At 63.7% G+C, this 56,944-nt stretch carries 53 protein-coding genes and 1 pseudogene (2 of these 54 cut by a window edge); 24 read left to right on the top strand and 30 right to left on the bottom strand.

The annotated features are described in order from the left end of the window. The 3 genes from mrcB to BDD21_RS17225 form a co-directional block, all read right to left on the bottom strand. Positions 1-40: the 5' portion of a penicillin-binding protein 1B gene (gene mrcB, locus BDD21_RS17235; protein WP_120798195.1), read on the bottom strand. The gene continues 2,387 nt to the left of window position 1, outside the view; 40 of the gene's 2,427 nt are visible here — the first part of the coding sequence; it begins with the start codon at positions 38-40; its stop codon lies off the left edge, out of view. A gap of 251 nt (positions 41-291) precedes the next feature. Beyond that, complete coding sequence (locus BDD21_RS17230) at positions 292-1,080, bottom strand: ABC transporter permease (RefSeq protein WP_120798194.1); 789 nt, start codon at positions 1,078-1,080, stop codon at positions 292-294. Next, on the bottom strand, positions 1,077-2,054 hold the full coding sequence (locus tag BDD21_RS17225) for an ABC transporter ATP-binding protein (RefSeq protein ID WP_120798193.1): 978 nt from the start codon (positions 2,052-2,054) through the stop codon (positions 1,077-1,079). Before BDD21_RS17225 ends, BDD21_RS17230 begins: the two co-directional genes overlap by 4 nt. Positions 2,055-2,153: 99 nt before the next feature. On the opposite strand from BDD21_RS17225, the gene BDD21_RS17220 reads away from it, so the two are divergent. Then, a complete protein-coding gene (locus BDD21_RS17220; protein WP_120798192.1) occupies positions 2,154-2,915 on the top strand; it encodes a TSUP family transporter in 762 nt (253 codons plus the stop codon). Here the strand turns inward: BDD21_RS17220 and BDD21_RS17215 are convergent. Continuing rightward, positions 2,897-3,508: a hypothetical protein gene (locus tag BDD21_RS17215; RefSeq protein WP_120798191.1), complete on the bottom strand. Its 612-nt coding sequence runs from the start codon at positions 3,506-3,508 to the stop codon at positions 2,897-2,899. The genes BDD21_RS17220 and BDD21_RS17215 overlap by 19 nt on opposite strands. A 298-nt stretch (positions 3,509-3,806) precedes the next feature. Continuing rightward, the gene (locus BDD21_RS17210) at positions 3,807-4,196 is read right to left on the bottom strand and encodes a cobalamin biosynthesis protein (RefSeq protein ID WP_120798190.1); all 390 of its coding nucleotides are present in this window, start codon (positions 4,194-4,196) and stop codon (positions 3,807-3,809) included. Between the two features lie 89 nt (positions 4,197-4,285). Here BDD21_RS17210 and BDD21_RS17205 point away from each other — a divergent pair, with 89 nt between their 5' ends. From BDD21_RS17205 to mutS, 5 genes are all read left to right on the top strand, one after another. Beyond that, positions 4,286-5,035 (top strand): MBL fold metallo-hydrolase, encoded by a 750-nt coding sequence (locus BDD21_RS17205; RefSeq protein ID WP_120798189.1) that lies wholly within the window; start codon positions 4,286-4,288, stop codon positions 5,033-5,035. Positions 5,036-5,115: 80 nt separating this feature from the next. Continuing rightward, positions 5,116-6,570: an NfeD family protein gene (locus BDD21_RS17200; RefSeq protein ID WP_120798188.1), complete on the top strand. Its 1,455-nt coding sequence runs from the start codon at positions 5,116-5,118 to the stop codon at positions 6,568-6,570. Between the two features lie 74 nt (positions 6,571-6,644). Continuing rightward, positions 6,645-7,418 carry a slipin family protein gene (locus tag BDD21_RS17195; protein WP_120798187.1) on the top strand — a complete coding sequence of 258 codons (774 nt, stop codon included), beginning with the start codon at positions 6,645-6,647 and terminating at the stop codon, positions 7,416-7,418. Between the two features lie 944 nt (positions 7,419-8,362). Further along, a complete protein-coding gene (locus tag BDD21_RS17190) occupies positions 8,363-9,079 on the top strand; it encodes a PD-(D/E)XK nuclease family protein (protein WP_245969940.1) in 717 nt (238 codons plus the stop codon). A 41-nt stretch (positions 9,080-9,120) separates the two neighbouring features. Continuing rightward, positions 9,121-11,709 (top strand): DNA mismatch repair protein MutS, encoded by a 2,589-nt coding sequence (mutS, locus tag BDD21_RS17185; protein ID WP_120798185.1) that lies wholly within the window; start codon positions 9,121-9,123, stop codon positions 11,707-11,709. A gap of 319 nt (positions 11,710-12,028) precedes the next feature. Here the strand turns inward: mutS and BDD21_RS17180 are convergent, their stop codons facing one another. From BDD21_RS17180 to BDD21_RS17150, 6 genes are all read right to left on the bottom strand, one after another. Continuing rightward, positions 12,029-12,973, bottom strand: coding sequence for an RpnC/YadD family protein (locus tag BDD21_RS17180; protein ID WP_120798184.1), 945 nt, complete (start codon positions 12,971-12,973; stop codon positions 12,029-12,031). A 678-nt stretch (positions 12,974-13,651) separates the two neighbouring features. Continuing rightward, positions 13,652-14,425, bottom strand: coding sequence for a PP2C family protein-serine/threonine phosphatase (locus BDD21_RS17170; RefSeq protein ID WP_120798183.1), 774 nt, complete (start codon positions 14,423-14,425; stop codon positions 13,652-13,654). 52 nt (positions 14,426-14,477) lie between these two features. Beyond that, positions 14,478-15,212 carry a DsbC family protein gene (locus tag BDD21_RS17165; RefSeq protein ID WP_120798182.1) on the bottom strand — a complete coding sequence of 245 codons (735 nt, stop codon included), beginning with the start codon at positions 15,210-15,212 and terminating at the stop codon, positions 14,478-14,480. A gap of 7 nt (positions 15,213-15,219) precedes the next feature. After that, positions 15,220-15,702: a YajQ family cyclic di-GMP-binding protein gene (locus BDD21_RS17160; RefSeq protein ID WP_120798181.1), complete on the bottom strand. Its 483-nt coding sequence runs from the start codon at positions 15,700-15,702 to the stop codon at positions 15,220-15,222. Positions 15,703-15,802: 100 nt separating this feature from the next. Further along, entirely contained in the window at positions 15,803-16,699 is an 897-nt protein-coding gene (gene xerD / locus BDD21_RS17155) for a site-specific tyrosine recombinase XerD (protein WP_120798180.1), read from the bottom strand. 371 nt (positions 16,700-17,070) lie between these two features. Then, positions 17,071-17,610: a methylated-DNA--[protein]-cysteine S-methyltransferase gene (locus BDD21_RS17150; protein WP_120798179.1), complete on the bottom strand. Its 540-nt coding sequence runs from the start codon at positions 17,608-17,610 to the stop codon at positions 17,071-17,073. A gap of 687 nt (positions 17,611-18,297) precedes the next feature. Here BDD21_RS17150 and BDD21_RS17145 point away from each other — a divergent pair. Next, the gene (locus tag BDD21_RS17145; protein WP_120799987.1) at positions 18,298-18,774 is read left to right on the top strand and encodes a YcgN family cysteine cluster protein; all 477 of its coding nucleotides are present in this window, start codon (positions 18,298-18,300) and stop codon (positions 18,772-18,774) included. A gap of 234 nt (positions 18,775-19,008) precedes the next feature. On the opposite strand, the gene trhP is transcribed toward BDD21_RS17145, so the two are convergent. Beyond that, entirely contained in the window at positions 19,009-20,334 is a 1,326-nt protein-coding gene (gene trhP, locus BDD21_RS17140) for a prephenate-dependent tRNA uridine(34) hydroxylase TrhP (protein ID WP_245969938.1), read from the bottom strand. A 47-nt stretch (positions 20,335-20,381) separates the two neighbouring features. Further along, positions 20,382-21,557: a ChaN family lipoprotein gene (locus BDD21_RS17135; protein WP_245969662.1), complete on the bottom strand. Its 1,176-nt coding sequence runs from the start codon at positions 21,555-21,557 to the stop codon at positions 20,382-20,384. A 109-nt stretch (positions 21,558-21,666) separates the two neighbouring features. Here BDD21_RS17135 and BDD21_RS17130 point away from each other — a divergent pair, with 109 nt between their 5' ends. After that, entirely contained in the window at positions 21,667-23,817 is a 2,151-nt protein-coding gene (locus BDD21_RS17130; RefSeq protein ID WP_120798176.1) for a M1 family metallopeptidase, read from the top strand. A gap of 186 nt (positions 23,818-24,003) precedes the next feature. Here the strand turns inward: BDD21_RS17130 and BDD21_RS17125 are convergent, their stop codons facing one another. From BDD21_RS17125 to BDD21_RS17115, 3 genes are all read right to left on the bottom strand, one after another. After that, positions 24,004-26,172, bottom strand: a complete 2,169-nt coding sequence (locus BDD21_RS17125) for an alpha-amylase family glycosyl hydrolase (RefSeq protein WP_120798175.1) — start codon at positions 26,170-26,172, stop codon at positions 24,004-24,006. 318 nt (positions 26,173-26,490) lie between these two features. After that, positions 26,491-27,576: an AI-2E family transporter gene (locus BDD21_RS17120; protein WP_120798174.1), complete on the bottom strand. Its 1,086-nt coding sequence runs from the start codon at positions 27,574-27,576 to the stop codon at positions 26,491-26,493. Positions 27,577-27,978: 402 nt separating this feature from the next. Then, entirely contained in the window at positions 27,979-28,653 is a 675-nt protein-coding gene (locus tag BDD21_RS17115) for a Fe2+-dependent dioxygenase (RefSeq protein WP_120798173.1), read from the bottom strand. Positions 28,654-28,835: 182 nt separating this feature from the next. Here BDD21_RS17115 and BDD21_RS17110 point away from each other — a divergent pair, with 182 nt between their 5' ends. Beyond that, on the top strand, positions 28,836-29,426 hold the full coding sequence (locus tag BDD21_RS17110; RefSeq protein ID WP_120798172.1) for a hypothetical protein: 591 nt from the start codon (positions 28,836-28,838) through the stop codon (positions 29,424-29,426). A 9-nt stretch (positions 29,427-29,435) separates the two neighbouring features. Continuing rightward, a complete protein-coding gene (locus BDD21_RS17105) occupies positions 29,436-31,223 on the top strand; it encodes an SLC13 family permease (protein ID WP_120798171.1) in 1,788 nt (595 codons plus the stop codon). A 224-nt stretch (positions 31,224-31,447) separates the two neighbouring features. Here the strand turns inward: BDD21_RS17105 and ppnP are convergent, their stop codons facing one another. Beyond that, a complete protein-coding gene (gene ppnP, locus BDD21_RS17100) occupies positions 31,448-31,762 on the bottom strand; it encodes a pyrimidine/purine nucleoside phosphorylase (RefSeq protein ID WP_120798170.1) in 315 nt (104 codons plus the stop codon). 100 nt (positions 31,763-31,862) lie between these two features. On the opposite strand from ppnP, the gene mepA reads away from it, so the two are divergent. Continuing rightward, positions 31,863-32,729 (top strand): penicillin-insensitive murein endopeptidase, encoded by an 867-nt coding sequence (gene mepA, locus BDD21_RS17095; RefSeq protein ID WP_120798169.1) that lies wholly within the window; start codon positions 31,863-31,865, stop codon positions 32,727-32,729. Positions 32,730-32,923: 194 nt separating this feature from the next. On the opposite strand, the gene BDD21_RS17090 is transcribed toward mepA, so the two are convergent. Then, positions 32,924-33,322: a DNA-binding transcriptional response regulator gene (locus tag BDD21_RS17090; protein ID WP_120798168.1), complete on the bottom strand. Its 399-nt coding sequence runs from the start codon at positions 33,320-33,322 to the stop codon at positions 32,924-32,926. Next, positions 33,322-33,933, bottom strand: coding sequence for a 2OG-Fe(II) oxygenase family protein (locus BDD21_RS17085; protein WP_120798167.1), 612 nt, complete (start codon positions 33,931-33,933; stop codon positions 33,322-33,324). Before BDD21_RS17085 ends, BDD21_RS17090 begins: the two co-directional genes overlap by 1 nt. Positions 33,934-34,169: 236 nt before the next feature. On the opposite strand from BDD21_RS17085, the gene BDD21_RS17080 reads away from it, so the two are divergent. After that, positions 34,170-35,123, top strand: a complete 954-nt coding sequence (locus BDD21_RS17080) for a DMT family transporter (RefSeq protein WP_120798166.1) — start codon at positions 34,170-34,172, stop codon at positions 35,121-35,123. A gap of 216 nt (positions 35,124-35,339) precedes the next feature. Here BDD21_RS17080 and BDD21_RS17075 read toward each other — a convergent pair whose 3' ends face one another. Then, positions 35,340-35,894, bottom strand: coding sequence for a hypothetical protein (locus tag BDD21_RS17075; RefSeq protein WP_120798165.1), 555 nt, complete (start codon positions 35,892-35,894; stop codon positions 35,340-35,342). Between the two features lie 129 nt (positions 35,895-36,023). Here BDD21_RS17075 and BDD21_RS17070 point away from each other — a divergent pair, with 129 nt between their 5' ends. The 11 genes from BDD21_RS17070 to ccmI all read left to right on the top strand — a co-directional run bounded on the left by BDD21_RS17070 (position 36,024) and on the right by ccmI (position 45,363). Next, entirely contained in the window at positions 36,024-37,142 is a 1,119-nt protein-coding gene (locus BDD21_RS17070) for an Sfum_1244 family protein (RefSeq protein WP_120798164.1), read from the top strand. 18 nt (positions 37,143-37,160) lie between these two features. Continuing rightward, complete coding sequence (locus BDD21_RS17065; protein WP_120798163.1) at positions 37,161-37,988, top strand: tyrosine-protein phosphatase; 828 nt, start codon at positions 37,161-37,163, stop codon at positions 37,986-37,988. Positions 37,989-38,212: 224 nt separating this feature from the next. Further along, positions 38,213-38,830: a cytochrome c biogenesis heme-transporting ATPase CcmA gene (ccmA, locus tag BDD21_RS17060; RefSeq protein WP_120798162.1), complete on the top strand. Its 618-nt coding sequence runs from the start codon at positions 38,213-38,215 to the stop codon at positions 38,828-38,830. A 6-nt stretch (positions 38,831-38,836) separates the two neighbouring features. Then, on the top strand, positions 38,837-39,508 hold the full coding sequence (ccmB, locus tag BDD21_RS17055; RefSeq protein ID WP_120798161.1) for a heme exporter protein CcmB: 672 nt from the start codon (positions 38,837-38,839) through the stop codon (positions 39,506-39,508). Positions 39,509-39,531: 23 nt separating this feature from the next. Then, complete coding sequence (ccsA, locus tag BDD21_RS17050; RefSeq protein ID WP_120798160.1) at positions 39,532-40,290, top strand: cytochrome c biogenesis protein CcsA; 759 nt, start codon at positions 39,532-39,534, stop codon at positions 40,288-40,290. Then, entirely contained in the window at positions 40,287-40,457 is a 171-nt protein-coding gene (gene ccmD, locus BDD21_RS17045; protein ID WP_120798159.1) for a heme exporter protein CcmD, read from the top strand. The genes ccsA and ccmD overlap by 4 nt, the downstream gene beginning before the upstream one ends. Next, complete coding sequence (gene ccmE, locus BDD21_RS17040; RefSeq protein WP_120798158.1) at positions 40,454-40,930, top strand: cytochrome c maturation protein CcmE; 477 nt, start codon at positions 40,454-40,456, stop codon at positions 40,928-40,930. The genes ccmD and ccmE overlap by 4 nt, the downstream gene beginning before the upstream one ends. Then, positions 40,930-42,915 carry a heme lyase CcmF/NrfE family subunit gene (locus BDD21_RS17035; protein ID WP_120798157.1) on the top strand — a complete coding sequence of 662 codons (1,986 nt, stop codon included), beginning with the start codon at positions 40,930-40,932 and terminating at the stop codon, positions 42,913-42,915. Before ccmE ends, BDD21_RS17035 begins: the two co-directional genes overlap by 1 nt. After that, positions 42,912-43,502, top strand: coding sequence for a DsbE family thiol:disulfide interchange protein (locus BDD21_RS17030; RefSeq protein ID WP_120798156.1), 591 nt, complete (start codon positions 42,912-42,914; stop codon positions 43,500-43,502). Before BDD21_RS17035 ends, BDD21_RS17030 begins: the two co-directional genes overlap by 4 nt. Next, positions 43,499-43,999, top strand: a complete 501-nt coding sequence (locus BDD21_RS17025) for a cytochrome c-type biogenesis protein (protein WP_211335087.1) — start codon at positions 43,499-43,501, stop codon at positions 43,997-43,999. The genes BDD21_RS17030 and BDD21_RS17025 overlap by 4 nt, the downstream gene beginning before the upstream one ends. Beyond that, a complete protein-coding gene (ccmI, locus tag BDD21_RS17020; RefSeq protein WP_120798155.1) occupies positions 43,996-45,363 on the top strand; it encodes a c-type cytochrome biogenesis protein CcmI in 1,368 nt (455 codons plus the stop codon). Before BDD21_RS17025 ends, ccmI begins: the two co-directional genes overlap by 4 nt. A gap of 201 nt (positions 45,364-45,564) precedes the next feature. Here the strand turns inward: ccmI and BDD21_RS17015 are convergent, their stop codons facing one another. After that, a complete protein-coding gene (locus BDD21_RS17015) occupies positions 45,565-46,038 on the bottom strand; it encodes a YbhB/YbcL family Raf kinase inhibitor-like protein (RefSeq protein ID WP_120798154.1) in 474 nt (157 codons plus the stop codon). A 446-nt stretch (positions 46,039-46,484) separates the two neighbouring features. On the opposite strand from BDD21_RS17015, the gene fusA reads away from it, so the two are divergent. Further along, positions 46,485-48,530 carry an elongation factor G gene (fusA, locus tag BDD21_RS17010; RefSeq protein ID WP_120798153.1) on the top strand — a complete coding sequence of 682 codons (2,046 nt, stop codon included), beginning with the start codon at positions 46,485-46,487 and terminating at the stop codon, positions 48,528-48,530. A 232-nt stretch (positions 48,531-48,762) separates the two neighbouring features. On the opposite strand, the pseudogene BDD21_RS17005 reads toward fusA, so the two are convergent. From BDD21_RS17005 to BDD21_RS16975, 9 genes and pseudogenes are all read right to left on the bottom strand, one after another. Next, positions 48,763-51,845 (bottom strand): annotated as a pseudogene (locus BDD21_RS17005) (type I restriction endonuclease subunit R). A 49-nt stretch (positions 51,846-51,894) separates the two neighbouring features. Beyond that, entirely contained in the window at positions 51,895-52,317 is a 423-nt protein-coding gene (locus BDD21_RS17000; RefSeq protein WP_245969661.1) for a type II toxin-antitoxin system VapC family toxin, read from the bottom strand. Positions 52,318-52,322: 5 nt separating this feature from the next. Then, positions 52,323-52,577 (bottom strand): FitA-like ribbon-helix-helix domain-containing protein, encoded by a 255-nt coding sequence (locus BDD21_RS16995; RefSeq protein ID WP_120799985.1) that lies wholly within the window; start codon positions 52,575-52,577, stop codon positions 52,323-52,325. Positions 52,578-52,735: 158 nt separating this feature from the next. Next, a complete protein-coding gene (locus BDD21_RS16990) occupies positions 52,736-53,965 on the bottom strand; it encodes a restriction endonuclease subunit S (RefSeq protein ID WP_281269184.1) in 1,230 nt (409 codons plus the stop codon). Between the two features lie 5 nt (positions 53,966-53,970). Beyond that, a complete protein-coding gene (locus tag BDD21_RS27920; protein ID WP_170164795.1) occupies positions 53,971-54,660 on the bottom strand; it encodes an ISAs1 family transposase in 690 nt (229 codons plus the stop codon). Positions 54,661-54,698: 38 nt separating this feature from the next. After that, a complete protein-coding gene (locus BDD21_RS28730) occupies positions 54,699-55,763 on the bottom strand; it encodes a Druantia anti-phage system protein DruA (protein ID WP_245969660.1) in 1,065 nt (354 codons plus the stop codon). 193 nt (positions 55,764-55,956) lie between these two features. Next, positions 55,957-56,097, bottom strand: a complete 141-nt coding sequence (locus tag BDD21_RS27905; RefSeq protein WP_170164794.1) for a hypothetical protein — start codon at positions 56,095-56,097, stop codon at positions 55,957-55,959. Beyond that, a complete protein-coding gene (gene rhuM / locus BDD21_RS16980; protein WP_120798150.1) occupies positions 56,094-56,600 on the bottom strand; it encodes a RhuM family protein in 507 nt (168 codons plus the stop codon). Before rhuM ends, BDD21_RS27905 begins: the two co-directional genes overlap by 4 nt. A gap of 144 nt (positions 56,601-56,744) precedes the next feature. Next, on the bottom strand, positions 56,745-56,944 hold the end of the coding sequence (locus BDD21_RS16975) for an ISL3 family transposase (RefSeq protein ID WP_120795416.1). 1,051 nt of this gene lie beyond the right edge of the window; 200 of the gene's 1,251 nt are visible here — the last part of the coding sequence; the start codon falls outside the window, past its right edge — the gene reads right to left on this strand; the stop codon is at positions 56,745-56,747.

The following is a 56,944-nucleotide window of genomic DNA, read 5'->3' as shown; positions in this document are numbered from 1 at the left end:
CGCTCGAAACCGGGATTCGAGCTGGGAGCCAAGCCGGCATCGAGCAGGTCTGCCGCGCGCCGCGGCCCCGTGCTCATCGGCAAGGGATGAAAGGGATGGATGGAGAGAACGCCGAAATACATCGGATGGGCGATCCTTTTATGGAAGTTTCAGATGCTTATGGTCCCACTTGCTGCATGAGGATACAACCTGAGGGGATCGACGGAGCAGGCTCGGCACACGGCGCGAGCGGTTCTCGAGGCCGTTGCGCAGCGGGCGCACTCGGCATCGGCCGCTGCGGATCGCCGTCGATCAGGTCTTGATCCCGACCCCGCGACGCAGCAAGTACAGGCTGAAGGTGCCGAGAATCAGGATAAACATCGCGATGATCCCGAAGGCCATCTCGACGGGGATATCGCTCACACCCTGGAGCCCGTAGCGGAAGGCGTTGACCATGTAGAGGACCGGATTGGCCAGCGACACGCCCTGCCAAAACTCGGGCAGCAGCTCGATCGAGTAAAAGACGCCGCCCAGATAGGTCAAGGGCGTCAACACGAAGGTCGGCACGATCGAGATGTCGTCGAAGCTGTTGGCATAAATGGCGTTGATGAAGCCGCCGAGCGCGAAGAGCACCGCGGTCATGGTGATCACGAGGAGGGTCACGGTCACGCTGTGGATACGGATCTCGGTGAAGAACATGGCGACCAGCATCACGGCCACCCCGACCACCAGGCCTCGCGCCACCCCGCCGGTGACGTAGCCCGCAAGGATCACCCAATTCGGCGCCGGCGAGACCAGCAGCTCCTCGATGTAGCGCGAGAATTTGCTGCTGTAGAAGGACGACACGACGTTGGAATAGGCATTGGTGATGACGCCCATCAGCACCAAGCCGGGCACGATGAAGTCGAGATAGTCCAGGCCGCCCATGGTGCCGATCCGATCGCCGATCAGACGACCGAAGATCACGAAATAGAGCGTGGTCGTGATGACCGACGGCAGAATCGTCTGGACCCAGATCCGGGTGAACCGCAGGATCTCCTTGACGAAGATCGTCTGAAAGCTGATCCAGTGACGATACCAGCCGACACCCGTCCTGCTCACGCTATCACCTCGCGCGCCGCATCGGGCGCGTCTGCCGGATCGGAACTCGACCACCCGGCTCCGGCGCGGCGATCGACCATCTCCAGAAAGAGCCGCTCCAAGCGATTCTGCTTGTTGCGCAGGCTGATCACCTCGATGCCGTTGCGCGACAGGGCCTCGAACAAACCGTTGATGGTGTGCTCGCGGCTCATCTCCACCTCCAGCGTACAGTCATCGAGGTGCTGGAGCACGAAACCGCCGAGCTGGGGCAGCTCGGAGAGCCGACCCTTCAGATTCAAGACAAAGGTCTCGGTGTGGAGCCGGCTCAGCAAAGCAAGGATGCTGGTGCGTTCCGCGATCTCGCCGTGGTTGATGATCGCGATGTTCCGGCAGAGACTTTCGGCCTCTTCGAGATAATGGGTCGTGAGGATGATGGTCGTCCCGCCGGCGTTGAGTTCGCGCAGGAAGGTCCACATCGAGCGACGAATCTCGATGTCCACGCCCGCGGTCGGCTCGTCGAGGATCAGCAGGCGCGGCTCGTGCACCAATGCCCGCGCGATCATCAGGCGCCGCTTCAGCCCCCCGGAGAGCTTGCGCATCTCGGTGTCGCGCCGGTCCCACAGATCGAGCTGCTTGAGATAACGCTCGGCGCGCACCTTCGCCTCGCGTCGCGGGATACCGTAGTAGCCGGCCTGATTGACCACCACCTCCGCCACCGGCAGGAAGAGATTGAAGTTGAACTCTTGCGGCACGAGGCCGATGAATGACTTCACCAGCTCGGGCGTGCGATCCTGATCCTCGCCGAAGACCTCGACGCTGCCGCCGGTCTTGTTCACCAGCGAGGCGAGGATGCCGATGAAGGTCGACTTGCCCGCCCCGTTCGGTCCCAGCAGCGCGAAGAAATCCCCCTCCTCGACGGTCAGGTCGATCCCCTTCAGGGCCTGAAACCCTCCCTTGTAGGTCTTGGTGAGCTGCTTGACGTCGAGTGCGGGCATCGTGTGGGAAGTCGGCTCTTGGTATTGAGGGTACGCGAGGGGCGCAGATTGTAACCGGGCTTTGAGATTTCAACCTGAACGGCGAGGACGCAGACCCGAGTGGATTCCCCCGAGATCGCCTTGATCCTGTTCGGCCTCGCGCTGCTCGCGGGCTTTGTCGATGCCATCGCCGGCGGCGGCGGACTCATCACCATCCCGGCCCTGCTCTGGGCCGGTCTGAGCCCGGTCGAAAGCCTGGCCACCAACAAGGCGCAGGCGGTCTTCGGCAGCGGCAGCGCGACGATTCACTTCATGCGCAAGGGCATGATCGAACCCCGCGGGGCGGCCTTCACGGTCGCCTGCACCTTCGTCGGCGCCGCACTCGGTGCAATCCTGGTCCAGCAGATCGACAGCGCCGCACTGCAGCGCCTCATCCCGATGCTGCTGGTCGGGTTCGCGCTCTACTTTCTCTTCTCTCCAAGGGTCTCGGATCTGGATTCGCACCAGCGGCTGTCGACGCCGGCTTTCGCCGTGACGGTCGGCGTCGGTGTCGGATTCTACGACGGCTTTTTCGGACCCGGCACCGGGACCTTCTTCGCGATGGGCTATGTCGCGCTGCTCGGCTACAACATGCGCCGCGCCACCGCCCACACCAAGCTGCTCAACTTCACGAGCAATCTGGCGGCGCTGATCTTCTTCATGATCGGCGGACACGTCGTCTGGATCGTTGCTGCTTCGATGGCCCTCGGCCAGCTCATCGGTGCTTGGTTGGGCTCGCATCTGGTGCTCAAGCACGGAGCCGTGCTGGTGCGACCCATCCTGGTCGTGTCCTCGGTCCTGATCTCGATCAAACTCTTCCTGGATCAGTTCAACGGGGCCTGATCCGGTGCGCGGGCGGCCGCCTGTCGAGCGAGCGCCGCGCCCGAGAGCCAGAACAGGGCCGGATCGTCCTCGCGTGCGAGCTCGCCGTCGCGCATGATCAGCAAGCCGTCGGGCACCGTCCAGGTCGCGACTCCGTCGCCGGTCTCGTCACTTCCCGGCGCGGTCTGCGGATCATCGGCCCGACCGACACGCCCCTCCACCCAATCGCGCATCAAGGGATGGTAGATGCGGCGGTACGACACCTTGACCGCACGCAGCCCGTCGCCGACCAGAAACAGGGTCACCGAGGATGCCGGCATCCCGTTGAAGGCGCCGATCTCCGCGGCGCAGAGACGGTCGCCAAAGGGATTCGACCCGTCTGCACACTGAAACAGGAGCTTGGGGAAGGTCTCGCGGATCTGCCCCTCGGTCAAAGCGCTGGTGAAGGAGTCCACCGCCGCGTTCATCTCGGGCTTGCCGAGCAGGAACATGAGGGCGAGATCGGTGCGCCGCTGCCCATCCTCGGTGAAGGCCAGCCAGTAAAAGGGGCCGAAGACGAGCGCCAGCATGAGGAGCGTCTTGTAGAGCCGGGGAAGCTTGAGATCGTTTCGCATGGCGGCATTCTAACGGGAAGCGTGGACCGAGACCCAACTAAACCGCGTCCGCAGCGCCATGCGTCGTTTTGATTGTGCGTTGAGCTACGGAGATATCCTCGATGCCGGTGAGACGCGGTTTAGAATTGACTATTTTTTAAGACTTTAAACCGCGCCAACTCCGACAGATGTCGGTGCTGGCGCGGCTAAGCCATTCCAACAAATGACGCATACCGCACCGGGCGCGGTTTACCTTCGCTCGGTTGTCGGAGTTCGGTTTCACGGCCAGCGCGCGTATCGGCAATGGCCGGCCGGCGCCTCACCGTCTCCATGCGGCGATCGACAAGGTGACATGCTTGCCGTCCTCGCCGCGATATTTGTACTTTTCCAGCAGCAGATCGCCGATGCCGGCACCGGCGGCCAGGAGTGCAGCCGCCTCGGCGACAGCGGGGATACCGAGATGACGCAGCACCTGCGCCGACGGATTGGGCACCTCGATGCACGCGAGCGCCGCTGCCGGATAGATCACCAGCGGCCAGCGCCGAGCGGCCGCCAAGGCCAGGATCGCCGGCTCGTCGCCTTTGCGGTCGATGGTCGCCAGCCAGCGCACATCCACGGGGCCGACGAACGCCAAGGCCGACGCCAACGCGGCCTCCAGCGTGCCGAGCGCTGCCCCGCGATCACAACCGACACCAATCGCGACTTCCATCCACACCCCCCGATCGATCGCAGCGCATGGCGCAGGTCAGGCGTACTACCATACACCGCTCGCACACGTCATTCTCAACGGAGGACACAATGCTGTTCAAACAACTATTCGAGCCGATTTCCAGCACCTACACCTATCTGCTCGCCTGCGAAGAGACAGGCGAGGCCATCTTGATCGACCCCGTGCTGCCGACTTGGCAGCGCGACCTCGCCGAGGTCTCCAAGCTCGGACTGAAGCTGCTCTTCACGCTCGATACACACGTCCACGCCGATCACATCACCTCCGCACTCACGCTCAAGCGCGAAGCGGGCAGCCGGATCGCGCATCCGGCAATCGACGCTCTGACCTGCGTCGATGTGCCGATCGAGGAAGGGACACCGCTGGCGGTGGGCACTCTGCGTATCGACCCGCTCTTCACGCCCGGTCATACCGACGGCCATCACGCCTACCGGATCGGGGAGCGGCTTCTCACCGGCGATGCACTCCTGATCGACGCCTGCGGCCGCACCGACTTCCAAAGCGGTGACCCGACGGCCTTGTATCACAGCGTGGCCGGCAAGCTCTTCGCCTTGCCCGACGAGACGCTGGTCTACCCCGGCCACGACTACGAGGGACGCTGGGTCTCGAGCATCGCGCAGGAGAAGACACGCAACCCCCGGCTCGGCGGCAACCGCTCGCTCGAGTCCTTCGTCGAACTGATGAACGGGCTTGATCTCGCCTACCCCAAGTTCATCGACTTCGCCGTGCCCGGCAACCGGGAATGCGGCGTCTGTCCTCCCGGCGTGCCGGACAACCTCAGCCAGTATTGCGACCAGATCGGGGAGAGCAGACAGGGCTGATCAGCCTTCGCTCGAGCGGAGCACAATCGCCGACAGCTTGTCTATCCTAAAGAGGAGAGACAGCGAAGGAGCTGATCGAGATGCCGAATCGAATCGGACGCTGGTTGGCGATGCTGATCATGGGTCTGATGGTGACCAATCCGGCCGGCGTCCTGGCCCGAGAGGCATTGCTGATCGATCTGCAGGGCGCCATCGGCCCTGCCGGCGCAGCCTATGTGGAGGATGCGGTCGCCGTGGCCGAGGATCGCGGCGCCGGTCTGATCATCCTGCGTATGGACACCCCGGGTGGTCTCGACACCTCCATGCGCTCGATCGTGAAGTCCATTACCGCCTCGCGCGTGCCCGTCGTCGGCTACGTGGCGCCGACGGGTGCGCGGGCTGCCAGCGCCGGGACCTATATCCTGTACGCCTGCCCGGTCGCGGCCATGGCTCCCGGGACCAACCTGGGCGCGGCAACGCCGGTGCAGTTGGGTGGCCTTCCGAGCACCGAGCCCAAACCCGGACCCGCCGACACGGCACCTCGCGAAGAGCCATCGGTCGATGACCCGGACGCCGTCACGCGCGAGTCCGCCGAAGATCCCAAGACGGGCCAAGAGACCCTCAAGCCTGCGCCTCGAAAGGACGCGCCCATGGACGCAAGCTCACGCAAGGCCGTGCAGGACGCCGCCGCCTATCTGCGCAGCCTCGCCGAGCTGCACGGGCGCAACGCGGACTGGGCCGAACGCAGCGTTCGCGAGGGTGCAAGCCTGTCGGCGGAGGCCGCCCTCGAACTCGGTGTGATCGACCAGATCGCGGCCGATCTCGACGAGTTGTTGCACGCCTTGGACGGACGCCAGGTGCGTATCGGCGACCGGCAGATCCGGCTCGACACGTCGGATATGAGCGTCGTCGAGCGCGCACCGAACTGGAAGACCCGCCTCCTGGGGATCATCAGCGACCCGAATCTGGCCTACATCCTTCTGTTGGTGGGCATCTACGGCTTGGTCTACGAATTCGCCAACCCCGGCGCGGTCTTTCCGGGCACGGTCGGGGCGGTCAGCCTCTTGCTCGCGCTCTATGCCTTCCAGCTCTTGCCCATCAACTATACGGGTGCCGCGCTCATCCTCTTGGGGCTGGCCTTGATGATCGCGGAGGCATTCGTTCCGAGCTTCGGTGCCCTGGGGGTCGGGGGGGCCGTCGCCTTCGTGATCGGCTCACTGATCCTCATCGACACGGAGGTGCCGGGATTCGGGATCTCGATTCCGCTCATCATCGGTTTCGCGTTGTCCAGCGCCCTGCTCTTCTTCGTGGTCATCGGCATGGCGCTGAAGGCGCACCGGCAACCTGTCGCCAGTGGCTCCGAGGAATTGGCGGGCGCCCTCGGCGAGGCCGTCTCGGGTTTTCCCGGTCCGGGCAGTATCCATCTGCACGGCGAGATCTGGACCGCTGAAAGCGACCGCGACATCACGCCCGGCACACCGGTTCGGGTGATCGCACGTCACGGCCTGACGCTCTTGGTCGAGCCGATCTCGATGCCCGAATCGGGCTCGAAATGAACAGCGGCATCCCGAGGCCCCGCTCTGCCTCGCCTCTGCCTCGCCGCGAAGAACAGCCATGAGGAGGTCTACCCATGTTCGAGTTTGAGCTCTATCTCATCCCTCTGATTTTGCTCGTCGGGCTGCTGCTCGCCTCCATCAAGATCCTGCGCGAGTACCAGCGTGGCGTCATCTTTACACTGGGTCGCTTCACCGGCGTCAAGGGACCCGGACTGATCATCGTGGTTCCGGTGGTGCAAAACATGGAGGTGGTCGACCTGCGGGTCCAGGTGATGGACGTGCCCAGTCAGGACGTGATCTCACGCGACAACGTCTCGGTGAAGGTCAACGCGGTGGTCTACTTCCGCGTCATCGACCCCGAGAAATCCATCATTCAGGTGGAAGAGGTTCGGGATGCGACGAGCCAGCTTGCACAGACCACGCTTCGCTCGGTGCTCGGTCAGCATGAACTCGACGAGATGCTTGCAGAACGCGACAAGCTCAATGACGATGTGCGCCGGATCCTCGACGCCCAGACCGACGCCTGGGGCATCAAGGTAGCCAACGTGGAGATCAAACATGTCGACCTCGACGAGTCGATGATCCGGGCCATCGCCCGTCAGGCCGAGGCGGAGCGCTCGCGGCGGGCGAAGATCATCCATGCGCAGGGCGAGCAGCAGGCCGCCGAGAAACTCAAGGACGCGGCCCACATCCTGTCCCAAGAGCCGCAGGCCATGCAGCTGAGGTTCCTCGAGACCCTGGGGGCGATCGCAGGCGACCGGACCTCGACAATCGTTTTCCCGCTACCGATGGACCTGATCGAGCCCCTAATGAAGGTTGCTCGCAAGGCTGATCAGACAGGATCCTGAGGGTCGCCTTCGCTTTGGCGACGGGCTGAGCCGGGGCTTTCGGGGCTTTCGGACGCGCAAAGGGGAGCAGCCACGATCCCGACCGGTCACGGCTCGGGCGTAGGCAGCACTGGATCGGCAGACGACCAGGGACAACCGGATGCAGACGACCTCGCGCGATCATTGCGCTTTCCGCTCTGTTAAACCGCGCCCAGCGCGCTATGCGACGTTTTCGGATGAGATCGGCCGCGGCAGATTTGACGACCGGCGGAGCTGGCGCGGTTTAAGATATTAAAAAATCTGTTATTTTAAACCGCGTCCCCGCGAAGGGTTGTAGGTGCACCAAACGTCGAGCACACTCGGAGATGAACATCTCGCTCTGGACGCGGTTTAGACCCGAACAGATCGACTCGAAAAAAGACCCGGAATCGCTTCTCGGCATCTAAACCGCGTACGGAGCGAGTTGCTGATTTTCGAAAGGGCTCGACGTTTGGTGCATTCACTACCCTTAGCGGAGACACGGTTTAGAACGATATGTTTTTTGAGCTTTTTAAACCGCGCCAGCTCCAGCGATTGTCAAGTCTGCCCGGGCCGATCCCATCCACACACATCGCATACCGCACTGGGCGCGGTTTAACATGACCACGGAATCCCTAAAAGAGACCATCAAGCGCGAGCTGCCGGCCTGGCTGCGGGAGGATCCCGCGTTCCGGACCTATGTGCTTGAGTTGACGCGCAACGAGTACGCCGACCGCAGGGAGACCGGAGATCGGTTCTACGAGCTGCTCGGCGAGCTACGTCGCGACCGCGAGAAGCAGGAACGCAAGTGGGAGGCGAACCAGGCCGAGCTTGAGCGCATCCGCGAGGAGCAGGCGCAGAAGTGGGAGGCCAATCAGGCCGAGCTCAAGCGTATGCGCGAGGAAGAGGCGCAGAAGTGGGAGGCCAATCAGGCCGAGCTTCAGCGCATGCGCGACGAAGACGCGCGGAAGTGGGAGGCGAACCAGACCGAGCTTGAGCGCATCCGCGAAGAGCAAGCGCAGAAATGGGCGGCGAATCAGGCCGAACTCAAACGCATGCGCGAGGAAGACGCGCAGAAGTGGGAGCAGCAGAACCGCCGCTGGGACGAGAACCAAGCCGAGCGGCGGCGCCTTTGGGACGAGAACCGAGCCGAGCAGAGTCGCCTTTGGGAGGAAAGCCGAGCGGACAGCAATCGCCGCTGGGACGAGAACCATGAAGAGTTGAAACGCCTGCACAACGAGATCATGGCCCAAGCGCAGAAGTTCGATCGCAGCATCGGCGCGCTCGGCTCGCGTTGGGGGCTTCAATCCGAGAAAGCGTTCCGCGACGCCCTGGCCGCCATCCTGGAGCAGAGCTTCGACGTGCAGGTGGTCAACGTCACCGATTACGACGACTCGGGCGAGGTGTTCGGCCGTCCCGACCAGATCGAGCTGGACGTCATCATCAAGAACGGCCTGCTGCTGATCTGCGAGCTGAAGTCCTCGATCGACAAGGCCGGGATGTACATCTTCGAGCGCAAGGCGCGTTTCTACGAGCGGCGCCACGAGCGCAAGGCCAATCGCCTGATCGTCATCTCGCCGATGATCGACGGCCGAGCCCGCAAGGTGGGCGAGCGGCTCGGGATCGAGATGTACGGCGATTCGACCGAGGTCGAGGCGGTCTGAACCGCGTCCCCTCCGACTCATACCTCGGCACCTTGCAGGCAATGGATAAACCAGACCAGAGTGCGCACACCCCGGTGATGCAGCAGTACCTCCGTCTCAAGGCGGAGTATCCGGAGATGTTGCTCTTCTATCGGATGGGGGATTTTTACGAACTTTTCTTCGAGGACGCCGAGCGGGCCGCGCGGCTGCTCGACATCACCCTGACCAAGCGGGGGCAGTCGGCGGGCCGGCCGATCCCGATGGCAGGCGTCCCCTATCATGCCGCCGAGGCCTATCTGGCGCGCCTGGTCCGCAAGGGTGTCTCGGTGGCCATCTGCGAGCAGATCGGCGACCCGGCGAAGAGCAAGGGTCCGGTCGAGCGCAAGGTGGTGCGCTTAGTCACGCCCGGGACGCTGACCGACGAAGCCTTGCTCGACGACCGGCGCGAGAACCTGCTGACCGCGATCGCCGAGGGACGCGACGGTTACGGCCTGGCGTTCTCGGAACTGTCCAGCGGGCGATTCTCGGTGCTGGAGGTCGCCACCCGCGAGGCGTTGGCCAGCGAGCTGGAGCGCTTGAAGCCGGCCGAGGTCTTGGTCGGCGAGGACAGTCGACTCCCCGAGGCGCTGCGGATCGACCGCGGCGTCACCCGCCGCCCGAGCTGGCACTTCGACCGCGACACCGGCGAGCGTCTGCTCTGCGATCAGTTCGGCACCCGCGACCTCAACGGCTTCGGCTGCGCGGGGCTGGATCTTGCCGTCGGCGCTGCGGGTTGTCTGCTGCAATATGTGCGCGACACCCAGTTCGCCGCCCTGCCCCATCTGCGCGGGCTCACGACCGAGCAGCGCGACGAGGCCCTGATCTTGGATGCCGCGACCCGGCGCAACCTGGAGATCACCGAGAGTCTCGGCGGGCGTCCGGAGCACACGCTGGCCGGCGTGCTCGACCGCACCGGGACCGCGATGGGCAGCCGTTTGCTGCGGCGCTGGCTCGGCCGACCCTTACGCACGCGCTTGGAGGTGCAGTCGCGTCATGCTGCGATCGGGACATTGATCGACACGGGCATGCACGCCGACCTGCAGACGGTTCTCGCCGCAATCGGCGACCTCGAGCGCATCCTCTCGCGCATCGCCTTGCGCTCGGCGCGACCGCGCGATCTGGCCACGCTGCGCGATGCACTGGCCGTGCTGCCGGATCTGCGCGCACCGCTCGAGGGCTGCGACGACCCGCTGCTCCTGAGCCTGGCCGAGGCGGTCGGCACACACCCCGAGGTTCTGGATCTGCTCCGACGCGCAATCATCGCCCAACCGCCCATGCTGATTCGCGACGGCGGCGTGATCGCATCCGGGCTCGACCCGGAGCTGGATCGGCTGCGCGAGCTCTCGAGCAATGCAGACCGTTTCCTGCTCGATCTGGAGACCCGCGAGCGCGAACGCACCGGTCTCCCGGGACTCAAGGTCGGCTACAACCGCGTGCACGGCTATTACATCGAGCTCGGTCGCAGTCAGGCCGATCAGGTCCCGGAGGACTACATCCGCCGCCAGACGCTCAAGGGCGCCGAGCGCTATATCACGCCGGAACTCAAACGCTTCGAGGACGAGGTCCTGAGCAGCCGCGAGCGCGCGCTGGCCCGCGAGAAGGCACTCTACGAGGATCTGCTCGGCACCCTCGCCGAGTCGATCGCGCCCCTGCAGACGAGCGCGGAGGCCATCGCCACACTGGACGTACTGGCCAATCTCGCCGAGCGCGCCCGTGCATTGGACTGGTCCCGCCCGCGCCTGACCGACGAGGCGATCATCGAGATCGAAGACGGACGTCATCCCGTGGTGGAGACGGTGCTGGACGACCCCTTCATCGCCAACGGCCTTCGCCTGGACCGTCGCCGCCGCATGCTGGTCATCACCGGACCCAACATGGGCGGCAAATCGACCTATATGCGCCAAAACGCCTTGATCGTGCTGCTCGCCTACAGCGGCAGCTACGTGCCGGCGCGCACCGCGACCATCGGCCCGATCGACCGCATCTTCTCGCGCATCGGCGCCTCCGACGACCTCGCCGGCGGTCGCTCGACCTTCATGGTGGAGATGGAAGAAACGGCGAACATCCTGAACAACGCGACGGCGCAAAGCCTGGTCCTGATGGACGAGGTCGGGCGCGGCACCAGCACCTTCGACGGTCTCTCGCTCGCCTGGTCCTGCGCGGTGGAGTTGGCGACACGCATCGGCGCCTACGGCCTTTTTGCGACCCACTATTTCGAGCTGACGACCTTGCCGGAGGAATATCCGGGGATCGCCAACGTCCATCTCGATGCGGTCGAGCATGGTGCCCGCATCGTCTTCATGCACGCCTTGCGCGAGGGTCCGGCCAATCAGAGCTACGGCTTGGCGGTCGCCGCACTGGCGGGTGTACCGACCGCGGTGATCGCGCGGGCACGCGAGCGATTGCGCGAGCTGGAGGCCGGTGCGCGGCGACACGCGGAGCGCGATGCCGTGCAGCTCTCGCTCTTCCCGCCGGATCCCGAGCCCGCCTCGCCGCATCCGCTTCTGGAGGCCATGGAGACGATCGAGCCGGACGCCTTGACGCCCCGCGCGGCCTTGGAGCTGATGTATCGGCTAAAGGATCTCTCGGCCGAGCGCGCAAACACCTCTTAGACCACCCCGGATGTCTGGTTTACACTCCACTCGCCGCGACCTGGATCCCCCCGGCGTCTCCGCCACCTCTGGCTCCCACGCGCCAGAGACTGTGCGAGTATTCCCGCTCGGGATCGAAAACGACGGTTCCGCGTCGGTTGGGCCGACGCAGGAGGCCCAACAATCCAGCGGTGACCTCGCCCTCATCGATCGGGCTTCGTTCCTCGGCCCAACCCACAAGGAATTCTTGCACGGTCTCGGAGCGTGGGAGCGAGTACTGGTGGCTGGGCGCGCGCCGGCAACCGCCGGGAGATCTCCGAGTCCGAGGCTGGGCAGCGGCTCACTGAAGGAGCGCATCCGGGGTGTCGGCGGTAAGGATGCGCACGGACCAGCGGCGCAAGGTGTCGCTGTCGGCCGATTCGATCCGTTCGCGCAGGGCCTCGGCGGAGTCGGCACCGAATTTATTTTCGATCTGCCAGAGCAGGAGGTTGGCCTCGCCTTGGCGATTGCCTTTCTCGATCCCGGCGCGCTCGACGGTGGTGACGTACGGCATCTGTTTGCTCTCCTCGTAGGTGAAGATCTCTTGGCGGAAGGCGGTTTCCAAGGTTGCGGGTAATTGGATCATCCAATCGATGACGCGAAACAGCTCCAGGATGGTCTTGCGCGCGTAGCCACGATCATACATCAGGCGAATCAGGCGAAACTTCCAGGCTTTACGGGTTTCGGCATCCGTGGTGGCCTTGGCGCGGATCTGGGCCATGACGACCAGGGCAAACGGGTTCTCGCTGGCCTCCAGCGCGGGCCAGGCTTCGGGGGTGTCCCAGTCGATGAGCTTGACCACGGGGAAGCGAAAGTCGACCGAACAGCCCCAGAGGTCGTCGTGGTAATGCTCGGGGCGGAAGCGCGGATCGGTGTCGGCGAGCACGGCGAGGCTGGCGACGGGCACGCCGTGGGCGTCGCGGATCTTGTGGTTGTAGACGAACATGCGCTCGGCGAAGGCCGTCTCGGGCTCGCCCTGCACCTCCACATGGACCAGCACCCAAGCGGGCTGGCCGTCGAGACAGTGCAGGCCGACGAGCTTGTCGGCATAGCGGCGGCCGGTGTCGGCGTCGCGCACGATCTGCTGGAACTCCTTGTCGAGGAAGCGGTAGCCGAGGGACCAATCGATGCCGGCATGGATGCGCGGAAAGAGCAGGGCGAGGAACTCCGGGAAGTAGCCCTCCAGGGCCTCCTTCCAGGGGCTGTCGTGGTCGCTGCGCGGGGTGGGCTCGGCGGTGTCGGTCATGCGGGGCTCCTGTGACGGGGGATGGCCGCACTCTAATCCCCTGCAGGGTTTGATGGACACGCGACGTGCCGTCCAGGGGCGCTTGAGTGGATCTGGTTCGAGATCGGGTCCGCGGTGCGGACCGTCGGCCGATGCGGGCCGACGAGGTTTTGCTCTCGCTCCCATGCTCCAGCGTGGGAGCACAGTCGCGACGCTCCAGCGTCGCGTGGCAGGATCACCGCGCTAAGCCCCGGCCCGTGCCGACCGCGCGCGGCTGGAAACTCCCGGCGCATGACTTGCCTCGGCGTGCCATTGGAGACGCGACGCCGGAGCGTCGCTGCCTTGCTCCCACGCCGGAGCGTGGGAGCCAGAAGCTAGGCGCGCGGGGCTCGGCGAGCATTGAAAGAGACGGGACGGGACGCTGGAGCGTCGCGACCATGCTCCCACGCCGGAGCGTGGGAGCCAGAAGCGGCAGAAGCGGCTGGGGTTCGCAAGCTCACCCCAGCCTGCAATCAATCGCGGGGTTTTTCGTTGTCGTTGTCGTTGTCGTTGTCGTAATCGAGGTCATCCGGAATCCGATTACGATTACGATTACGATTACGACAACGACAACGACAACGAGACCGACAACGAGACAGATGCGAGAACGCGACGCATCGCTAGCCGTCCGACATGTTTCGGTTGTTTTTGAATCGTTGCTTAGCGGGGTTCGGTCGAGGGTCCGCCGACCCGCAGCAGGGCCAAGGTGATGTTGTCGGTCCCGCCTCGCTCGTTCGCCAGACGCACCAGCGCCTCGGCGGCGGGTTCGAGATCGTTCCCGAAGCTCGCCGTGAGGACCTGACATAGCCAGTCCTCCGGGACCATGCCGGTCAGTCCGTCGGTGCAGAAGAGAAAGATGTCGCCGCGTGCGAGATCCGCAACCCCGCCCGAGACCTTGACCTTCGGCGACGAGCCGAGTGCTCGAGTCAGGATGTTCGCTCCGATACCGTAGCGGCGTGCGTCTTCGCGCGTGCTGAAAAAGCCCTGGTCGACGACCTCCTGAATAAAGGAATGGTCCCGCGAAAGCGGCTCCAATCGCCCCTCGCGCAAACGATACAGTCGCGAATCACCCACGTAGCCGAAGGCCAGCCAATCGTCTCCGACGGCTCCGACCACCACGGTTGTGCCCATCCCCGAGAGATCCGGCTCGGCTTTGCTCAGTGTCCAAATGGCGACATTGGCGTCCTGGATCGCCGTCTCGACAAATGCCTTCGCCGTGTCGGGATGGAGGCGATCGGCCATGTCCTCTCTGAAACGTTTGGCGATGACCTCCGCCGCCAGTGCGCTTGCGACCTCGCCCGCCCGGGCGCCGCCGATGCCGTCCGCCACGATCAGGAAGCCGAGGACGGGGTCGACGGACACGGCATCCTCGTTGCCCGCACGCACGCGGCCGCGGTCGGTGCGCCAGGCATATTCAAGGGTAAGAGCCGTCACGACGCCACCATGTATCGCGTCGAAGTGATCGCCTGCACCCGAGGATCGAGGCTCAGGATCCAGGCGCCCCGTTGAGCTGGGCCGCCAGACGCTTGGGCTCCACGTAGCCCGGGATCATCTCGCCGGTCTCGGTGAGGATCGCCGGGGTCCCGCGCAGGCCGAGTTCCGCGCCGAGCGCCATGTGCGCGTCGACCGGGTTCTCGCAGGTCTTCTCCTGGATCGCCTTACCGGCCTTTGCGTCCGTCATAGCTGTACGCTGGGCGGCGGCATCGCCGGCGCACCAGACCGACACGGCCTCGGTGTACGCTGGACTGCCCTGCCCGGCGCGCGGATAGAAGAGGTAACGGACCCGGATCCCCTCTTGAGCATATTCGTCGATCTGGCCGTGCAGTTTGCGGCAATAGCCGCACTCGATGTCAGTGAAGACGGTCACGGTGTGCTTGGCGTCGGCCGGCCCGAAGACGACCATTTGAGATTCGCCGACCCCGTCGACCAGCGTCTTGCGTGCCCCTGCCAAGCGCGGCTCGGTCATGTCCTCGCGCGTCGTCAGATCGACGATCCGCCCGTCGACAAAATAACGCCCGTCGGCGGTGACGTACATGAGCTGAGTGCCGACCATGACCTCGTAGAGCCCCTTCACGGGTGAGGCCGTCACGCTGTCGATCTCGATGCCCGGTACGATCTTGCCGAGCGCATCCCGAATGGTCTTCTCGGGCGATGCCGATGCGGAGCCCGCGGCGAGCATCAATACTGCGAGGGCGAGCCCGGAAATTCTGGCTTTGGTCATTGGATATTCAATCTCTGAAGTTGGTGAACTGGATCGGCAGACCCCAATCTTCGCCGCGCAGCAGCGCGATCGCTTCCTGGAGGTCATCGCGTTTTTTTCCGGAGACACGGACCTGGTCTCCCTGAATCTGGGCCTGCACCTTGGTCTTGCTCGCCTTGACGGCCTTGACCATGCGCTTGGCGGTCTCGCTGTCGACACCCTGTTTGAGTGCGATCTCCTGTCGGGCCGCGCTGAGATTCGAGACGGGGTCGCCCGGGTCGAGCGATGCGAGATCGATCTTTCGTTTGACCAGCTTTTGACGGAGGATATCCATCATCTGCTGCAGGTGAAATTCCTGCTCGCCGATCATCAGGATCTTCTCGTCGCTCAGCTCGAAACTCGCCTTCACCCCCTTGAAGTCGAACCGGGTGTCGATCTCCCGGTTGGCCTGGTCGACCGCGTTGCGGACTTCCTGCAGGTCGGTTTCCGAGACGATGTCGAACGATGGCATAGGTTTTCTAGCTCCACAGGCAAATCACCGAAGACGGCCATTGTGCGAGAAAACCCGCCAAAAGCGAACCGCTCGCGCACCGCACCGCCCTCGTTCCGGTTCAGCCCCGTGGATGATGGCGCGCATGGAGCTGCTTTAAGCGCTCACGGGCAACATGGGTGTAGATCTGTGTGGTTGAAAGGTCGCTGTGACCCAAGAGCATCTGCACCACCCGCAAATCCGCGCCATGATTGAGTAGGTGCGTGGCGAAGGCGTGCCTCAGGGTGTGGGGCGAGAGGGGCTTGAAGACGCCCGCCTCAAGCGCGTAGCGCTTGATCAACAGCCAGAACGCCTGGCGCGTCATGCACTCGCTGCGGCAGGTCGGAAAGAGATACTCGGTCACGCGACCGCCGAGCAGCTCGGCACGGGGTCCGCGCAGATAGTCGAGCAGCCAGGATGTCGCCTCCTCTCCGAGCGGCACCAGCCGTTCCTTATCGCCCTTGCCGACGATCCGCACAACGCCCTGCGTCAGACCGACCTGCCCGGTCGTGAGGGTGACCAGCTCGGTCACCCGCAGACCGCTCGCGTAGAGTACCTCGAGCATGGTTCGGTCCCGGTGCCCCCGCGCATCGGCGGTATCGGGTGCACCCAAGAGCGCCTCGACCTCAAGCTCGCTCAGACTCTTGGGCAGAGGTCGACCGAGCTTCGGCGCCTTGACACGGGCGCTCGGATCGTCGCGGATCACACCGCGCCGCAGCAGATACTGATAGAACTGGCGTAGACAGGACAACAGACGCGCACTCGAGCGCGGCTTACGGCCCTCCTGCGAGAGAACGACCAGATAATCCAGCAGGTCCAACCGCTGCGCCTCGATCAGCGAGCGACCACGCTCGCGCGCGACCCAGGCGGCGAAGGCACGCAGATCCGACTGATAGGCCGCCAGCGTATTCGGACTCAGACCCCGCTCGAGCCAGAGTGCATCGGCAAAACCCTCGATGACCCCCGAATCCGGAGGCATTAAACCGCGTCTCCTGTGAGATGCGAGGTCATCATCCCCGGTTGGGCGATGTTCACAAACCGGGCCGGTAGGGTGGACGAGCGAGAGCGAAGTCCACCGAGTCCTGCACCGGCGTTGGTGGACTGCGCTGCGCTTGTCCACCCTACAGCGCATGTCCACCCTACGGCACTCCGCCGGCCATCGCAGAACGTGGCGCAGAGCGCCCCGGGGCATGCGTGACACCGCAGAGCGGATGTCACGAGCGAGTGATGTTTCGGGTGACCGACCTTGGGAGCAAGACCCGAGGGCATCATCCGGTATCGACCTTGCGGCAGCCCGCAAATGCCGGCACGGACGGCTCTTAAGTATTTAATTTTTTGTTTCTTTTTCATCTAAACCGCGTCAGGGAAAAGTCCACGGGGATCCTCCGGCAGAGGGTCCGACTCAAACGGCTGTTGAGAGCACAGACGCGGTTTACGGGCCTCATGCGAGAGCAGCCAGCGCTTAACCTCGAGCTTACGTCCACTCGTATCGCCCGAGAACCCGCCGAGGCCGTTGACCGCGACCACCCGATGGCAGGGCACCACGATCGGACAGGGGTTGGCGCGACAGGCCTGTCCGACCGCGCGCGGGGCGCTTCCGAGTTCTCGCGCGATCTCGCCGTAGGTGCGGGTCTCGCCTGCGGGGATCCGACGCAGCTCGGCCCAGACGCGTTGCTGGAAATCGGTGCCGATCAGCACGATCGGAAGATCGAAACCGGCCGATGCCTGCTCGAAATAGGCCGCGAGTTGTTGCCGGATGGCGGACGGCATCGTTTCCGATCCCGCTTCGGCTCCCCCGTCCGGCGGGTCCAAATCAACGCCGGTCAAGGTCTCGCCGTTCCAGTGGATGCCGATCGGGCCGATGGGAGTCTTGATCAGAGTCTGCGGCATGGTGTCTTCCTCCGATGGAGTATCGGCATCCGGTCTTCGACCGAGGCAAGGTCATGTTCATCTTAAACCGCGCCCTCCGCGGTATGCGATGTTTTTGGATGGGATCCGCCTCGGCTGAGTTGACAAACGCTGGAGCCGGCGCGGTTTAAGAAATTAAAAAAGATATGGTTTTAAACCGCGTTCCAGCCAAGGGCCGTGGATGCACCAAACGCCGAACTCACTCGAAAGTGCGCATCTCGCTCTGGACGCGGTTTAGCCAGCCCTGTTGCCCCGGAAAAGGCAGCATCAGCCTGTGGATAAGTCTGTGGGCGAGTTGTGCAGTGGGGAATGAGCGCAGTGCCCATGTGACTGTTTCTTCGAAAGCCTTTGACCAACAGGGCCCGTATGAGAATAATAAAAACAATGGCTTAAAGATTCTCCCGAAAAATGAACGATGAAGGCCCGAGGCTCCCGAGCGACCCCTCGGGAGACATCTGTCGGTGTGCATAACGTCTTTGCGAGTCGATCCGGGTTCGCAAAAAAGTCAAGTCCACAAAGGCGGTCATCGGTCCGATGAGGCCAGATCGCGAAGCCCGAGATCGGATACGACGGCTTGAGATCCAACCGACGGCCCGCCCGCGACGGGGTGCATCGACCCTCCGGATCGGTCAAGATAGGCGACATCAGCAACCTGTGGATATGCCCGACATGCGCGAACCCGATGAAGGCCCCGATAGAGGCCCCGATGAAGGCGTGGCGAGATTCTGGGAGACGACCCCGCTCTCGGCCATGAGCCCCGAGCAGTGGGAGTCACTCTGCGACGGCTGCGCGAAATGCTGTCTCGAGAAGTTCGAGGAAGAGGAGACCGGGGACATCATCTATTCGCGCGTCGCCTGCGCGCTTCTGGATCTCGACAGCTGCAGGTGCAGCGATTATGCCGATCGGGCGCGGCGCATGCCCGATTGCGTCACTTTGACACCTGCAGCATTGGCGAACTCAAGGTGGCTTCCGGAGACCTGCGCCTACCGGCTGTTGGCCGAGAGTAAGCCGTTGCCGAGCTGGCATCCGCTGATCACCGGCGATCCGGATTCCGTCTTGGAAGCCGGGCAGAGCCTGTACGGGCGAGCGATCAAGCCGGGGCCGAAGACGGACCCGCTGATGCATCTCATCGATTGGATCCGCTAAACCGCGTCCAGTGCGACATGCGTCATTTTCACTTTGCGTCTGGCTTTGGAGATATCCTCGATCTCGGTGAGACGCGGTTTAAGGTCATTTCCGTGAATTGGCATCCCGACTGCGCATGCCGGGAAGTCTTGTAGGGGCGAATTAATTCGCCCCTACACGCCGGTAGATGCTTTCCCGGAAATCGCCAAAGCCTGTTCCCCCGCGCAGCGTTGGGCGACCTCTGGTCGGCATGACCTACGTGGACGATGTTGCCAGGGGCTCGGACAGCATTCGGGTCAGCAGCGCGTAACCGTCGAGCGCCGAAGAAACCGGTGCCGGGACGGGGATGCGCACCTGCCAGCCGTCTCCCGGCGCGAGTTGAAGCTCCGTGCCGTCGTCTCTGCGCATGGATTCCAAGCGGAAGCGGCGATTCCCGGCCGGGGTCAAGAGTTCCAGCTCATCACCCACCGCGAAGCGGTTCTTGACCCTGACGTCCGCCCAGCCGTCGCTGCTGACGGTGACCTCGCCGACAAAGATCTGCCGCTGGTTGCGCGAGGCCCCGTCGTCATAGTTCTGCAGCTCGCTCGGGGCATGGCGCCGGTAGAAACCTTCGGTGTAGCCGCGGTTGGCAAGCCCTTCCAGATCGGTCAGCAGATCCTTGCGGAACGCACGCCCGGCGAGCGCGTCGTCGATCGCTGCGCGGTAGACCTGAGAGGTACGCGCCACATAGTAGTGGGACTTCGTCCGGCCCTCGATCTTCAGCGAATCGATGCCCATCGACACCAGCCGCGCGACATGCTCGACCGCGCGCAAGTCGCGCGAGTTGAGGATATAGGTCCCCGCCTCGTCCTCGAAGATCGGCAGATAGGAACCCGGCCGCTCGCGCTCTTCGAGCAGATAGACCTCGTCGGCGGCCGGATGCCGCGGCGCGCCCGCGATGTCTCCCCCGACATCGCCTGCAAGGTCCGTGGAAAGGTCCGGGGGGACCGCCAGCGCCTCGGCCAACGCCGCACTCGCCACTCGATAGTCCCACCGGCAGGCGTTGGTGCAGGCGCCCTGGTTGGCGTCGCGATGATTGAAATAACCCGACAACAAACAGCGTCCGGAGTAGGCGATGCAGAGTGCGCCGTGCACGAAGACCTCGAGCTCGACGTCGGGACAGGCCGCACGGATCTCGGCCACCTCGTCCAACGACAGCTCGCGCGAGAGGATCACCCGCGAGACCCCCTGCGCCGACCAGAAGCGCACCGCTGCGGCATTGGTGGTGTTCGCCTGCACCGAGAGATGGATCGGCTGATCCGGCCAGCGCTCGCGCACCAGCATGATCAGACCGGGGTCGGCCATGATCAGGGCATCCGGACCCATCGCGAGGATCGGCTCCAGGTCTGCGACGAAGCTCTTGAGCTTGGCCCCGTGCGAGAGGATGTTGGCGGCCAAATAGAAGCGCTTGCCGCCCGCGTGCGCCTCGGTGACCGCGCTCGCGAGCGTCGCCCCGTCGAAGGCGTTGTTGCGCACCCGCAGACTGTACCTGGGCAGACCGGCATAAACCGCATCGGCCCCGTAGGCGAAGGCGTAACGCATGGCCTGCGGCGAGCCCGCAGGCGAGAGCAGTTCCGGTCGCACGCGTCTCAACGCAGCTCCACCTGGAAGCTCAGACGCTCGTCGGCCCCGAGCGTGCGCTTGCGCAGGACCTCGACGGGCATCTTCTCTCCCGGCCCCTTGTCGAGCAAGGCGATGCGCACGTCGGCGTAGGCGCTCACCGGTTGGTCGCCGATCTGCACGATGCGATCCCCTTCCTGGATACCGGCATCCTTGGCCCCGCTCGACTCCGCAAAGCCTTGGACGAGCGCACCGCCCCTGTCGATACCCGATTCGAGCATGACCCCGAGCAGGCCGGACGCGGGCAGCGCAATCTCCTGCGGATAGAGGAAGTAATCGGCCGCTGCCGGATCCATGCGGCGCTGGGTCCCGTTGAGGATGGTCACCGTCGGGACATCGAGACGACGCGTCAGGCGGCTGGGGATCCCCTGACCGTACTCCACATGACCGGATCCCGCCAGCACGACAAGCGTGCGTTCCGGGTTCGCCTTCAAATAGGCCGCGGCGCGTTCGGCCATCCCCTCGTCCCAAAGAAGCTGGACCTCCAGAAAGTTCTCGACATCCTGCTTGCGCTCGCTCGGGTGCATCGCGAACACCGCCTCGATGCGCTCGCGGTAGGTCGGGTCGCCGCGATCGATCTCGGCCGGGATACGGGCGCGCTCGGCCTCGGTCAGGCCGGCGATCCCGACCTCCCCGACACGTCGCGTCAGCTCGGCTTCCAGATTCAAGGCGATCACCGGGATGCCGTGCTCGCGCGCGAAGCGCAGGATAGGACGATAGAGCCGATAATCGAAACGCCAGCGGTCGAAATATTCCGTGCGGCGCAGAAACTCCGCCTCGTCGATCTCGCCCGCGATGTAGGCGTCGATCGCCGCCTGGTAGGGTTGTTGGAAGAACTCCATCCCGATGGCCAGCGATGTTCCGCGCGCGTGCAGGCCCTCGATCACAGCCAGTTGGTTGAGGTGGTCCTCGTAGCGGTCGTGGCTCTCGCCGACAAAGACGACACGTCGATCGGCGATCCGATCGAGCAGGTTGCTCATATCCGACAGCGCGGCAAGATCCAGGACACGTGTCCCCGGGTCGGGCGCCTGCGACGCGTCGGCTTGTGCGGGAGGGGTCGTCGGAGACGGAGGCCCGTACGCTGCGCAGGCCCCGGACACCAGCACGGCCGTGACGACGAACGCCGACAGTTGACAATAGGACACGAAAAATCCTCTCTGGTCATGAGCCGAATCGGCCCGCATATTTGAACTCGGCGCAATGCGGACAGTTCGCTCGCGCTCCCGATCCCTCAGCCGCATGGACCCTAGACTGATGCGAAACCTGTTCGTTTCAAGCCTCCTGCTCTTCCGTTCGATCCTTCTCGGGTCGATCCTTCTCGGGTCGACCCACCTTTCGGCAGACGCAGTGCTCGTCGAGCACGCGATCGAGGCCCGTATCGACCCCGCTGCGGGCACCCTGCAGGTGCGGGATACGCTGACATTCCCGGACGACAGACCGGAATGGTTGCTGCTGCTGCATGCCGGGATGGAGCCGGAAGTCGCCTCCGAGAATGCGCGAATCGACATCGCCGAACACCTTGGACATCTCACCGGCTACCGGCTTCGCATGTCCGCACCGGGCCCCGTCACCCTGACCTACGGCGGATCCATCCGTCATGCACGCGAGCAGATCGCCGAAGGCATGGGCCGTACCCGCGAGTGGTCGCGCGGCACCATCGCGCCCGAGGGCGTCTTTCTCGACGGCAACAGCGGCTGGTATCCGCGCATCCCGGACAGCCTTCAAACCTTCTCGCTCGCAGTGACACTTCCGGACGGCTGGACCGCGGTCTCGCAGGGCGAGGGTCCGGGCGATCCGTCAAGCGCACTGTCCACCTGGCGTGAGACCCATCCGCAGGACGACATCTATCTGATCGCGGCACCTTTCGAACGCTATATCGATCAAGCTCAGGCCGGAGACGCCGAATACGAGGCCCAAGTCTACCTGCGCGAGGCCGACGCGGCACTGGCACGGCGCTATCTGGACGCGACCGCGACCTACATCAACCTCTATTCCGAATTGATCGGCGCCTATCCGTTCGCCAAGTTCGCATTGGTCGAGAACTTCTGGGAGACCGGCTACGGCATGCCCTCCTTCACGCTCCTCGGATCGCAAGTCATCCGCCTGCCCTTCATCATCCACACCTCCTACCCCCACGAGATCCTTCATAACTGGTGGGGCAACGGCGTCTATGTCGACTACCAAGCCGGCAATTGGTCCGAGGGGCTCACCACCTACCTGGCCGATCACCTGATGCGCGAGCGCGCCGGCGAGGGCTGGGTCTATCGGCGCGAGATGCTCAAGGGCTACGCCGACTATGTGCGAGACAGCAGCGACTTCCCGGTCGTCGAGTTCCGCGGCCGTCACGGCGCAGCCTCCCAGGCGATCGGCTACGGCAAGAGCGCCATGCTCTTCCACATGCTGCGCCGCCAGCTCGGCGACGAGGCGTTCAAGGCCGGGCTTGCGCGTGTCTGGACCGACAACCGATTTCGTGTCGCCGACTTCGATGATCTGCGCCGCTCGTTCGAGGCCGCGAGCGGGCGCGATCTCGGAGACTTCTTTCAAACATGGACGACGCGCACCGGCGCGCCGCGGATCCGCCTCGCGGAGGTCGCGGTCGTCCCCGCAGACGCGGGAGCCGACACGGGTTTCGCGCTGACCGGCCGAATCGAGCAGACCCAGGGCGGCGAGCCCTTCCCCGTGCGTGTCCCCCTGCTCGTGCATCAAGAGACGGGCGACCCGGTCAGTCTCGTCGTCGAACTCACCGGAGCGAGCGCGGACTTCACGGTCGCCCTGCCGTCCGCGCCGGTCCGGGTCGCGATCGATCCCTGGCTCGACGTCTTCCGCGAGCTGCTCCCGGGCGAGACGCCCGTCGCCTTGAGCAACCTCTTCGGATCCGACCGCGGACTCATGGTCCTGCCCGCCGCGGCACCCTATGCCTTCAAGGACGGCTACCGGCGCCTCGCCGAGGCATGGAAGACAGGTCACCCCGGCTGGGAGATCCGGTGGGACGACACCCTGAAGTCTCTGCCCGAGGACCGGGCGGTGTGGCTGATGGGCTGGGAAAACCGCTGGCTCGATCGATTTGCGCAGCTCGCGCAAGGTGTCGCGCTGGAGCCCGAGCAACGCCGACTCCGACTCGGCGGCGAGGACAGGCTCGACGGCGCGCAGGTCAGCCCCGTGCTCACCGCGTGGCAGGACCGACAGCCGCTCGGCTGGCTCGCCGCGAGCGAGCCGGCCGCACTCCCCGGCCTTGCCCGCAAGCTCCCGCACTACGGGAAATACAGCTATCTGATCTTCAGCGGCACTGCACCCGATAATCAGGCGAAGGGCCAATGGCCGTCGGGCGATTCCGAGCTGGTGTCCTGGCTCGGCCCGAAACGCGAACTGCCGCCGCTCGCGGAACCTCCCGCGTTGGCACCCTAAACCGCGTCCATAGCGAGATGCTCACTTTCGAGTGATGTCGACGTTGGGTGCATCCACGGCCCTTAGCGGGGACGCGGTTTAGGGTGAGCTATTTTTTAATCTCCTAAACCGCGCCATCTCCAGCGGTCGTCAAATCCGCCGGGGCCGATCTCATCTAAAAACATCGCATACCGCACCGGGCGCGGTTTAACGCAGATAAACCCCGTCCTCGCCGATCTTGCCCGGTCCATCCAGGACATAGATGCCGGCCGAATTGGCCTTGACGTGGAAGACCAACCGCCCCTGGCACGCTTGCTCTTGGCCGGTCACGGCGTCGCGATAGATCCCCGGCCGGACCCCGTCGATTCCGATTTCTTGATCGGAGCCGATGGAGAGACCGACCACCACATAGCTGCCGCTCTCGGGATGATCGCGCACGAATCGCATCCCGCTGCCCCATTCGGCGAGGTGGCTCAGCCCGGCCTTTTGGAGTGCAGGAATCGCACGGCGGATCAGGTTGAGACGCTGGATGTGGCGATAAAGCGGGTTGCTCTGCGTCTCGTCGAGACGCGCGTCGGTCAGGTGATCGCCGAAATAGGCGCGCCCGGTCTGATGTAGGGTATCGCGCTCGCCTTCGACGTCTTGCGGCGCGCCCTTCATGAACTCGATCTCCTCGCCGAAATACAGACAGGGGATCCCGCGCACGGTCCAGATCAGGTTGTAGGCCGCGGCGGCCATCCACTGCTCACCTTTGAACCGGTACTTGAAATCGTTGTCCGGGCCGACGTCGTGGTTCTGCAGAAAGGTCACCAGCTGCGTCACGTCGCCGTAGATCCAGTCCATGCCGAGGATCTGGGCGGTGCCGGCATAGGTGCCCTTGCTCACGGTGTCGCGGAAGGTGGAGAAGAGGCCGAAATCCAGCTGCGGGAAACCCGAATCACCGCCCGATTCCGGATCTTGGGGATCATGGCCGATACGCGTGTACCACCAGGGCCGGATCTGCGACGGACCATTGTCGCCGCCGCCGAGATCGCCCCAGCCATAGCCCTTCACCAGATTCTCGCCGAACACGAAGAGACCCGGCTTGTGGGCCTTCCAGGCGTCGATGTACTCGAGCAGGTTGTCACGCTCGACATGCTTGACGGTGTCGATGCGCAACGCGTCCACACCCATGTCCAGATATCGATTGATGGACCCGATGAGATAGTCCTTGACGTTCTGGCGCTCGGTGGCCAGGTCGATGCAGTCCCCGGCCAGGTGCTTGTGCTGGAGCGAATGGGGACTCTCCCAATCGCCGCCGCAGATGAAGCCCTCCTGGTGATACCACTCGGGATCCAGATCATTGGGGTCGACACCGAAGAAACGCCCCGGGTTGTAGCCGGGCTTGGGCACCGTCTCGCCGGTCTTGGGATCGACCAGCGGCTCGATGCCCTCCGGATCGCTGTCGTGGCGCTCGCGGTACCATTTGGGCGCGACCGGGTTGTCGATGTCGTCGCGATTCGGCCAAGCGTAATTGCCGAGATGGCCCTGGTAGGGACCGTGATCGACCTGCCCCTGCTCCGCGCCTTGCGGCACGTAGTATTTGATCGGCAGATGGTCGATGTGCACCTTCCCGCGAATGCCGTACTGGCAGGAGTGGTTCACGACGACGTCCTGGATGATCTTGATGCCCTTGGCATGGGCGGCGTCGATCAGATCCTGGTAGGTCGCTCCCGGTGACTCCAGACGCGGATCGATGCGGGTCCAGTCGTAGGGATGATAGCCGTGATAATCGAGACCGGAGCGGTTCTCCACGGGCGGGGTGATCCAGATGGCCGTGAAGCCGAGATCGCGAATGTAATCGAGGCGCTGGATCAGACCTTTGAAGTCGCCCCGCCAATGGGGATCGACCGGTTTGCCGCCCTCGTCGAATTGAATGCGGTCGCGGCAGAAGAAGTTGTTCGAGGGATCGCCGTCGAAGAAGCGTGTGGTGATCAGAAAGTAGATGGTCTCCTCGCGGAAATCGCTCCGCTCGGCGACCGGGCGCAGCTCGGTCGTGAAACTCGGCAAGGGCCGGGGGGCGGGCGGCGGCTCGACACTCTTCACGGACCGACCGCGATGTCCGGGACGATGATCGTGCCAGTGGCTCCTGGCGTCGAGCCAGCCGTCGGCATCGCGAAAGTGGTCGTGCGTCTGATGGCCTTCGCCGTCCGTGAAAACCAGATGCGCCGAGCGGGTTCCGGGCAGGCGGATCCGATACCAGTGCTCGTCGAGCGCCTCCATCGGCACACCGGGCCAATCGGTACGAGGCCCGATCGGCTGGGCATCCCAAACGTGGGCGCGGACGATCGAGCCCCAGCCGGGGCGGCGCTCGAAGTGGAGGATCAAATCGGACATCAAGAAGGCTCCGTGTCTCGGTCTCGGTCAGGAAGGGTTCAAAAACAGTCAAAAAAGCTCGACGAGAGAGTGCCTTTGCAACCGTTGTCGTTGTCGTAATCGAAATCAACACCGATGGGTTTGGATACTCGACGGATTGCCGACACGTTTTCAAGTAAAGATCAAGCGCGCGTAGCCCCCACGACACGCAGAGGAACGAACGCGGCTCAGCCTTATTGTATATTTTTTAATACCTTAAACCGCGCCTGCTCCGACAATGATCGAAGTCGGCGCGGCCGAGCCAATCCGACAAACTACGCATACCGCGCTGGGCGCGGTTTAAGCGGAATGCTCGGCGGACTCGGACCCTCCGTGCAACCACGCAAGAAAGAGCTTGTAGCCGAGCACCAAGACGACCGAGCCGACGAAGAGCCCGATGATTCCGGCACTGAGGAACCCGCCGATGGCACCGACGAAGATCACGGCCATCGGGACATCCACGCCGCGCCCGAGGAGGATGGGCTTGAGGACATGCTCCAGGCTATACACGAAGAGACTCCAAATCAGAAACGCCAGGAAGGCGAAGGTTCCGACATGGAAGAAGACATAGACGAGGATCGCAACCGTGATCGGGAGGATCCCGATCTGCACCACGCACATCACCAGCGCCAGCAGCGCCCAAAGCCCGGCTGCGGGGACGCCGATCGCCAGCCACCCCAGCCCGGCGAGGAGCGACTGAATCAGAGCAACACCGAGAATGCCCCGGGTCACGCTGCGAATGGTCGCCTCCGAGAGCTTCGCGAACTCCACACCCCGCGCACCCGCCAATCGCCGAGCAAAGGCAACGCTCGCGCGTTGTCCGCCCTCGGCCTGAGCGAGCAGGAAACCCGCAATCAGGATGGCCACGAGGATATGCAGCAGCCCCACCCCGGCCCCGCCGGCGACCCCGATCGCCCAATGCAGGGCAACCTTGAGCTCGGGCTCGATCTGCACGAGCACCGACGTGAAATTCGACGTACCCTCAGTCCAGACACGGGCGATGTCGTCGCCGATCAGCGGCAGCCGTGCAACGGCATCGGGCAAGGGCGGAATCTTCAGCGACTCGTGGCTGAAGGCATTGATGACGGTGTGCACCTCCCCGACCAGCGATGCACTGAGCAAGAGCGCCGGCACCAGCAAAAGCACAAAGCAGAGCAAGGACATGATGACGGCGGCGAGGATTCGACGCCCGTGCAGAAGGTGCGTCAGTCGCTCGTAACCCGGATAGAGCCCGATCGCAATGATGATCGCCCAGGCAAAGGGCACGATAAAGGGTCGCACGATATCGAAACACCAGGCGATCAGAATCGCGACAAACGCGATCCGGATGAACGCCTCGACCGCGCGGTCCAAAAAGATGCGATCCCCGTCACCGCCCTGTTGCATGCTCGAACCCCTGTGCTCTTGATGACAACTTAAACCGCGCCCGGTGCGATATGTGTCGTGTGTTGGATTGCCTTGGCCGCGCCGGCTTCGACAACTGTCGGAGCCGGCGCGGTTTAAGAACGATTCAAAACCAACCGAGAACGTAGGATGGGTAGAGCGAAGCGAAACCCATCCAGCCCGCGCCGAACGATACCCCGGGCGATCCCCGAGCGCGACGAAGACTCGACGCATGTTGTGCTCCGTCGGGGCCGGACGCGGGCGAGTGCAGCACGGCAGATGTGTCGAGACCGTTCGTTGTCGTGGTCGTGGTCGTGGTCGTATCCGATGGTCGATTACGACAACGACAACGACCACGACAACGAAAATGATCTCGGACAGTCTCGGAATCTCTGCACCGCTCCACTAGAGATCACTCCACATCCTCACCAGGTTCGCATAGGAGCGATCGACGTAGGCGGTGGTGTCCTCTTCGGGTGCGGTCTTGAGCAATCGCTCGCGGGCGAGATTCAACTCGTAGAGAAGTTCTCGGCGTGCGGGATCGCGCACGTAGCTCTGGATCCAGGTCAGGGCGACCAGGCGCTCCCCGCGCGTGACCTCCAGCACCCGGTGCAGGCTCGAGGAGGGGTAGACGACGGCATCCCCCGCGGCCGGTTTGATCCTCTGCTCGCCGAACGGGGTGCGGATGAACAGCTCGCCGCCCTCGTAGGACGCCGGGTCGTTGAGAAAGATCGTCATGGAGACATCGGATCGGAAACGCGGGCCAGTCGTCCCCATGATCGGATCATCGACATGCTCCCCGTAAGCCATGCCCGGCGTATAGCGGGCGATGATGGGATCGGCCACCCGATGCGGCAGGACGCCGAACCGAAAGGTCTCATGATGGCCGAGACTTGCCATGATAATGCGGATGAGCCGCTGCATGCGCTCGGGTTCCGGCCGCATCTCTTCGTTGCGCTTGACCCGCCCTGCGGCGAAGCCGGCGGTCAACTTGCCGTCGATGAAGGGTGCGTCGGCGATGATCTCGTGGATCTTGGCGATCTGCGCGCTGTTGAGAAGCGCCGGGATGGTCAACAACATGCTGTGCTCCGAGGGCGACACGACGCGCGTTGCAGTCGCCGCGGCCGCAAAAAAGATCGATAGACAGCAATCGCGTCTCGGCATCGGATCCCCCGGAGGCCGAGGCCGCACGAAAGGCGCGCAAGTCACCCCGACCCCGGTTTACTATCCGAGACCATCACCAACGACGCACGAGGCGAGCGATGCTTCTGAAAGCCATCATCGACGATCGGATCTATGAGCTCAACGTCCCCGATGCCCTGATCGGCCAAGCGCAGCCCTTCTTCGAGAAGCTCGACCAGGACATGGATTCCGGCTGGCAGATGAGCCGGGAGTGGGTCGAAAGGCCGGATCGGCTGCAGCGTTGTCAGATCGTCGCCGATAAGCTGTTGACCGCGCTCGAGTCCGAGAACCAAAAGCTCGGGATGATGATGGCCGGCTACATCTTGGCGCGTCTTCCGGGCGTCGAATCGGTCGAGCTCGACGTGCAGGGCGAGATCCAAAACAACCGCTTCAATCTCGCCGAGCACCGACCGACCGAGGCGGCGCCGCGCGCAACGACTGCCCCCGATGGTCCGGGCAAGCTCGGCAAGCTCGAGGCCATGGAGCAAGCCGGCAAGGACGTGACCAAGGTCTTCAAGGTCGGTCGCGGCTGGCGGTTCTCGGTCTTCGATCACGCCACCGGCAGCTGGCAGGACTCGCCGCTCGCACCGACCGAAGACGACGCCTCCCGGCTGCGTCAAGAGGCATTCAAGGCCCGTTACGAGGCCCTGCAACGCGGTCGCGATCACTGACGAGAGGATATGGACGCCTTCGTGCAACTCGGCTGGGAAGGCTGGTTCAGCCTGGGCATCGTGGTGCTCTGCTTCGGGCTTTTCGCCTTCAGCCGCGCGGCGCCGGATGTCGTCACCGCCGGTGCACTCACCCTGCTGCTCCTGTTCGGCATCCTGACCCCGGCGGAGGCCCTGAGCGGCTTTTCCAATCCGGGAATGCTGACCGTCGGCGTGCTCTATGTCGTCGTCACGGGCCTCACGCAGACCGGTGCCGTCGGCTGGATCGGACCGGGGCTGCTCGGACGTCCGCGCGGACCGACCGACGCGCGTTTGCGCCTGATGTTGCCCGTCGCGGGTTTGAGCGCGTTCCTGAACAACACGCCGGTCGTGGCCATCTTTATACCGGCGGTGCAGGACTGGGCCAAGCGACACCGCTTGGAGCTCTCGCGCCTGCTCATCCCGCTCTCCTACGCCAGTATCGTCGGCGGCACCTGCACCCTGATCGGGACCAGCACCAACCTGGTGGTCAACGGGCTCTATACGGAGCGCCTCGGCGGCGAGGGACTGGGTCTCTTCGAGCCGATCTGGGTCGGTCTGCCCATCACGGTCGCGACCTTTGTCTTCATGCTCACGGCGGGGCACTGGCTGCTCCCGAAACGGACCTCCGCGGCAGCCAGCTACGAGGATGTGCGCCAGTACACCTCCGAGATGCTCGTCGAGCCGGGCAGCCCGCTGATCGGCAAGAGCATCGAGGATGCCGGCCTGCGCCAGCTCCCCGGTTTATTTCTCATCGAGATCGAGCGCGGCGAGCAAGTCATGGCGGCGGTGTCCTCGCAGGAGGTCCTGCAGGCGAACGACCGGCTGGTCTTCGCCGGGATCCTGGATTCGGTCATGGACCTGCAGCGCACGCGCGGCCTGATCCCGGCAACCGATCAGGTGTTCAAGCTCGACGTGCCACGCCCCGGGCGCTGTTTCGTCGAGGCGGTGATGTCGGATAAATCGCCCTTGGTCGGCAAGAGCGTGCGCGCAGGGCGGTTTCGCAATCGCTACGACGCGGTGATCATCGCGCTCGCACGCAACGGCGAGCGGGTCGACCGCAAGATCGGCGATATCGTGCTGGCGCCGGGCGACACGCTCCTGCTCGAGACACGGCCGGACTTCGTGGAGCAGCAGAAGAACTCGCGCGACTTCCTGCTGGTGAGTCAGATCGGGGATTCGCATCCGCTCAAGCACAAGCACGCGCCGGTCGCCATCGCCATCGTGATCGCGATGGTCGCCGTGGTCACCGCGGGATGGCTGAGCATGTTGGAGGCCGCACTGCTGTCCGCGGGGCTCATGATCCTTACGCGCTGCACCGACAGCCGCACCGCGCGGCGCTCGCCGGACTGGCAGGTGCTGGTGGTGATCGCAACCTCCTTCGGCATCGGCGCCGCCTTGGAGAAGACGGGCGCGGCCTCGCTGGTGGCCGGCGGGCTGATCGGGCTGGCGGACGGGGATCCCTGGGTCACACTCGCCCTGGTCTTTACGGCGACTGCCCTCCTCACCTCGCTTGCGACCAACAACGTGGCCGCAGTGCTGGTGTTCCCGATCGCCGTGCAGGCGGCCCATGCCATGGGGGTGTCGCCCGCACCCTTTATCCTGACCCTGATGGTTGCGGCATCCGCCAGCTTCGCCACCCCCATCGGGTATCAGACCAACCTGATGGTGTTCAATGTCGGCGGCTACCGCTTCGGGGACTTCGTGCGGATCGGGGTCCCATTGACCTTGGTCGTGGGCTTGGTGACGGTCATGATCGTTCCGCTCGTCTGGTCCTTTTAAACCGCGCCCCACGCGGTATGCGATGTTCTTGGATGGGATCGGCCCCCGCGGATTTAACGACCGCTGGAGCCGGCGCGGTTTAAGAGATTAAAAAAGATATGATTTTAAACCGCGTCCCCGCTAAGGGCCGTGGATACACCAAACGCCGAGCTCACTTGAAAATTTAGCATCTCGCTCTGGACGCGGTTTAACCGACAACCCCTGATCCGCCAGGCGCGGCCCGATCAGCTGACGAAGGAGCAGCAATAATCGGTCAGCGTCCGCACGTGAATGCTGAATTTCGCCCGAGCCGGAACCTCGAACGACTCCCCGCCCTGCACCTGTACCCACTCCGCCGCATCGGGCAGCAGGACATCCAGATCCCCGTCGAGGATCTCCATGATCTCCTTGTCGTGGGTGGTGAACGCGTAGTCGCCCGGCTGCATGATGCCGAGTGTCTTCTTGCTGCCGTCGGGAAAGCGGATGGTGCGACTCGTCACGCCGCCGTCGAAGTAGCAGTTGGCCTTCTTGACGACGCTGACGTTGGTGAATTCGGACATGGGACGACACCTCGTGGTCTGAAGGAGGATCTCGATCCTCGGAGCGATCCGGGTATCATGCGCCGCAGTTTCATTCGCTGGAAGCCATTCAGGAGAAGCCATGACCCGGATCACTCAGGTCCGCGAGCTCGGACCCGCCCTCTGCATCGTCGGCGCCATGCTCTTTTTTGCAACGCTGAACGTCCAGGCCACGCCTTGGGCCGCGGTCGCAGCGCCGAGCAGCGGACCGCCCCAGGTGATCGGCGGCGTGTCCAACGGATGTATCGGCGGTGCCGATGCGCTGCCGGAGACCGGACCCGGTTACGTCAGCATCCGTCGCTATCGCAACCGCTACTACGGTCACCCCGATCTGCTGCGGTTTGTCGAAGACATGGGGCTCGCGCAGCAGTCGCGCGGCGAGCGTCTCATCATGATCGGCGACCTGAGTCAGCCGCGCGGCGGGCGCATGCCCTCCTCCCATCGCAGCCATCAGAACGGTTTGGATGTCGACATCTGGTTCACGCTGGCGGACTCGCCTGCTGCGGCCCGTCGCCTGATGGACGATCGCTCCGATCCGCAGAGTATGGTGCAAGCCGGCGGGCGCTCGGTGAGCGCGGCCTGGGGGCCGGCCCAGACCAGCCTGATCGAGACGGCCGCACGCCATCCGGATGTCGATCGGATCTTCGTCAACGCGGCGATCAAACAGGCGCTGTGTCGCAACAGCGGCAGCGCCGATCGGGATTGGCTCCGCAAGATCCGCCCTTGGTGGGGTCACGATGCACACTTTCATGTGCGGCTGCGCTGCCCGGCCGGGAGCCCGGATTGCGAATCGCAAGCCGCGCTGACCGGCGACGACGGCTGCGGGACGGACCTCGCCTGGTGGCTGAGCGACGAGGCACTCAAGCCCTCGAAGGGCGGCGGCAGCTCGGCAGCCAAGCCCGAGCCACGCATGCCGCAAGCGTGCAGCGCGCTTCTGCGCGACTTCTAAACCGCGTCCGGAGCGAGATGCTCACTTCCGAGTGAGCTCGACGTTGGGAGCATCCACCGCCCTTAGCGGGGACGCGGTTTAACTTTGAATACTTTTAATACTTTTAATACCTTAAACCGCGCCGGCTCCAGCGGTCGTCAAGTCTGCCGGGGTCGATACCATCCAAAAACATCGCATACCGCGCCGGGCGCGGGTTAAGGCTGCGCTGTCAGCGTGAGGGCGCGACGCAAGGCGGCCTCGACCCGCGCCGGGTCGATCGGGAAGGCAATCGCCTCGAAGACCGGAAAGCGTGCCGTCATGGCGTCGAGCTTGTGTCGGTACTCGCTCTGGTAGAAGCAGATCACCTTGACCTCGGGATGACGCTGTAGGCGTGCCATCAGGGTCTCGAGGTTGCTGGTGCGATCGCGAAAGTCGGATTGGAAGTTGTATTCGGCAACGACGACGTCCGGGATGTGGCGCTTGAGCGCGACCTGCGCCTTGCGCTGCGAGGCGACCACCTCGACCTCGAATCCGAGGTGTCGATAGAGCGTGGTCAGATTGGGGTAGCCGCCGAGCTCGACGATGGCCAGCAGGATCGGTGCCCTGTCGCTCATCAGGCAAAGACCACCCAGGTGGTGGCAATGTATTTCACGCCGGTCCGGATGACCGCAGCCCGATGCTCGTGCGTCCAGAAGGGCGGAAATAGGACGAGCTTGCCGCGCTCGGGACGCACGGCGACGTCCTGATGGAGAAACTCGGTCTCACCGCCCGGACCCGGCACGTCGTTCAGATACCACAGCGCCACCAACTGGCGTTGACTCAACTCGTGGCTGCCGCCGTCGACGTGCCAGTGATAATACTCGCCGGGTCTGTAGCGCTGGACCTGGTAGCCTTCGTCCTTGAAGGGCCCTTTAAAGTAGGGGTAGGTCTCGCGAAACTCATTGATCGCGGCGGCCAGCGAGCCGAAGAACATCCGGTCGACATCCTTCCAATCCGGCTTGTTGCTCACGACGAGGTCCGTGGTGCGCTTCACGCCCGGATCCTCGGTGCGAAGCTGCCCGACCCGCCCGGCATATTGGTATTCGGGCTGGGCCTCGAAGCGCTCGATCACGGCGTCGCAGAAGACGGGCGGAAGCGCCAATGGCCGCTCGAAGATGAAGCTCCCGGCCTTCACCTCGCGGATCGTGGGCAATGGGGGCAGGGTACGTTCGACAGCGAAGGTCATGGCGGCTGAGTCGGCTCGGGGTAGGTCGGGCTATTGTCCGGACCCGATGCAGCTGCGGTCAAACCCCGGGCTGCGGGTGCGTATCCCGATCGGGCGTGTCGCAGGACAGGCCCATCGAGCGAGGCACGTCAACCGACACCCGGACGTTCAACCAGAATCGAGATCATCGACATGCTTGAGACAGACACCCGGACGCCATCCGCGCCGACCCGACGCGACCGATCGCAACCGTGCCCATGCAACTGACCCGGCGGCATCGCCTCGCGGACTGGGTCATGCTGCTGTCGCTGACCCTGATGTGGGGCACCTCTTTTCTCCTGACCAAGATTGCGGTCGGCGGCGTGCCACCCGATCTCGTCGTGGCCGGACGCTTGGTCGTGGCTGCGACGCTGCTCGTCCCCGCGGCCTGGATGTTCGCGACCCGGCCGGTTGCCGGTGCACGGCTCTGGGTCTTCTATATCTTGATCGCCGTGTTCGGCAACGTCCTGCCCTTTTCCCTGATCTCTTGGGGCCAGACCTTTATCGACAGCGGTCTTGCCGGCATCCTGATGGCCGTCATGCCGCTGGCGACCCTGGGGCTCGCCCATTTCCTGGTCCCGGGCGAGCATCTCACACGCTATCGCGCGGCTGGCTTTGTCCTGGGGTTTGCCGGTGTCGTGGTGCTGGTCGGCCCGGACGCCTTCTCGGATCTCGCCAACGGACAAGGGCACCTGCTGCCGATGCTGGCGGTGCTGGGCGGGGCCATCAGCTACGCCGTCTCCTCGATCCTGGCGCGCCTTCGCCCGGCGAGCGATGCGCTCTTCAGCGCCGCCTCCACCATCTCTCTGGCCTCGCTGATGATGGTGCCGATCCTCTTCATCACCGGGGATATCGCCGTGGCTGGCGGATTAGAGGTCGTTCCGGACACACCGCACCTGATCGCGGTCGCACTGCTCGGGGTCTTTGCGACCGCGATTGCAACCATAGTGTATTTCAAACTGGTGAAATCGGCCGGTCCGTCGTTCGTCTCTCAGCTGAACTACCTGATTCCGCTGTGGGCCGTCGGCGTCGGGATGCTTTTCCTCGGCGAGGAGCCGGAGCCGAACCATCTGTACGCGCTCGGTCTGATCCTCTGCGGCATCCTGGTCACCCAACTGGAGCGCCGCGGCACCGCGCCCGCACGGGGCCCGGCTCCCCGTAGGCCGGGGTAGGTTGGGATATGGTGGTTAGTGGTTAGTGGTGAGGTGATTTCCGGAAAAGGATCTACCGGCAGAGCCCGAACCGGGAAAAGTGGCCGAAGGCTCTACTCGTTGTTGTTGTCGTTGTCGTCCGGAATCCTATGACGACAACGACAACGAAACATTCCGCAACGGTTTGGCTCGAGACTCACGGCGTCAGGGACTCCATGCCTTGCGCAGACGTCGAACTCACTCGAACAGATCGCGGAAGGCTTTGGAGAAGCGCTTGTAAGCGTCCCATCCGTCCTTGTCCATCACCTGATCGATGACCCAGCGGTTCTCCTCGCTCGGACCCATCAGGGATTGAATCTCGAAGCCGAGATGGCGCAGGAAGGCGTAGCTCGGGCCCTCGTCGTCGAATTGGTAGTCGGCATACTCGCCGGAGCGCGCGTTGAGCCGCGCGATGAAGGGCCCGCCGTAATCGCCCGGACCGAGCAGGTCCTGCGTGTTGTCCTGCACATGCTCGAAGACCTTCTTCGCGAAGGCGGTAATCAGGGTGCGACGCTCCTCGTCCTTCAAAATGACCTGCGACATGCGATCCGCGATCTGGATCAGAAAAACCAGATACTCCTCGATCACGTCCAGGCGCTGACGATCGCTCTCGTAGACGAAGCGTTCGCAGTGCAGATTGATGGCCTTGTCCACGGCGATGCGCCAGGCGATGAAGGCCAGCGCGCTCGCAATCTCCGGGAGCGAGCGCTCCTGATCGTCGTTCCACCAATGACTCTTGATACGTAATGCCACGTCCGACTCCTGTTTCGCGACTTGTTTGGGCCGACGCCGCCCCGAGATTGGCAGGGCGGCGGGAAGTTGCCGGCCTAATGTCCTATCATTCTACTCAGAAAAAAGACCTTTCCGGCTCGAGGTGTTCAGATGCCGAATCCTGCAATCAGCGTGCTGGCCGAGGCCGTGCAGTACAACTGTCACGTCTCGGATGCGCGCCACGGCGCCGATGACTCGCTCTGCATCTATCTGATGAAGATGCGGGAATACTTTCGCTGGGAAAAGCACCTCCCTTATGGTGCGTCCTTGGAGCGCGAGCAAGTCGGCGAGTGGCTCCAAGCACGCGAGCAGCTCTGGGAAGAGCTCGAAGAGGCGGAGATGCGGCCCATCGAGATCGATGGACAGCGTTTCGACCCCTTCGACGCGGAGGCCATCAACAGCCGACTCGCCCCGCTCGGTCTGGTCTACAGCGGCGGGTTCGGCAACCGCGCCAAGCCGCACTTCGTGCTCGGCGCACTCGAGCAATACCGCTCGAGCGAAGGGTATTCGGTCTTCGTGGTCGCCGACGAGTACGCCCGTGACCTGACCGCGCCGCCCGCCATGACCCTGGGTCGAACCATCTTCGTGCGGCGCGAGTCACTGCGACGCTACTTGTGGGAAAAGCTCGAAGGCTGGCGCTGGCACCGCCCCGAGAACGCGCTCGGGCGCGCATTCGCCTGCTACGACTTCGAGGGTGCACTCGAGTCGTCGCTCGATGCCATGACCGAGCGCGAGATCACGGCGCTGCTGCTGCACGAACAAGGCGAGTTCGAGGCCGGCCTCCGGCTCGGGGAGGATTGGAACGCCATGCTGACGGCGCTCGCCAACACGCCGGCCGAGCTGATGGCCCGTGCGGTGCGCGACCACCTCGCCGATTGTCTCGTGACCCTGCCGGCGCTGGCCGAGGCCCGCGAGCCGGCCTCGCTGCATTTCTACATCGGCACCCTCACCGGTATGCGTCTGCATCTTTTTCCGGCGTTACGCGATGCCTATGCGACCTGGCTGGAGACCGACTCTACGGATGCGTTCGTGCGAATCGCGGACCAAGGTCGCGCCCATTGGGCGCAGGTCGCCGAGGCGATGCTCAGGCTCTATCGGCAACACGGCGGCGAGACGCCCCACGCAATCCACGCCGAGGGGCCGGATGAGAAGCCGGATGAGAACCCGGAGGGGAGCCCCGATGCCGTCCCGGACGCGATCAGGCATCTTGTTGAATCTCATCGACTCTAGCGCCCGCACAAGGGATCCATGCGACAGGAACCCGCAGTGATCGATGTCCATTGCCACATCCTCCCCGGGCTCGACGACGGTGCGCACACCTTCGAGACGGCGATCGAGATGGCCAGGGCAGCCGTCGCGGGTGGAACCCGGGCAATCGTCTGCACCCCGCATCACCTGAACGGGGTCTACAAGAACCCCGGCAACCTTATCCGGCACGCCTTGGCCGACCTTCAGCAACGCCTGGCCGACGCGGACATCACGCTCGGCCTTTTTCCGGGCGCGGAGATCCATCTCGTCCCCGAGGCGCCGAGCCGCGTGCTCGACGGCAGCGCCCTGACCTACAACGATCGCGGCAAGGCCGCGCTGGTCGAGCTTCCGAAGAACGTTGTTCCGCGGGGTGCCGAAGTGCTCCTGGGACAGTTCCTGAGGCACGGAATCACGCCCGTCATCGCCCACCCCGAGCGCAATCTCGTGCTCGCGCGACGCCCGCAGCGCCTGGCTGAATGGATCGATTGGGGCTGCAAGGTCCAGCTCACCGCGCAGAGCTGCAGCGGTGATTTCGGCGAACGTCTGCAAGGACTCAGTCGTCGCTGGCTGGAGTCGGGATGGGTACACTTGATCGCCTCGGATGCCCATCGTCCCACGGGCCGCAGTCCGGACACGCTGTCGGCGGCACGCGCCCGCGTCGTCGAATGGCTGGGGGAGGAGGCGGCGAGCCTGCTGACACTGGACAACCCGCGACGTCTGCTCGACGGGGAGGATCTCATTGCACTGGCGCCCTGCATAACGGCCGAAAAGACGCCGGCCGAAAGCGACTGGATGCGTTTTTTGCCTTGGCGGCGCCGAGCGCAATGAGCCGGCGGCCCGCGACGCGCGTGCAGACAGCTGCAGCAACAACGACCGCGCGAGTGGATCCTGCCGGAAGTCGTCGCTCGGGGCGGTTGTAGAATCCGAACCCAGCGTATATGGTTGCTCGCCGGCCTCGGTCTGCGACCGAACATCAAGCGGATTCGACAAGATCCGTGAAGCGATCGCGCAACCGGCGCGTTCGGATTCTTCCAGGGAACCCTTTCGTTTCTATGTTAGAGGTGACACAGCTCGAATGCCGGCGGGGCGACCGCATGCTGTTCTCCGGCCTGGACTTCGCCGTTGCGGGGGGCACGCTCCTGCACGTGCGCGGCGCGAACGGCAGCGGCAAGACGACGCTGCTGCGCTCGCTGTGCGGGCTATTCACGCCGGACTCGGGCGAGATCCGCTGGAACGGCGAGTCGACCCGTCGTCTCGGCGAGGACTATCGTCGCGATCTGCTCTACTTCGGGCATCTGAACGGCATCAAGGCCGACCTGACGGGTATCGAGAATCTCCGGGTCGCTGCAACCCTGGACGGGGACCGCGTCGACGAATCCGCGATCTGGGCGGCGCTGGCCCGAATCGGCCTGGTCGGTTTCGAGGATCTGCCCACGCGCATGCTGTCGCAGGGTCAGAAAAAGCGCGTGGCCTTGGCGCGGCTGATCCTGAGCAACGCCCCGCTCTGGGTCCTCGACGAGCCCTTTACCGCATTGGACGTCGGCGCCGTGGATCTGCTCGAGACCCTCATCGCCGAGCATGTGGCGCACGGGGGCATCGTCGTCCTGACGACTCACCAGGAGGTCGGATTGACCTCCGGTCAGGTCGAACGCCTTCAACTCGGGAGCTGACCGGCCGTGCTGCGTGTCTTCTGGTGTGTTCTGCTGCGTGATCTGACGCTGGCCCTGCGGCGACGCACGGACGTCTTGACCACACTTTTTTTCTTCATCATCGTCGTGAGCCTGTTTCCGTTGGGCGTGGGCACGGAGCGACAGGTCCTGCAGATCCTCGGCCCCGGTGTGGTCTGGGTGGCGGCCCTGCTGGCCTCGATGTTGGCGCTCGAGCGCCTGTTCGCCGCGGACTACGAGGACGGCACGCTTGAGCAAATGGTCTTGACGGCGCAACCCTTGTCGCTTCTGGTGTTGGCCAAGATCACGGCACACTGGTTGCTGACCGGTCTGCCGCTGGTCCTCATCGCCCCGCTGGTCGGCATGCAGTACCATCTCTCCAACGATGCAATCGTGACGATGATGGCGGCCCTCTTACTCGGCACACCTGTGCTCAGTCTGATCGGAGCGATCGGCGCGGCACTGACCCTGGGATTGCGCGGCGGCGGCATCCTCTTGTCCTTGTTGATCCTGCCGCTCTACATCCCGGTGCTGGTCTACGGAGCCGGGGCGGTGACGGCGAGCGGCATCGATATGGCGGACACGCGACCCTATCTCGCCCTGCTCGGGGCGTTTTTGGTTGCTGCGCTGACGTTTGCGCCGCTGGCATCGTCGGCTGCGCTTAAGATTTCAATCGAATAAACCGAGGGATGACCCCTTCACCAATGGCTTCGAACTGGTTTAGATTTGCCGCTCCGGCCTCCTTCTACCCGATTGCGGGACGACTGATCCCGGTGTTTTGGATCCTGACCGGGGTGTGTCTCTTGGTCGGCCTCTACTGGGGGTTCTTCCAGACGCCCGACCAGCTCGGCGGGAGCAATGCGCAGAAAGAGTACTACCGCATCATCTTCATCCACGTCCCGTCCGCTTGGATGTCGATGTGGCTCTATGTCGTGATGGTGGGTTGGGCTGCGATCGGACTGGTGTTCAACACGCGGCTCTCGTTCATGATGGCCAACGCCATCGCACCGACCGGGGCCATCTTCACCTTCCTGGCGCTCTGGACCGGGGCCTTTTGGGGGCGTCCCAGCTGGGGCACCTACTGGGATTGGGATCCACGCCTCACCACGGAGCTGATCCTCTTCTTCATGTACATCGGCTACATCGCGCTGCACTCGGCGATCGACGACACGCGACGTGCCGACCGGGCTGCCGCACTACTGGCGATCGTCGGGCTGGTCATGGTCCCGCTGATCTTCTGGTCCGTGAACTGCCCGGATCCGAACCAATGCGCCGCACTACATCAGCGGTCCGACCTGACGCAGATCGAGGGCAACATCCTTTTTTCGATGCTGGCGGTGACCTTCGGGTTCTGGATGTACTCCTTCGCAACCGTCCTGATGCGGCTGCGCAGCATCATCCTGACCCGCGAGGCCGACAACACTTGGGTCCGGGACCTTCTCGTCGGGGGCCATCGAGCATGAGTGACTTCTTCTCTCAAGGCGGTTACGCCTTCTTCGTGTGGGGCGCCTACGGCATGGTCGTGGTGCTGCTCGTGGCGGAAATTCTTCAATTGCGCGCTCAACGGCGAACCATTTTGGCCCGTCTTGGTCGATTGATCCGGATGCGCGACTCTGGAGTGAATCAATGAAAGCAAGACAGAAACGTTTGGTGTTCGTCGGCCTCGCGATCGTCGGCGTCGGCGCGGCCTCGGCCTTGGCCTTGAGTGCACTCAACAGCAACATCTCTTATTTCTTCAGCCCGTCTCAAGTCATCGCCAGCGAGGCGCCGGCCGAGCACGTCTTCCGTCTCGGGGGTTTGGTCACACCGGGCACGGTGGCACGCCAAGAGGACGGCTTGACGGTCAAGTTCGACGTCACGGACAACGCCGAGACGGTGACGGTCGCCTACACCGGGATCCTGCCCGACCTTTTCAGCGAGGGCCAAGGGGTGGTGACGAAGGGTCGACTCGGTGCGGACGGCGTTTTTTATGCCGAAGAGGTCCTCGCCAAGCATGACGAGCAGTACATGCCGCCGGAGGTCGCCGACACCCTCAAGACGGCGCATGTGAGCGGGGTCATCGAGTCCGTCGGCACTGCCGGCACCGGCGGAGCCTCCAACTGATGGTCCCCGAGCTCGGTCACTTCGCCCTTGTTCTCGCACTCGTCATCACGATCGCGCAGGCATCCGTCCCGCTGCTCGGCAGCTTCGTCGGCAACCGCCGCTGGATGGAGATGGCTCGACCGCTTGCCCGCGGCCAGCTGACCTTCGTCGCCATTGCCTTCGTCGCGCTCCTGCATGCGTTCCTGACCGACGACTTCTCGGTCGAATACGTCGCGGGCCACTCCAACACCCTGATGCCGCTGCTCTACAAGGTCTCGGCAATCTGGGGTGGTCATGAGGGATCCTTACTGCTCTGGGCCTTAATGGCGGCCGGATGGGGCGCGGCCGTCGCGGCCTTCAGTAAGAATCTGCCGTTGGCGATGGCGGCACGCGTCATTTCGGTCCTCGGCATGGTGGCGATCGGCTTCCTGCTGTTCATGCTGCTGACCTCGAATCCCTTCGACCGGCTCTTCCCGGCACCGCTCGAGGGTCGCGACCTGAATCCGTTGCTGCAGGACTTCGGTTTGGCGATCCATCCGCCGATGCTCTACATGGGCTATGTCGGCTTCTCGGTCGCCTTCGCCTTCGCCATCGCCGCACTCATCGGCGGCAAGCTCGACTCGGCCTGGGCACGCTGGTCGCGGCCCTGGACCACAGCGGCTTGGGTCTTCCTCACCATCGGTATCGCCTTGGGCTCCTGGTGGGCTTACTACGAGCTGGGTTGGGGCGGCTGGTGGTTCTGGGATCCGGTCGAGAACGCCTCCTTCATGCCTTGGCTGGTGGGTACGGCGCTCATCCACTCGCTCGCCGTCACCGAGAAGCGTGCGGCCTTCAAGAGCTGGACAGTGCTGCTCGCCATCTCGGCCTTCTCCCTGTCGCTGCTCGGGACCTTCCTGGTGCGCTCGGGCGTGCTGACGTCGGTGCACGCCTTCGCGACCGACCCGGCCCGCGGCAGCTTCATCCTGATCTTTCTCTGCATCGTGATCGGCGGCTCGCTGGCGCTCTATGCCTGGCGTGCACCGACCATTTCAGGCGGCGGCCGCTTCGACATCCTCTCGCGCGAGAGCTTTCTGCTGGTAAACAATCTGCTCTTCGCGACGCTGACAGTCCTGGTCTTGTTCGGCACCCTTGCACCGCTGATCTACGAGGCTGCGGGATGGGGCAAGATCTCGGTCGGCTTCCCCTGGTTCAACAAGATGTTCATATCGCTCTCGCCCTTCCTCATCGTAGCGATGGGGATCGGGCCCTCGACGCGCTGGAAGCACGACGAGCCGATGCGGCTGGTGCGCTCGCTTTGGATCGCGCTCGCGCTCGGCATCGCCGTCTTCATCGTGGCCCTGCAGCCGATCTTCGAGGACGGCGGGCTCGCGATGGCCTTCGGCCTGAGCATGAGCGCCTGGCTGGTCGGCACGCACCTGATCAGCCTCGCCGAGCGGCTGAAGAACAAGGGCGGTTTCCGGGGGCTGTCGGCCGATTTCAGCGCCCGCAACCTGAGCTACTACGGCATGTGGACCGCGCATATCGGCATCGCCGTCTTCATCGTCGGCGTCACCATGGTCTCGATCCACGGCTCCGAGACCGATGTGCGGATGTCTCCGGGCGACGTGCACGAGGACTCGGGCTACCGCTTCCAGTTCAACGGCGTACAGGCGGTCCCCGGACCCAACTACCTCGCGCAGCAAGGCGAGTTCATCGTCTTCAAAGACGAACGACAGATCGCCGTGCTCTATCCGGAGAAGCGCTCTTATTTCTCGGGCGGTATGCCGATGACCGAAGCGGCCATCAACGCCGGATTCCTGCGTGACCTCTACGTCTCGCTCGGCGAGCCGGTCGGAACGGATGGCGATTGGGCACTGCGGGTCTATTACAAACCCTTTGTGCGCTGGATCTGGCTCGGCGCGATCTTCATGGCACTCGGAGGCCTCCTGGCCATGGCCGATCGGCGTTATCGCACGATGCGGCGCACTGCTGATGTCCCGGCCGGGGCCCTGGCGGCACGCTCATGACGACGACCACCCCCTCAGCGACAACGGCGGCCAAAAAGGCGGCAACAAAGGCGAAGCGGCGCGCGCTCATCCCGCTCGCCATCTTCATGGCACTGGCCGCGCTGCTGTTCTACGGGCTGCAATTGGATCCGCGCAAGGTCCCCTCGCCGCTCGTGAACAAGCCTGCACCCGTGTTCGAGCTCGAGTCGCTGGACGACCCGAGCCGAATGGTCACCAACGAGATCCTCATGGGGAAGGTCTCGCTGGTGAATGTCTGGGCCTCTTGGTGCCCGTCATGCCGTCAGGAGCATGGCGAGCTGATGCAGATTGCACGCAACAACGATGTCCAGGTCGTCGGGTTCAATTGGAAGGACACAAGACCCGAGGCGCTCGAGATGCTCAGGCGTTACGGCAATCCCTACGTCGTGAGCGCCTACGATCCGGACAACCGCTATGGTCTGCACTGGGGCGTCTACGGTGCCCCCGAAACCTTCGTGGTCGACGGCGAAGGCATCATCCGTTACAAGCACATCGGGCCGGTCGACCGCAACGTCTGGGAAACCACCATCCGCCCGATCGTCGAGCAGTACAGACCTCAGTCATCATGATTCATCGCGTCCGCAAGCTGTCGTTGTCCCTCGCGCTGATCGCCGGCATCCTGGCGTTCGGTCAACCATCGGCCTACACGCTCGAAGAGTTCAAGTTCGAACAACCCGGTCAACACGAGGCGTTTCGCGACCTGATCGCCAAGCTGCGCTGCCTGGTCTGCCAAAACGAGTCGCTCGCCGGCTCTCAGGCCGGTGTGGCGCAGGACCTGCGCGAAGAGGTTTATCGTATGATGCTCGAGGGGCAAAGCGATCAGGAGATCGTGACCTTCCTCGTCGATCGCTACGGCGACTTCGTGCTCTACGAGCCTCCGATGAAGCCATCGACCTATATCCTCTGGTTCGGCCCCTTCATCTTCCTCGGCGTGGGCGGCTACCTGCTCTTCCGCACGCTCGGGCGAAAGAAGGACGAGGCCGAGGAGGATCTCAGCGAAGCCGAACGCGCCCGTCTCCAACGACTGCTCGCCGCCAGCGGCGACAACCAAGAAAAACTCAAATGATCATCTTCTGGATTTTGACCGCCGGGCTCATAGGCCTGGCGTTGTTTTATGTCGCCCTGCCCCTGCTGCAACCCGAGCAGACGAACGAAGCACCCGAGCAGGACGAGCTGAACCTCACGGTCTTCAAGCAGCGCCTGCAGGAGCTCGATGCCGACCTCGCCGGTGGCTTTCTCGAACAGGATCAGTACGCCGCGGCACGACGCGATCTGGAACGGGATCTGCTGCGCGACATCCCGGGCGAGATCGCTGCCTCGGGCCGTCGCGGTCCTTCCGGCGGCCGCTGGATGGCGCTCGTGCTGGCCGTGGCGGTGCCGACATCGGCGGTGCTGATCTACAACGAGATCGGCAACCGCGAGATCATCGAGCGCTTCGAGGGTGTCGCACTGCGCGGCGAGACACCACAGACCCTGATCGGACCCAATGGCGAGGAGCTCCCGCCGCTCGAGGTCTTGGTCCAGCGTCTCGAGGAGCGTTTGGCCGAGGATCCGAACAACGTCGATGGATGGTTGATGATCGGCCGGACCTACTTCACCATGCGCCGTCCGGGGCAGGCACTCGACGCCGTCTCGAAGGCTTATGCGTTGGCCCCGGAGCGCCCGGATGTGATGCTAGCCTTCGCCGAGGCCACGGCCGCGAACAACAACAACAGCCTGGAAGGCGAGCCGGCTGCGTTGATCGAGCGCGTCCTCGAGGTCGAGCCCGACAACGCCAGCGCCCGCTGGCTGTCGGGGATGCTCTATTACCAACGCGGGCAATACACCGCCGCGGCGACCGCATGGCAGCGTATCCTCGACGAGATGGACCCCGCGTCTGAGGACGCTGTAGACATGCGCACGATGATCACGGAGGCGAGGACGCGTGCGGGTGCGCCGGCGCCGGACGCTGCTGCCGAAACAGCCTCCTCTGCGGCGACGCCCGAAGGAACGGAACAGGCGGCACAACCCGCAGCGCAGCCGTCAGAGACCGCAGCGCCCGCCTCCGAGTCGGCATCCGGGCCAGCATCCGAGCCGGTTGCGGCCGCATCGGTCACCGCCGACGTGAGCCTGGATCAAGCCATATCGGCCGGTGCGGCGCCGGACGACATCGTATTCGTCTTCGCGCGCGCCGTCGCCGGCCCGCCGATGCCACTCGCCGTCCAGCGCGTTCAGGTCAAGGACCTGCCGACCCGCGTGACCCTCGACGACAGCATGGCCATGATGCCCGAAATGAGTCTCTCGGCCTTTCCGCAGGTCATGATCGGCGCACGCGTGGCCAAAAGCGGCCAAGCGACACCGCAACCAGGCGACCTCGAAGGCGAAAGCGGGCCGATCGACAGCGCCGGAAAGACGCAAGTCGCCGTCGTCATCGACCGTATCAGGCCCTAAACCCACTAAACCGCGTCCGGCGCGACAAGCGCCGGTTCCGCCTGACCTCGACCTCGCATCGACCCAAAGACCTTACAGTAGACGCGGTTTAGAAAATTAAAAAAATTCATTTAAACCGCGTCCGCTGCACCCCTTGCGTGTCGCCGCGACGCATCATCACCTGAAATCCTCGCGTGTCGCTCCAAGACGCGGTTTAACGGTTTAACGCTTCTCGTAGATGCCGACCAGCTCGGTATGGTCGAGGATGTGCTCGTCCATGGCCAGCAGGAGTTCATCCTTGGTCGGGTTTCCCAGCTCGCTCGGCAGGCGGACATCGAGCGCGAAAAGACAATGGAAATAGCGGTGACAGCCGATCGGCGGGCAAGGCCCGCCATAGCCGACCCGGCCCCAACTGTTGATCCCCTCGCCGGTCCCCGGGGGAAGACGATCGGAGGTCATTCCTTCGGCGAGCACGGCATCGGGCGGCAGGTTATAGAGGATCCAATGATCCCAGACCATCCGCGGAGCGGCGGGATCCGGGGCATCCGGATCATCCACGATCAAGACCAGGCTCGCGGTACCTTCGGGAAGACTCGCCCAGGACAGAGGCGGCGAGATGTCGTCACCCTCGCAGGTATAGCGTACCGGGATGCGCGCTCCGTCGACAAAGGCGTCCGATTTCAGAACCATTGACATCTTTTCGTCTCCACAGATGTGCTAACCTAAGGGCATCAGCGCCCCGTCCTCTCGTTTCGACAACGATTCGGGTCATGGCGTTTAAACCGAGCGGAAGTCGCTCGGCGACATCGATCGAGCCCACGCTCTCGGATCCCTTATTTAGGATAGCGCGAATACAGACAGTCGAGACCAGAGATCGATTCGTCCGGACAGGCGGACACGATCGCCTCGAAATCGCTCTTCCTCTCAATAGCTGTGCGTCCTTCGGCGGCCGATCGGCCGCCTTTTTTTGGCCTGCAAATCCGGCTTGCAAATTGATCCGCGACAGGCCGAGACGCGAATTCCGCCCGATCCCCAATCAGGGTGACACCCGAGTTACGGTATAATTTCGCCCCGTCAATACACCTCGACGGGAAGCCGAACGACGCCCCGCACCTCTCCCAAACGCCACTACAGGATCACCGATGTCTGATTACAACGCCGAGGACGTCCGCAACATTGCCCTGGTCGGTCACGCCGGATCCGGCAAGACCACGCTGGTCGAAGCGCTGCTCGCCGCGACCGGAGTGATCTCGACACCCGGCAACGTGACCAAAGGGACCACGGTCTGCGACTTCGATCCGATGGAGAAGGAGCTGCTCCACTCCCTGGACGCCTCCATCACCAGCTTCGACGCACACGAAAAGCATGTCAACCTGATCGACACCCCCGGGTATCCGGATTTCCTGGGACGCTCCATTTCGGTCTTGCCGGCCGTCGAGACCGCTGCGATCGTCATCAATGCGCAGTCCGGGATCGAGCCGATGACCCTGCGGATGATGAAGGCGGCCGACAACCGCAATCTCTGCCGAATGATCATCGTCAGTCAGATCGACGCGCCCGAGGTCGACCTGGCCCAACTGACCGATCAAATCCGCGAGACCTTCGGCGCCGAATGTCTTCCGATCAACCTGCCTGCCGAAGGCGGCCAGCGGGTCATCGACTGCTTCTTCCAGCCGAGCGGCGAAGGTGCCGACTTCTCATCGGTCGCCGAGGCCCACAGCCGGATTATCGACCAAGTGGTCGAGGTCGACGAAGCCTTGATGGAGATCTATCTCGAGCAGGGCCAGGAGCTCAAGCCCGATCAACTGCATGACCCCTTCGAGGCGGCGCTGCGCGAGGCCCACCTGATCCCGATCTGTTACGTGTCGGCAACGACCGGGGCCGGCATCAACGAGCTCATCGAGATCATCACGCGCCTGATGCCGAATCCCTCGGAAGGTAATCCCCCGCCCTTCCTCAAGGGCGAAGGTGCCGACATGACGCCTGTCACCGTTGATCCGGACCCCGGCAAGCACGCCATCGCGCACGTCTTCAAGATCATCAACGATCCGTTCCGCGGCAAGCTCGGGATCTTCCGTATCCACCAGGGACGCATCACGGCGCAAAGCCAGCTCTACATCGGCGACGCCCGCAAGCCGTTCAAGGTCAACCATCTATATCGACTCCACGGCGCCGAGCAGATCGAGGTCCCCGAAGGCGTTCCCGGCGATATCCTGGCGGTTTCCCGCATCGACGACATCCATTTCGACGCCGTCCTGCACGACTCGCACGAGGAGGACCATTTCCACCTCTCGAGCCTGGAGTGCCCCGTTCCGCTGTTCGGTCTCGCGATCCACCCAACCAAACGCGGCGACGAGCAAAAGCTGACCGATGCCCTGCACAAGCTCGAATCCGAAGACCCCTGCTTCCACGTCGAGCACAACGCCGCCGCAAACGAGACGGTCATGCGCGGACTCGGCGAGCTGCATCTACGCGTGCTCTTGCGCAGACTTGCCGAGCAGTACCATGTCGAGGTCGAGAGCCATCCGCCGAGCATCCCTTACCGCGAGACCATCACGGCCCCTGCCGAGGGACATCATCGCCACAAAAAACAAACCGGCGGCGCCGGACAGTTCGGCGAGGTCTATCTGCGGGTGGAGCCGATGGAGCGCGGCGCCGGCTTCGAGTTCGTCGATGCCGTCGTTGGAGGCGTGATCCCGAACAACTTCATTCCGTCGATCGAAAAAGGCGTGCGCCAAGTGCTCGAAGAAGGCGCCATCGCCGGCTTTCCGATGCACGATATCCGCGTCACGGTCTACGACGGCAAGTTCCACCCCGTCGACTCCAAAGACATCGCCTTCTCGACGGCAGGGCGCAAGGCGTTCATCGAGGCTGTGGAGAAGGCCCGCCCGGCCCTTCTCGAGCCGATCGTCAAGATCCGGATCACCGCCCAAGGCACCGCGATGGGCGACCTCGCAGGCGACCTCTCCAGCCGCCGCGGCCGCATCAACGGCAGCGACAGCAAGAGCCGCGGTCGGATCGTCATCGAGGGCGAGGTCCCGCTCGCGGAACTCAACGGCTACGATGCACGCCTGAAGGCCCTCACCGGCGGTGAAGGCACCTACAGCATCGAGCTCAGCCATTACGACGCGGTCCCCGCCACCATTCAAAAGCAGCTCGCCGACGCCTACCAACGCGCGGAAGACTGACCCGCCCACACGGACCGGCGCTCGGCGTCGGTCCGTGCCCTACCACGAGAATCGAGGCTCCGGACCTCCCGGCGGCCTCGTCGTCCACTAGAACGAACGACCATCCCAACCTCAAGGAACTCGTAACACCCGCTCCGCGGTGGCACGCAGCCAAGGCACACGAACAGATCTTGCCAAGGCACACGAACAGATCTTGCCGAGGCGACGTCGAAAGCGCAGCACGACGCTTCGTTCAGTGCGCTTCGTCTTGGCCTCGTACACGGCGGAAGATCTCACGCGCCAGGTGCTCATGTGCCGCCGAGCGGAACTTGGTGTCCGTCATCACCCGCGAGAAAATCTCCTCGTTGCCCTCCATGCGTGCGATGAACAACTCGTCCAGCATGCGATCCAGATAGGCCGCGAAGTTCGTGAAGTTGTTGGCTCGGGCCGCCTCGGCGATTGTCTCGTCGTGCTCCGCCGAGGCCCGAATCTGGTCGAAGAACAACTGATCCGCCTCGGCGAAATCGGTGCCGAAGCGCTCGTTGAGTCGGTCGATCAAACTCGACAGCGCAACGTCCTCGTCCCTGACGCCGCCCGTGCCGACATCGGTCGGCCCCTTCAGCGGATAGATCTCGCCCTGCGCAAGGTCGATGGAGCCCTCGGTCATCTGCTGGAGCCGGAAGAACCGCAGGGCCACCTCGTCATCCAGCACGAATCCCCGGCCATCACCCGGCGACGGGAGCTTCGCCAACAGGTTCCGCACGAAGGCATAGAGCCGCTCGAGATCGCTGTCCTGGTAGGGGATGATCTGCGACAGGAAGGCGTAGAGATTTCGATAGGCCGTCAACTGGCCGCGAAACTCCTCGCGTTCGTCTTCCCCCCGTTCCTGGAAACGCTGCACGACGGCATCGAGCACGGCATTCATCACTTTATGATCGCTCGCCGAGTGGTCGCGCTTGCCGCGGTACCAGACCTCGGCGAAGGCGGTCACATCGGCGGGCGTGAAGATTGCCCATTCCAGCAGGCGGTGCTGCAGTTCCGACAGGCGCTGCGGATCGGCATTCTCGCCTACAGGCGTCGTCTCATAGTAGGGCTTGAACGCCTGATGGATGTCGTCCTCCTCGTTGGCAAAATCGAGCACGAGGGTGCGCGACTTGCCGGGCGCGATGCGGTTGAGGCGCGAGAGGGTCTGCACCGCCTGAACACCGGCCAGTCGCTTCACCACGTACATCGTCTGCAACAAGGGCTGGTCGAAGCCGGTCTGATACTTTTCAGCGACCAGGAGAACCCGATAAGCGTCGCGCTCGAAGGTTTCGGGCAGCTCGCTCTCGGCCAATCCGCCGTTCATCGCCACCTCGGTATAGGACGATCCGGGGCGTCCGGGTCCTCGACCGTGCCCGAGAAGGCCACCAGCGAGCGAATGCCGCTGTAGCCCTGCGCTTTGATGTAGCGGTCGAAGGCGAGCTTGTACTTCACGGCGGCAAGGCGGGACCCCGTGACCACCATTGCCTTCGCGCGCCCGCCAAGCTCATGCATCACATAGAGCCGGAAATGCTCGACGATGACGGAAACGACCTGCTCGATATTGACCGGATGCAGCTCCAGGTAACGGGTCAGGGCCTTCGCGGCCTTCTTGCGCGGCACATCGGGATCATCCTCGATCTGTTTGATCAGCCCGAAGAAGCGCTTGTAGGTGGTGTAGTTCCGGAGCACATCCAGGATAAAGCCCTCCTCGATGGCTTGCCGCATGGAGTATTCGTGGAAGGGTGACGTGCCGGACGGACCTGGCTCATCGAACAGGGCCTTGGTCTTGAACTTCGGTGTGGCCGTGAAGGCGAAGAAACTCAAGTTCGGCTGCCGGGTGCGTTGCAGGGCATCGCGCAGCACGGCTGCCCTGGCCTCGTCCGACAGGTCGTCGTCCTCCTCCCCGGAGAGCTGGGCGGCAATGGCCGCCTCGATCCCGTGCTTGTTCAGCATGCCCTTCAACGCAGTGGCGGTCTCGCCGCTCTGGGACGAGTGCGCCTCGTCGACGATGACGGCGAAGCGTTTGCCCGCCGTGTCGATCATCACACCGCCGCCGTTTTTCTCCAGCGTCGAGAGTGCCTGAGAGATGAAGGGAAACTTCTGCATGGTCGTAATGACGATGGGCGTGCCCCGGGACAGGGCACGGGCGAGCTGCTGGGTGTCCTCGTCGATCTTCTCGACCACCCCGGTCTTGTGCTCGAACTGATAGATCGTCGCCTGCAACTGCTGATCCAGCACACGCCGGTCGGTCACGACGATCACCGAGTGAAACACCTTCTGGTCCTGTGCGTCGTGCAGGCTCGCCAGCCGGTGCGCGAGCCAGGCGATGGAGTTCGATTTGCCCGAGCCGGCCGAGTGCTGAATCAGGTAATTCCGGCCCGCCCCATCGGCTTTGGCGTGCGCGACCAGCCTGCGCACCGCGTCGAGCTGGTGGTAGCGCGGAAAGATCATGGTCTCCTTCCGCACGGTGCGCACGCCCTTCTCGGTCGTAACCTGCTTCTCCTTCACTTCCAGATGCATGAAGCGTTGCAGGATCTCCAACAGGCTGTCGGCCTGCAGCACCTCGTCCCAGAGGTAATGGGTCTTCCAGTTCCCCTCCACCGGCGGGTTGCCCGCCCCATGGTTGTTGCCCCGGTTGAAGGGTAAGAAATGGGTCTCCTTGCCCTGCAGTCGGGTCGTCATCCAAACCTCGTCCGGGTCCACGGCGAAGTGGACCAAGGCGCGCTTCTTGAATGCGAAGAGCAGATCGCGCTCGTCCCGCTCGCTCTCGTACTGTCGCACGGCATCGGTGGCCCGCTGTCCGGTCAGCGGGTTCTTCAACTCGGCGGTGACGACGGGGATGCCGTTGACAGCCAGGGTCACGTCGATGATGCAGCGGCGGTGCCTATTTCCATTAGGGCCATCCGCTTTCTTCATGACAGAGGTAAAGCCGACCTGCCGGGTGATGGTCAACCGGTTCTTCGCGTAGCTCTTCGCCGCATCGGGATTCATGCGGGTGTTCGGGCGAAAAAAGGCCATTCGGAAGGTCTTGCCGTAGCACTTGAACCCGTGCCTCAGGACATGGAGCGTGCCCTTGAGCTCCAACTCCTTCGACAAACTCTCGAGCACGGTCGTCGCGGTCTTCGCCCCGAGCAGCGCCTCCAGCGCCTCCCATCTGGCCGGCTGGCTGTCTCTTAGGAAGCCGGTAACATCCTCGGGGAAGAGAGCCAGCGACTCATCGTAGTCCTTCGGACTGCGCTTCTCGTAACCACCCGCGCTCGTCAGGCCGGTCTCGATGGCAGTCTCGAACGCGGCTTCGTCATGTCCCGACATCAGCTCTCCTTCGCAACGTCATAACGCACATGTAGTGACTTCAGCGGGCTCAGCTCGTCTCGGGCGGGGTAGCCCAGGGATCGATCACCGTCAACCCGACCGCGCGATAGGGTGAGACATCCCGGCTAGCCACCTCGTAGCCCCAGCAGGCGGCGCTGGCGGCGATGTAGCCATCGGCGGTGGACAAGCCGCGCCCGGTCTGCCGTGCCGTAAGTGCCAGGTCGGCGTAATGGCACGCCGCGTCGGCGTCGAACGGCAGCACGCGGCCGGGAAAGAGTGCCATCAGACCTTCCAGCGCGCGGGCCAACCGCTCCTTTCTGTGCCCGTCAGGCAGTGTAGCGATGCCGAACAACAACTCGGCCAGCGCGACGCTGGGCAGATAAAGCGTCTCGGTTGGCTGCGTATTCAGCCAGGCGAGCACCCGGGGATTAGGCTCGGGGCGCATCGCCTCGGAGACCACGTTGGTGTCCAACAGGATCAATCCAGATTCACCGGTGCAGCCGTTGTGCGGTCACGTGATGCCTCCAGCATCGTGATCTCATCGTCGGTCAAGCCGACCTCCCGGCCCAGGGCAGCCAGCGCGTCCCCCAAGCGCCGGGGCTCGGGAGTCTTAACCGCCTCGGCCAAGATGGCGCGGACCTCCCCCTCGGTGCTACGGCCATGCTCGGCAGCGCGCAGCCGCAACGCCCGGTGGACATCGTCCGGCAGATTGCGGACCGTCAGGGTTGCCATGGTGGTGACCTCTCGATTGCTGTCATTGACAGCAACTTTGGTCGAAGGGCCGCGATGGGACAATTCGATGGTGCGACGTTGCTGGTCGATCGTGGCGGACGTCTGCCGCAGATTAAGTGGTGTCTTACGCCGCACAGGTGTGGCTCGATCCGGTCATGCTAGGTCACTTCCGGGATCTGGCCGGTAACCGCGGTGGTGATGAGAGCAGCCCGATATTCAACAAGCTTGTCAATTGTATCCCTGACTCTTTCGGCGATAGCGCCGATAGGGGACAGCAGGGCACCTAAATGGTCCATCAACGCACGCTGCTCGGTTACGGGAGGTAGCGTCAAGATCAAGCCGCCCACTACAGCAGTGTTCAGACCCGAAAGGATCGCTCCCCGGCGCTCTGCCGCAATCTGCTCTGAAACGAATAGCGCCTCATGCAAGAGCAATAGCGCCCACTCTGGTATCAACCGTAATCGATTCGGCCGGATGCGGATTGTGTCGCTATCCGCAATTCCGGGGGCAATTCCCTCCGGCACACGCCTGCAGTTGCCGAGCGAGCCTTTCCGGGTAATGACCAAGTCACCAGGCAATAGTTCGTAGCGCTTCAATTCCTCGTATCGTTCTTCCTCTACCCATCTGCTTCCGCGCGAAAAATCGCCCGATATTGTGTTTTCCTGTCCGTACAGTTTGAACCCCGTTTCATAATCTGGAAGATTGGTTAGCATTCCGCCGAACGGTCCCATTTGCAGGCCGATTCCATCTTCAACGAGGCGCTTAAGCTGCCTGCACTCCCAATGCGCAGGAATATCACCAAGCCAGTCGATTCCGGAGGGTTTCATGGGGGCGTCGGGATTGATGCCTTTGGTGACGGCGCGGGTGATGAGGGCCTGCCGCTTCTCGGCCAACCGGTCCAGCAGTGCGCGCTTCTTCTCGATCAGCCCATCGATCCGCGCGGTCTTCTCATCCAGAAACCGCGCGATCTGCCGCTGCGTGTCGGGCGGTGGACAAAGGGCTCGTTCCTCTCGCAAATCTTGTTGACTGAGGTTCGGCTGGCCGCCGCCAACCGACATGGCAATCAGGTCGCCCCGGCGGTGCCAAAGCCAGTAGAAAAGGAAACGATTGTCAAACTGCTCGGACGCCTCGAACACGCAGCACGCTTGGTTGCAAGTTGCAGCGACTTCGGTAATCCCCAACCGCCCGATGGTTGCGCCGTACATCGCCATCATCACAGATCCCGGCCGGTACACTCTTAGGGTCGAATAATCATCTAAGGCTTCCTGAGTAACCTGCTGCCGCGTAGAGGATATGTAGTTCTCTCTGAGTTCCGCAGTGGTAACCCAAGGCGTGCCGTCGGAATCTGTGTAGTATCGAGCATCGTTGGATGTGGGTGCACGGCAAATCTGTTCTAGCCCGCCGGCGCCAGCCGGACCGGCGGGCGCCGGCGGGAGTTCTCGGTCATGCGCAGATAGTCGAATACCAGGCGGAGGTTGCGCGCCAGACGCTGGATGGTGGCGGAGACGGTGTCGCGGGACTTCGCCTTGATGACGCCGATGGCGAAGCGGCGTAGCGCGGTGATGTTCGCGGGGCCATGGCCGGTGCGAATGGTGCAGCGGTCCTCGTCCCAGTTCCAGTCCAGGGAGTAGTGACAGCCGTTTTCGATCGTCCAGTGGCCGCGATTCAAGCCCAGTACCCGTGCGGCATCGGCGGTGTCGCGGGTATGACTGGTCACCCCGTAGACGGTCTCGGTGGAGGTCTTGCCGGTCTTCTTCTCCACGGTGTGGCGCTCGATGAGGAAGGCCTGTCCGACACCGGGAAAATCCAGGTAGTCATTGAGGCGCTCGGAGGTCCAGATCGCGCGGCTCTCGATGCGGCCATGGCCCGGGGTGGGCGGCTCGCGGAAATCGGGTTGACCGCGGTCCTTCTCGAAGAACAGGCGAAGATCGGCGTGCAGGTTCGGCTGATTGTCTTTGACGGTGAAGACGTCGTGGGCGTCGCGCGCACGCAGGTACTCGGCGAGCTTGCGCTGGGTGAGCAAGGCGTCGGCGGTGATGGTCTTCCCGGTGATGTCCAGGGTCTCGAGGACCGGGATGACCATCCCGATCTCGTTGGTTTGCTTGGCCTCGTCGCGACCCTCTACGGGCAGGGTGCCGACTTTTTTTGGGTGTAGCAGGTCTGACTGCGGTGGCCGACGACGCCGAGGATGTGGGTCTGACGGCCATCGGCGTCGATGGCATTGCGCATCGTCTTGCCGTCGACGGCCAAGTCCTCGTCCTCGGCATGCTGGAGGTTCCAGCGTTGCAGGGCGCTGTTCAACGCGTCGGGGTCGACGCGCACGAGCACCTCGCGGATGACGGTGCGGCTGGGAACCTCGTAGCGGCGGTTGCGCCAGCGGCAGCGAAAGCGCGCCCGCGCTTGCTGGCTTAAGTCCTGCGCCCATAGGCTGATGGCCTTGTAGCCGCGCATCCCGCACAGGGTGGCTGCGGCGGCGATGGCCAGCACCGTGGGCAGGGGATGGCGCCGGCCCTGACCGCGACGCGGATCGGGAATGTCGGCGAAGAACTCGGGCAAAGACAGCATCTGATCGGCGCTCAACATGATGTGCGGGGCTCCGTGACGGTAACGGGGATCGAGGACGGGATGAGACAGGCAGGCGCGGGCGCGGGCGTGCAGGGGGCGGACAAAGACACGCTTGGCGGGGCCCGTCGCGGCGCTGTAGCCGGTGCGGGTGCGCCGATAGCCGCGGGTCTCGCCCACCTCGTGCCAGTTGGCGGCGCGGTAGATCGTGCCGTGAAACCGCTGCGGGTCGACAAAGGTCTCCAGCAACAGCAACGGGTAACCGAAACGCGCCGGCCAGTCGGTGGCCAGACGCCGTTCGCTCAGCGCCAGCACCCGCGAGGCGAGGTTCGCCACATGGTGCTCGGGCAGGATCAGAAACCGGCTGTTGTTGGCGATCAGGTGCAGACGATCGTATTGATGGCGAAAGTCCCAGCCGATCCAGGCATCGCGCGCGGCACACTTCCAGGCCGCGGCCGAGAAGCTCAGCAGCGCCAGCCATTGGCCCTGCCAAGTGGCGACATACCGGAGCGTGTCGCCGATCTTCGGCAACGCGCCAAGGTAGTGATGGGTCGCCATCAGGCTCTGGAAGCGCGCCTCGTCGGACGCGGCAACCGGTTGCAGGACGACCTCGCGAAGATTCACGCTCGGGTTCTCGGGTGGCGGCGACTACAGCGCTTTATACCCGCGCTGCCCGGTGGTGTCCAGAGTCGAGGACAACCGCACGGCAAAACAGTGAATCTGGGCTAGAACGGTTCCGCCCTGGATGTGGGTGTGCTCCCACTTCCAATGCGACCGAAGGCATGGGACAATTTCCAGGTTTGCCAGTCGTGGGCCGTCATTCCATGAGCCCCTCTCGCAGCCCCGCCATCTCCCCTTCGAGCTTCGTCATATCCGCCTCGATCTCATCGCGCGGATGCGGCGGCTTGTAGACGCAGAAACGCCGGTTAATCGGGATCCGAAAGCCGACCTTGATCATGCCTGCTCCTTTCCACCTTTACCTTTACCTCGGGCGCCTTTCCTCAGTTGTTTCCGCTCGGTGCCAAGCACGTTTGCCGACGCCTTCAGATCCTCGACATAACGGGCTTCGGCTTCGGCTTCGGCTTCGATGCGACGCCGCTCGGCGAAGGCACCGTATTGCCGGTTGGCATGGTCGAGCGCGTCCTGATGGCTGGTGCGGCCCGCGCCTTTGAGCACGGGCAGCTCGGTATCGCGGAGGAATTTATCGAGAAAGACCTCCCAATCGCTCATGCGGATGTCCTGTCGCCGCTGGGCGCGGAATTCGGCCTGATCGAGGAACATGACGGTGATGCGGTTCAGGGTGTCGATTTCCTGGTCGTCGAGGTAGTTCTTGGCGGTGCCGACATCCCGCTTCTGCACTTGACGGCCTTTCCAGTTGGTCGCGCCCATGTTGGGCTTCCCCGCATCGGCCCGCTCGTAGACGATCTCGGCCGCTGTAAGGCCGGTGGCGGCAAAGTGCATCTTGTTTGGCTCTCCCGGAATTCAGGGAAAGCGCTAAAATATTTAAAAACATGACGTTGTAGTCATTTTGACCGAACACGTTGGTTGAAAATATCGCTGGACGCACCCCGTCCAAGCCATTTTTAAGCGGTTGTTTTTCATTGATCAGCGCGCGAAAACCCGATAACCGCACAGATCGAGGTACACCCTCTGGTAGAGCCGGCGCAGGTTGCTCAAGCCATAGCACCGCCGTTTTAATACTTTGATCTTGTTGTTGAGACCTTCGACGAAACCGCTCGTGTGTCGTTCGGTAAAATAATTGGTGATCTCGTCCCAATGACGGCGCAACGTTTTCAGGAAGGATT

This window comes from Thiocapsa rosea, assembly GCF_003634315.1.
Lineage (GTDB): Bacteria > Pseudomonadota > Gammaproteobacteria > Chromatiales > Chromatiaceae > Thiocapsa > Thiocapsa rosea.
Note: the sequence above shows the minus strand (reverse complement) of the source record. Positions and strands in the feature narration are given on the sequence as shown.

What these genes read in the sequence shown, in the direction of transcription:
- BDD21_RS17225 (WP_120798193.1), bottom strand. Translation starts at nt 2,054, where the DNA reads ATGCCCGCACTCGACGTCAAGCAGCTCACCAAGACCTACAAGGGAGGG.
- BDD21_RS17215 (WP_120798191.1), bottom strand. Translation starts at nt 3,508, where the DNA reads ATGCGAAACGATCTCAAGCTTCCCCGGCTCTACAAGACGCTCCTCATG.
- BDD21_RS17210 (WP_120798190.1), bottom strand. Translation starts at nt 4,196, where the DNA reads ATGGAAGTCGCGATTGGTGTCGGTTGTGATCGCGGGGCAGCGCTCGGC.
- BDD21_RS17205 (WP_120798189.1), top strand. Translation starts at nt 4,286, where the DNA reads ATGCTGTTCAAACAACTATTCGAGCCGATTTCCAGCACCTACACCTAT.
- BDD21_RS17200 (WP_120798188.1), top strand. Translation starts at nt 5,116, where the DNA reads ATGCCGAATCGAATCGGACGCTGGTTGGCGATGCTGATCATGGGTCTG.
- BDD21_RS17195 (WP_120798187.1), top strand. Translation starts at nt 6,645, where the DNA reads ATGTTCGAGTTTGAGCTCTATCTCATCCCTCTGATTTTGCTCGTCGGG.
- BDD21_RS17190 (WP_245969940.1), top strand. Translation starts at nt 8,363, where the DNA reads ATGCGCGACGAAGACGCGCGGAAGTGGGAGGCGAACCAGACCGAGCTT.
- mutS (WP_120798185.1), top strand. Translation starts at nt 9,121, where the DNA reads ATGGATAAACCAGACCAGAGTGCGCACACCCCGGTGATGCAGCAGTAC.
- BDD21_RS17180 (WP_120798184.1), bottom strand. Translation starts at nt 12,973, where the DNA reads ATGACCGACACCGCCGAGCCCACCCCGCGCAGCGACCACGACAGCCCC.
- BDD21_RS17165 (WP_120798182.1), bottom strand. Translation starts at nt 15,212, where the DNA reads ATGACCAAAGCCAGAATTTCCGGGCTCGCCCTCGCAGTATTGATGCTC.
- BDD21_RS17160 (WP_120798181.1), bottom strand. Translation starts at nt 15,702, where the DNA reads ATGCCATCGTTCGACATCGTCTCGGAAACCGACCTGCAGGAAGTCCGC.
- xerD (WP_120798180.1), bottom strand. Translation starts at nt 16,699, where the DNA reads ATGCCTCCGGATTCGGGGGTCATCGAGGGTTTTGCCGATGCACTCTGG.
- BDD21_RS17150 (WP_120798179.1), bottom strand. Translation starts at nt 17,610, where the DNA reads ATGCCGCAGACTCTGATCAAGACTCCCATCGGCCCGATCGGCATCCAC.
- BDD21_RS17145 (WP_120799987.1), top strand. Translation starts at nt 18,298, where the DNA reads ATGCGCGAACCCGATGAAGGCCCCGATAGAGGCCCCGATGAAGGCGTG.
- trhP (WP_245969938.1), bottom strand. Translation starts at nt 20,334, where the DNA reads ATGCGTTACGCCTTCGCCTACGGGGCCGATGCGGTTTATGCCGGTCTG.
- BDD21_RS17130 (WP_120798176.1), top strand. Translation starts at nt 21,667, where the DNA reads ATGCGAAACCTGTTCGTTTCAAGCCTCCTGCTCTTCCGTTCGATCCTT.
- BDD21_RS17125 (WP_120798175.1), bottom strand. Translation starts at nt 26,172, where the DNA reads ATGTCCGATTTGATCCTCCACTTCGAGCGCCGCCCCGGCTGGGGCTCG.
- BDD21_RS17120 (WP_120798174.1), bottom strand. Translation starts at nt 27,576, where the DNA reads ATGCAACAGGGCGGTGACGGGGATCGCATCTTTTTGGACCGCGCGGTC.
- BDD21_RS17115 (WP_120798173.1), bottom strand. Translation starts at nt 28,653, where the DNA reads ATGTTGTTGACCATCCCGGCGCTTCTCAACAGCGCGCAGATCGCCAAG.
- BDD21_RS17110 (WP_120798172.1), top strand. Translation starts at nt 28,836, where the DNA reads ATGCTTCTGAAAGCCATCATCGACGATCGGATCTATGAGCTCAACGTC.
- BDD21_RS17105 (WP_120798171.1), top strand. Translation starts at nt 29,436, where the DNA reads ATGGACGCCTTCGTGCAACTCGGCTGGGAAGGCTGGTTCAGCCTGGGC.
- ppnP (WP_120798170.1), bottom strand. Translation starts at nt 31,762, where the DNA reads ATGTCCGAATTCACCAACGTCAGCGTCGTCAAGAAGGCCAACTGCTAC.
- mepA (WP_120798169.1), top strand. Translation starts at nt 31,863, where the DNA reads ATGACCCGGATCACTCAGGTCCGCGAGCTCGGACCCGCCCTCTGCATC.
- BDD21_RS17090 (WP_120798168.1), bottom strand. Translation starts at nt 33,322, where the DNA reads ATGAGCGACAGGGCACCGATCCTGCTGGCCATCGTCGAGCTCGGCGGC.
- BDD21_RS17085 (WP_120798167.1), bottom strand. Translation starts at nt 33,933, where the DNA reads ATGACCTTCGCTGTCGAACGTACCCTGCCCCCATTGCCCACGATCCGC.
- BDD21_RS17080 (WP_120798166.1), top strand. Translation starts at nt 34,170, where the DNA reads ATGCAACTGACCCGGCGGCATCGCCTCGCGGACTGGGTCATGCTGCTG.
- BDD21_RS17070 (WP_120798164.1), top strand. Translation starts at nt 36,024, where the DNA reads ATGCCGAATCCTGCAATCAGCGTGCTGGCCGAGGCCGTGCAGTACAAC.
- BDD21_RS17065 (WP_120798163.1), top strand. Translation starts at nt 37,161, where the DNA reads ATGCGACAGGAACCCGCAGTGATCGATGTCCATTGCCACATCCTCCCC.
- ccmA (WP_120798162.1), top strand. Translation starts at nt 38,213, where the DNA reads ATGTTAGAGGTGACACAGCTCGAATGCCGGCGGGGCGACCGCATGCTG.
- ccsA (WP_120798160.1), top strand. Translation starts at nt 39,532, where the DNA reads ATGGCTTCGAACTGGTTTAGATTTGCCGCTCCGGCCTCCTTCTACCCG.
- ccmD (WP_120798159.1), top strand. Translation starts at nt 40,287, where the DNA reads ATGAGTGACTTCTTCTCTCAAGGCGGTTACGCCTTCTTCGTGTGGGGC.
- ccmE (WP_120798158.1), top strand. Translation starts at nt 40,454, where the DNA reads ATGAAAGCAAGACAGAAACGTTTGGTGTTCGTCGGCCTCGCGATCGTC.
- BDD21_RS17035 (WP_120798157.1), top strand. Translation starts at nt 40,930, where the DNA reads ATGGTCCCCGAGCTCGGTCACTTCGCCCTTGTTCTCGCACTCGTCATC.
- BDD21_RS17030 (WP_120798156.1), top strand. Translation starts at nt 42,912, where the DNA reads ATGACGACGACCACCCCCTCAGCGACAACGGCGGCCAAAAAGGCGGCA.
- BDD21_RS17025 (WP_211335087.1), top strand. Translation starts at nt 43,499, where the DNA reads ATGATTCATCGCGTCCGCAAGCTGTCGTTGTCCCTCGCGCTGATCGCC.
- ccmI (WP_120798155.1), top strand. Translation starts at nt 43,996, where the DNA reads ATGATCATCTTCTGGATTTTGACCGCCGGGCTCATAGGCCTGGCGTTG.
- BDD21_RS17015 (WP_120798154.1), bottom strand. Translation starts at nt 46,038, where the DNA reads ATGTCAATGGTTCTGAAATCGGACGCCTTTGTCGACGGAGCGCGCATC.
- fusA (WP_120798153.1), top strand. Translation starts at nt 46,485, where the DNA reads ATGTCTGATTACAACGCCGAGGACGTCCGCAACATTGCCCTGGTCGGT.
- BDD21_RS16995 (WP_120799985.1), bottom strand. Translation starts at nt 52,577, where the DNA reads ATGGCAACCCTGACGGTCCGCAATCTGCCGGACGATGTCCACCGGGCG.
- BDD21_RS27920 (WP_170164795.1), bottom strand. Translation starts at nt 54,660, where the DNA reads ATGGTCATCCCGGTCCTCGAGACCCTGGACATCACCGGGAAGACCATC.
- BDD21_RS27905 (WP_170164794.1), bottom strand. Translation starts at nt 56,097, where the DNA reads ATGATCAAGGTCGGCTTTCGGATCCCGATTAACCGGCGTTTCTGCGTC.
- rhuM (WP_120798150.1), bottom strand. Translation starts at nt 56,600, where the DNA reads ATGCACTTTGCCGCCACCGGCCTTACAGCGGCCGAGATCGTCTACGAG.